This window comes from Massilia pseudoviolaceinigra (assembly GCF_030846505.1).
GTDB classification, from domain to species: domain Bacteria; phylum Pseudomonadota; class Gammaproteobacteria; order Burkholderiales; family Burkholderiaceae_D; genus Telluria_A; species Telluria_A violaceinigra.
The window spans coordinates 1-50,120 of record NZ_JAVCWL010000014.1; the positions used below are offsets into that span (position 1 = coordinate 1).

Here is a 50,120-nt window from a genome sequence, read left to right on the forward strand (position 1 = left end):
GATTCGTCAGGCCTTTCATCGACGCTTCGATCGCGCGCAGCGCCGACAGCATGCCGCGGTTGATTGGCACCAAAGTGCCGCTGTGATCTTCCAGCATCGTCAGCGAGCGTGAGATCGAGTCCGACTTGGCATCAGCATCACCAAATACACCGCCGGCGCCCTGCGTCTTCTGCACGTCGGCAGCACTCTTCCCACCCGCACCTCCGATGCCACCACTAAGCGCGACGCCCAGCCCGGCGACCACCGCTGCCATCGCGGCCATACGTGCGAAAGCCGAGTATGGGTCACCACTACCTTGCGTGAGAACGGCATTGACGCCCTTGACGACGCTGAGCGCAACCTCGGCGGCGCGCATTACACCGGCCGCCGCCGCCATGGCTTGGTAACCGCGCGAGCCTTCGCTAAAGAATGTCTGCGCCGCCTCGGTCATGTCGCCATAGGACTTCAGCTGGGCCTGGGCACCAGCAAGGTGCGCCCGGTCGATAGCCTCGATCTTCTCCGGATTGTCAGCGCTTAATGCCTTAGCGTCCGCCAGTTGTTTCTGAGCACGGAGCTGGCCGGCCATCCCAGTTGCGTAAGCCTTGAACATGCTGCCGATGGCCTTGCCGCCTTTGCCAAATGCGTTCGAAAGGCTGTCGGCGATGCTATTACCAGCGCGCTCCCAATCTTGAATGGCACGGTCGGCTGCTTTCTTGTGGTAGCGGTCAGTGTCCTTCTGTTCCAGCCCGGCCGCAATACGCTCACGCTTCGCGCGCAACTCTTCCAGGTATTTCAGGATTGCAGGCGCCTGGGCCAACTCCTCGGCGGTGGCACCACTCAAGGCTTGCTCAGCCATGAATTGCTGCTGTGACGCGATGGCGAGGCTCAAGCGTGCGATTTCCTCGCGCTCGACTGAAGCACGGGAAATTTCGCGACCTGCGTTTGCGGCTTCCAGCTTCTCGGCCTCACGATCCAATTCTGAAAGGTACTTGTTCGTTGCATCCGCCGACTCGGACGCAATCGTCTTGGTGCGCAGGCGCTCGGCATTGTCCAACTCGGCTTTGGCATCGGCGTTCGCTGCCAACTGAGCTGCGCGCTTTGCACCGATCGCGTGCAGATCCTTTTCGTTCTTGGCCGCTTCCGCTGCCGTGGCGTTGTGGTAACCCTGGATCGCTGCGATCTGCTTATCGTAGGTGGCGATCACGGCAGCAGCGGCTGCATCCGCGTGCTTGCGCTTGCGGTCGAAAAACTCGCCGTCACTGACTTCGCCGGCCTTGTGGTTCATCTCGTCCATGCGCTGAAGGTGGGCCAGGTGGTCCTTCTTCGCGCTGGCTTCCGCTTCGAACTGCGCCCGTTTGTCCGCAAGCTCCGTGCTCGCGACTTTATCGACCTTGGGCTTTGGATCGACCATCTCGGTATCGCGGTATGTTGGGTTACCTTCGTAGACAGAACGATGTAGCTCGATCACCTGCTTGCGCGCCAACTCCTGCGCTGCAACACCCTTATTCGCCGATTTCAAAAGGATGTCGCCGGCCGCCTTTGCGTATTCGGCATCGATCTTCAGCTTTGCGTCTGCATCAGCTTTCCTTTTCCCCAGCATCGTGGCATCGCGCTCAGCCTGCGCCTTTTCAAAGCGGTCAAATTTTCCGCTGAGCTCTGCCTGCTGGACTTCGTAATCTGCGTTTTCTTGTGCTAACGCCGCTTGCCGGAGCGACTCAATTCGTTTGCGGGATTGAATCTGCCCAGAGATATCCCAGAAACCTAGCCCCTCATCGGCGTTGCCGCGCTTCTCGTCAAACTCCGAATTGATGCGATCGCCCGCCGTCTTGTGATCCGCCCATGCTTTCACTTTTTGCATGGTGGTGAATGCATTGCTGACCGTGTTCGCCAGCCCGGTGAATACACCCGCCAGGCTATGACCCCATTCGTGAAGCTGCCCATTTTTTGAGAGTTCAGTCACCTCGCTGTTTGCGTCCTTAAACCCCCTCGTCATTGCCATAACAGCAACTGTCAAAACGTCAAGGCCAACCTCACCAACTGTGGTTTTGAGGTCCGTAACGTAACGCTGCATGGAGGTGATCTGCTTGCCAGCGGTATCCATACTTGCGGTATAGGTGCCATTGATGTCAGCGCCTCGCTCAAACACGGCTATACGCCGCGCTTCCACTCGTTCGTTTTCAGTAAGCTCTTTGGTCGACTTCCCCAGCTCTGCCGCCATCTCACGATAAGCATTTTGCAAGTTGACATTGATACCGATGTTTCGCAGAATCAGCACGTTGCCCCGGGCAATACCATTAACTAGGCGGTCAAACGCCTCAGACGAATTCATGTGACCAATCACAGCAGCATCTTGGGCAATCCTAGCTAGGCCCGTCGCGTGCTTCAGATCGATGTGAGCCTGCACCAGCTTTACAGCGGATTCGCGGGATTCAATCATCGTAATGCCCTGCGCCGCGATGGCTTGAGTGGCCGTCATCATCTGGGTCTTGGTATAGCCAGAATTTCGACCTACGACTTCCATCACAACACCCAAAGTCTCATAGCGGGCCGCTAGCAGTGCTGACTCTTTGATGTAGTCCGCAACCTTCAGTGCCGCGTACGCGGCCACCACAAGGTGCACTGCCCCTGCGAGCGAGATGGCGGATTTTTCTTGTTCCCGCTTCGCTTCCGCTGCCTTTTTCGATGCTGCGGCCGCCGCCTTCGTGGCATCCTCGAACTGCTTCATCTTATTGATGAGCTCCTGCGTCTGAGCGGTGACTCCCAACTCGGCGGCCTGATAGGCGAGCAACTGCGATCGGCTCATGCCCAGCACGGCGACCTGGTCCCGCAACTTGTCGATAAACAGCTGCTGGCCCAGCGTCATCTGGGTGGTCGAATTGCCCAGAGCGGCATTCGCCTGGGTGGCTTGGCGCGCCTGCTCGGCCTGGGCCGCCAGGATCTTGGCCGTGTCGTTCATCTGACCATTGCTGACGACAATGCGCTGTCCGGTGCGCTGGGTGGACTCGCCAAGCGAATCCATGCTCTTAGCGGCCTCGCCGCCGCGGCGCCACACGTTCGCGCTGGACGCACTCATGCCATCTACCGCCTTCGTGGCGCCGGCGACCTTGCTCTCCACACGAACGCTGGCCTCGCCCATCGCATCCATGGCCTTTGCACCTTCGACCATAGGGCCGGTGTTGACTACAATTCCCAATTCAGCGAGGTCGGCCATTTAGTCTTCTTTCTTGTGGTGGTGGTACAGGAACAGATCGTCGAGCCGGTCGATAACGTCCTGTTCGAACGGGTCCATCTCGATCTGGTGCCGGGCCTGCCACGTCAGAATCTCCTGACTCGACAGCGGATTGACGTCCATGCCGTTCTGGCGCTTTCGGCTCAAGCGGGTGAACCAGGTCCAGATGTACTCAAGTTCGGGTGGAAGCTGCGGCACCGGTGGCGCAGCTGCCGCTTTGTAGAACGGGTGGGCGCGAGCGGCATCAAGGTGAACGCCGGTCGCGCTGCCGTCGCCAGCCTTCTTTAGTCGGCCGAATTGGTGGCCGGCATAGTCGAGGAGGCCAGCGACGAGAGTTTCAAAAAATTGGCGTCCTCATCCATCGCGTGCTGCACGCGGTCCTGCCAGGTCGGGTATTTGTTGAATGCGGCCTCAACCAGCGATTTGTTGAACGGCGCAGGTGCGCCAGCGCTGGTGAAGCCGTACCAGCCGACTGTTACGGCAATGGCTAGTCGTTTGTTGTTGCCGTCGATCAGGCCGACCAGCTGCTGCGAGCCCTCGTCCGTGGTCGCATCGATCGCGGTCTTGCGTTTTGCCGAACGCTTCTGACCTTCGGCACGGATGGCGGCCCATTCAGCGCGGTGCTCGTCGCTGTTCTTGCCGACGATGATGAACCCGTGGGTCGGCTCGCCGTCGTCGTCGAAGAGAACCGGTACCTTGAAGGTGACCTGGGCTGCCGGCGCGGTGAAGTTCGAGATGTCGAAGTCCATCGCGGCGATGGTTTGAGCGGTGTTCAGTGCGGTAGCGTTTTGTGCGTTGGTCATGATTTTGAGCTTTCTGTTTTGGGAATAAAAAAGGCTGGCGTTTCTTAGGCGCCAGCCAAAGCACAGGGCACGCAGCCCTGATCAGGAGCCCGGCGCGAGGCCGAGCGAGTTGGTTACAGCGTCGAGTCAGAGATCGCCAGCGTGGTTCCTTCGTGCTGAGCGTCGGCGCCGACATAGCGGAGGATGTCGAATGCACAAGTAATAATCTTGTTCGTCTCACCGTCCGAGACCTTCGCCGAGGTGATCTTGATGCGGCCCATCGCCAGGGTCATGACGTTGGCCAGCGGCGAGCTATCCGAGGCCATGCCGTAGGCGACGGACACTTCCGTCTCGGCCTTGAAGTAGTCGATGTACGCCGCGTCCTGCATGAGCACCGTGAATTGGCCGGTGCCCATCACCTTGCCGCGCGAGGCGGCTGTCGCGTATTTGTTGCCGATGACCGGATCGATCTTCACTTGGCCGTCGACCGACAGCGACATGCCCGTGCAGATTTGGCTCGGGATCCCGTTGACGGACAATAATGCTGTTGCGCCAGAGAATTTGCCGTTGGTTGGGGCAGCGCCCGGGGTGGTGAAATACGCCGCGGGGGTCGTCGGGCCTTCGAGCTTGCCCATGAACGAAATGTCGCAGCTGGTCATCCCGTTCGGTTGCACCGCCATATCCATCTTGCTGACCATGAGGTCGATGAACGCGCGATTAACCGAAATCGTCGGGTCTTGCACTTCGACGGTGAACCAGTCCTTCGTGTGGCCGGTCAGCGGCGTGAACGTGCGCTTACCGGGCGCAGTGACAGTGACGGTGTCGCCCGCGGCCTTGACGGTCATCGCCGAGCCATCCATGAATTGGCCGTTGAGGTTCAGCGCGGTGACGGAAGTGACGAAGAAGTTTTTGCCGTTGTTCGCGGCGCCAGTGGTGGCAAAGCCGGTGATGCGCACGACGGTACCGGCGCGATGGCCGTCCGCCAGCCAGGAGCCAGCCGAGCGCAGCAGGCCGCCGGCCGCCGACGAGATGGTGATCTGCGCGGTGGTGACGCCGCCGACGGTGAAGTCGCGACGCAGCAGTGCAGCCATCAGCGGTGCATAGGTGCCGCAGGACGCTTCGCCCTTGATGTCGCCGGTCACGCGGAAGTTGCCCAGACGGGTGTCGGTCATCTGCTGCGACGGGTCGATCTCGTTCGAGCTGTACTTGTCGGCGTCGGTGTCGAAGGTCGCGGTCACGCGCGGGTAGTAGCGCCCGTTGGCGGCCAGGGCCTTCGTGCCTTCTGCTGATTGCTTGGCGATTACGAGCAGGGTATCGATGCCGTTTGCTGTGGTGCTCATGGGATTGCCTTTCTTTGGTCGAAAAAAAAGACCGCCGAGGCGATCTGTGTTGGGTGGTGCGCTTTACAGGTTGCAGAACCAGCGAATTTTCACGGGCAAAAACCACCTGCCGTTGTCCTCGCGGCCTTCGCCGATCTCCGGCGTGCGTTCGATCTGGACGGTGATGCCGTCCTTTGTGAAGCTGGCGCCACGGTGGAACAAGTCCCGGACCATCTCGGCGCGCGCGCCGGCGGCGGCCGGACCCTGCCCGGGCGGATACTGCAGGTTGATCTGGAAGATGCCGCGCTCTTGCCTCGATCCGTCGCCCATGGACCAGTTGTTCGGCTCAGCAGGCAGCAGGTAAGGCGCTTGGTACGGCTGTCCGGTCACCGGTGTGAAAGCGAAGTTCTGATATGCGGTCTCGATGGGCGGCGCAATGCTGGCCAGCGCCGTTTCCAGCGCGGCCCGGATTTTTATCTGGCTCATATATAATTCCCTCGCGCGGCTAGATTTAGCGGTCGAAAAGCGGATTCATTACCCGCCTGCCGCGCCACCTCAGTAATGATCACTCTTTAATGGAGAGTTAAAATGCAAGAAATCTGGCGCCCAGTTGTTGGCTTCGACGGGCTATACGAAGTTTCAAATTGTGGGAAAGTTCAATCTAATGCTCGGTATGCTCGCATCCGGGGCGGTGGAAAAAGACTTCTCAAACCCGTTGTGCTCAAACACTGGGAATCGAACAGCGGATATCAAATGGTTCAGCTTTCGGTAGAAAACTGCACCACAAAGCATTACGTGCATCGCTTGGTCGCAATGGCCTTCGTTCCGAACCCGCATCACCATCTTGAGGTCAACCACATAGATTGCGTCAAGCGCAACAACGTGCAGAGCAACCTTGAGTGGGTAAGCCGCCAAGAAAATGAAGACCACAAAGTTTCAAGCGGACGAACCGTTCGTGGCGAGCTCAACTGCAGGGCTAAACTAACCTCTGTCGAAGTTGCAGAGATTCGCCTTTTGCTCGCGTCAGGCGTGGCGCAAGCTTCGATAGCGAGGAAGTATGCGGTCGGCCAATCCACCATCTGCAGGATTAAAACTGGTGAAAGTTGGGGGCCGGAGATTGTCAGCACACCCGCTTGCAAACTTCATGCTCCGTAGGTTGTAAAGCCTTGCGCAAAATCGCTTGCGCTAGTGCCCGCCCTCACACCATTCACAGCGTCGTCGACAATCGTACTGAATTCGACGACTGTGAGGGCAACCAGCCCTACTGGAGCCTGCCGCGACCACCCCTCTTCAATTCTTTTCGCATAAGCCAGGTTGTTCACCAGGTAGAAGACCTGGCCAGCCTTGGCGGTGCCGACGGTTCCGGCGTGGGCGGCAAGTGTCGCGCTGCCGGTTTTGTCAACGAGGTCGACCGCTCCGGTCGCCGGTGAGCCGATAGAAAGCTGCCAGTTCCCCCTGAAACGGCCTCCGGTGTAGCCCTTCGGTGGTGGGCACTGCCAGTACGTGCCATCGCCGACCGGCGAGCGCTGGACCAGCCGCCCGTCAATCTTCATCAGGATCGCGCGCACGGCCAGATCCTGATTCGCCTTGGTCTTTGCTATCCACGCAGCGATCTGGAGCGAGAAGGATCCGGCCATCACACACCCCGCAATTGCAGCGTGAACAGAACCGCGACATCGGTCGGCTCGACCTTCTGGACGGCAGCAATGGTGAGCACCTCGGCACCGATCAGCACAAGGTCGGCCGTGGTCGGTACCGGCATCGGCGCGCCTTCACGCTGCAGTGGCGACAGCAGCAGCTGCTGGTCGCCGGCTCGGATCAGCGTTCCGTCAATGTCCTCCGCCAGATAGGCGATCTTGACGCCGGTGCCCGGGTAGTCAGCCGTGCTGGCCGGCGTTCCGGTACCGGTGCCCGGATCGTAGGTGCCAGGCACTGCCCTGCGCAGCACCACGGTGCCGCCCTTCCTGCGCAGCGACTGGTCGGCGCGCGCGGCTGTCTTGGCGTAGTCAGTCATCCGCGCACCAAACGAATCGAATTCGAGCCGCCAACTGTTCCGATGTACGGTGTCAGCAAAGTATCGACCGCGGTGAAGCGCTCGCGCACGTCGGTCGTGTTCTGGAAGAATTCCGTTTCCAGCGGTCCGACCTTGTCCTTCTTGATGACGTTCGACCCCGTGTCGAGGTCTGGCATCAGATCCTCGCCGCTGCCAGCGCGGGCCGCGAGGTCGATACACGCGTTCACGACGTCCAGGGGCACAATGGTGCTCAGCACATAGAACTCATCCACCTTAACGCCGTAGCGCGGCCAATCCAGCGCCTGGTGCTGATACATCCGGCGCCCGGCCCAGCGCGTGCGGTAGGTCGCCATGAAGATCGCCGCCTTCCTCAGCGCGATCTCTTTGGCGGCCTCGGCCAGCGCCGCCCATGAGGCAACGCCCAGGCTCGCGCACCGCGCATCCGCCGCAGCAACGCTGGCGTACGACTCGGCGCCGGCCAGGCCGGTACCGTCTTCAACGATCAAGCTCATGTGCATCCTTGGAATTTGTTGGCGCCGCCCGCATTACGCAACGGCCAGGCTTCGAATGAAAGTCGCTCCCTGCGGCGCCAGGGCGGCCTCGATGGTGGACTCATTCTCGTGAATGCCATCCCGTCCGAAAAAGACCGAATGCACACCGATGCCGGCAACCGTCGCTGTGATGGCCGGGCCATCGGGGGTCAGGGATACTGAGAACGTTGTGGTCGTCGGTGCAGGATTTGCCGCTACAAACAATTGCGTCCCTGACGGGATGCCTTCCGGCAGCGCCACGGTGCTGGTGAACATGCAGGACTGGCCCGCGACCACTGCATTTGCAATCGATACGACCGCCGGTGCGCCGGTCGAAATGTTGCAGGTTGCGAGACTGGACATCGCGGTACTCGACACCGTTTGCGACGGACTCACAATGAAAGTGCCTGCGCTACCCCCATACCCGACGATGGTCGTGCCTGCCGTGACACCGGCGCCGAAAATCTGCTGCCCAGGCGTCACCGGGGCGGAGGCCGTGGCCAGCGAGGAAACGGTGAGCAAGGTACCGGCGATTGATCCAGTGAAGCTGGTGGCGGCGTATTGCCCTGCCGATGGCAGCCAGCGTTCCGGCACCGCCCCGTCGCCCAGGCCCGTGAATGGCACCCACTGGATGCCGTAGGCGGCCGCCAGGGCCGCAAGAGCTGCGTCCTGCGCTACCTTGATGGCATACTGCGCGGCATTCAACGTGTTATTTGGCATGCGCGGCGACATGACCACAACGGGAATGCCGTACTTCTTCGCTGTGGCGATCACGTCCTGCGCCAGCGCGAACGCGGACTGCAACGTGCCATCGTTGTTGACGCCATCGTTGACGCTATCCAGGCCGATCCACAGGACCGATGGAGGCGGCGTGCCGGCCGCCAGCGCGCCTTTTGCCTGAGCCCAGTAAGTAGCGGACGACTGCGAACTGGCCCCGAAATTGGCGTAGACGACCGGAGCCGTCGGCGTCGAGACGTCCATGCAAGCGCGGTAGAGCCAACTCGACATCTTCGTCGCCGTCAGACCATCGTTCTGCCAGGTCGAGTCGCCCACGCCCCAGATGCTCAGCACAGGAACGGAAAAGCTCACCACCGGGAACACATCCATCAGGACGGTGTCCAGACTGAAATTCCAGCCAAGATTGCCGACCGCATCGGCAAGGATGGCGCCAACCTGAACTGTCCGGCCGCGCATCGCCGCAGTAGGCCCTCGAACCGCGATGCTTACGTTATGGAACGGGAAGCTCTGCGCGGTACCGTCATGCCAGAAGATCAAGCCGAGCAATGGGCGCGAGCCACCGTCGAGCCGAGTTGGGCGGCTCTTCATCGGAGACTTTTCGGACAACGCAAAGGTCTGGTTTAAATTCGGCTTCAGCGTGCCGCAAGCGTTCGCCGTGTACGTTCCCATCGCCGTAGCGGCGGCGCCTGGGTCGGTAGCCATGGGGTACGTGAACTGCGTGGTGTTGAGAACGGTGATCGCCGCTGCGGTCACGTTATACGCTGCCAAGTCCGCATCACGTACCGTGACGGTGTTCGCGGTCACCAGGCCATGTGGAACCTTGGTGGTGACCGTTGCCGTCGTGGTCGCGTTGGTCAGCGCCACAACTTCACGGCCGGGCCAGTTCACGTTTTGGTAGCCGTTGACCGTGCCCGCTGGAGCGATCGCGTTATAGGCTGTCGCCGTACCGCCCACGTTGTACACGGGGCGGGATAGATTCTGGCTGAGCGTCAGACCATACGACGCATCGATCGCGTTCGACTCGGTGACAAAGACAAGGGCCTTGCCACCACCCAGCGCATTGAGCCCACTTCGGTTGACGCGGAGTAGGCGCACCGCATGGAATGGCGCTTCCATTTCCATCTTGACGCACATACTCCAGGCCGATCCGGACTGGCCGGACGTTTGCAGCAGTCCGTTGGCACCGCTGCAGCCCCAGTGCTTCACCAGCGCCTCGTTGCGCAGGATCGAGGTAGCAAACCGGCCACCGCCACCGCCAAGGCCCTTGAGGCCTGTAACGCTGCCGAAGTTGTCGGTCACAACACCTGGAGAAGTCAGGGTTGCGTTGACAACGGTCGCCGTAACACTCCCGACTGAGCACGTTATGAGAAATTTCTCAGCGGATGGAAATGGGCCGAGCGGCGCTACTGATCCGGAGCCAATGGCCCACGACTGCAGCGAGTTAGTTCCGCCTAACGCCTGGTCGAGGCGGTACACAATGCCGACTGCACCGGGCGCTCCCGACAGAGTCAGGGCGCGGCCCTCTTCGAGTGGGATTGTCTGCTGCTGGGCGGCGCTGATAGTGGGCATGGGTAACCTTGTATGGACGTAAAAAAACCCGCGCGCGGCGGGCTGATGCAGGGAGAGACGGGCTTACTCGGACTTGCCGGCCTTGCCCTTAGCAGGTGTGGCAGATGCATTTGCGGTTGCGGCCTCGGCCTGCTTGGCAGCTTCAGCGCGCAGGCGCTGGTTTTCGGCGTCCAGGGCTGCTTCTTTCGCGTTCTGAGCGATCGCCTGCGCATCGAGGTCGGCACGCATGCTCTGGAGCTGGGCCAGCTGTTCCGCCGCATTGCGGGCATCGGCAGCGGCGCGGCGTTCCAGCTCTTCGTGCGCCGCCAGCAGTTCGTTTTTGGTCGGAATACGCTCCGCCAGCGCGGCGTGGTCGTTGTCGTTGCCGTACAGTTCGTGCACCTGCGAGTCAAAGTCGGCGCGATTGATGATGACGAACCCTTGCGGGTTATCGGGCGATTGTGGCGATGCCACCTTGATAGTAGGGAGTGCGCTCATTGGAATGTCCTATGAAAGACGGAGGGCAGCGCCCTCCGTTGATTTGGTGCCAACTAGGCCGGATCGATTAGCCCTTGAGAACGGCGATGTTCTGGGTCTTCCATGCCTTCATGCCGTAGACGCACGAGACCATGAACATCGCTTTCTTGAAGCCCTTGTAGGCCGCGACTTCGAAAACCAGGCCGCTGCGCGGGTCTTGCACCAGCATCTTGTCCACCGCTGCATCGCCGCCGGCAGGATCTGCCATTGGGCGCATCGCGATTTCGACCGCACCTTTGTGCAGGGCGATGTTTCCGGTGTAGCTGTTGCCAACGGTCACGGCAGTGGCGGCAGCGGGAATGGCTTGGCGCAGGCCCGGCTCAGCGAGAGTGATCACGCCAGGTGCTGCCGCGCCCGAAGCGACGACATACTGATTCGCGTCACCGGCGAAGGTGATAACGTCGCCAGCCAGGACGGTGCCGGTACCGGTGATCACGGTTACTGCGGTGGCGCCAACTGCGTAGCCAGCTGCATTGGTGGTGTAGCTAGCGCCAGTGCCTTTCGTCGCGATGCCGATACCAGCCGATTCCTTCAGCATGATGTTCTGCAGGTTCAGCAGCACACCCTGGCGCAGCAGCGAGTCGGTGCCCGATTCGTTCACCTTTTGCAGCGATGCGAGGTTGCGGAGCTTGGTGCCGGCAGCAGTGTTGAAGATCAGCGACAGCTGGCCGTCATCCGGGCAGCCGTTATCGACCAAAATCTGGCGGATTTCAGCGACTTCGTTGAAGTTCGACGCGAACGGCGTGGTGCCGGCGGTACCGAAAGCGCGGGAACCGGCTTTGTAGGCGGTCTGCCACGCGGACACTTCCATCTGGTTGGTGATCGCGCGGAATGCCTGGGCGATCTGGTCGCCGTAGATGGTCTCGAAGCCAGCGCCGTTGTTGACGTGCTTCATGTCCTCGCCGGTCCACGGAATTTGGACGCTGGCCGGGGTGTCGATGGTCAGCGTCTTGCTGTCCACCGTTTGATCGGTGCCTTCCGGGATCGTCATGGACGGGGTCAGGCCCTGCACGACTGCGGTGCGGGTGAAGTGCGAGCGAACGGTATCGTTCAGCGCGACGGCGACCGAGGCAGTGTTCAGCGTCACCGAGGGGATGATGCCGATCATCTCGCGGCCGACGATATCGGCGGCGCGGTACATGTCAGCTGCGAGGTTATTCAATACGTTTGGCATGGATTATTGCTTTCTATTTTGGGTGATTTGAGGTTTCGAGCAAACAGGCCATCCAGCCCAAAGCACCCTCTTGGCATCCGCCGCCAGGGCAATAAAAAAGCCCGCACATGGCGGGCCGGTGTTCGTATTGCAAAACTGCTTAACCTGCGATGGTGGCACCATCCTTGAACGCCGCGGCACGCTGGCCCTGGTCCATCGCGTCGAACTGGGCTCGGGTGATCGACTTCGCACCGGCGGCGCCGGCACCGCCGGTAGCGCCGCCGCCTGATGCGCCAGAGCCCTTGAGGATCATGTCCTTGTTGGCGTACTGCCCAACCATGACCTGCAGCGCTTCTTCAAAGTCGGCGTGCTCGCCGTGGCGTGTCGCGGAGAAGATCGGGTTGCCGTCTGGCCCCATCGGGACCAACTTGCCGTTATCGACCTTGAAGCGATCGCCGAATACCTTCTGCGCGATGTCAGCAGGGATGGCCATCTTGTCGGCGATGAACTTGGAGCCGGCGAACGACCCGCCGATGATGTGATTGTTCAGGTTCTGCGTGAGCTTTTCGTTCTGCTCTGTCAGCGCGCGCTGTTTTTCTTCGGCTGCGCGGGTGGCGTTGGCAACCTGCTCTTGAGCAGTGCGGGTAGCGGCGTCCTTGATCTCTTGGACTTTGCCGGCGGTCACCAGGTCGCCGTCTTTGATGTTTTTGGCCAGTTTGATCGCATCGGCTGCTGCGGTCGGGTCTTCAATCCCGGCGTCGCGGAATGGCTTCAGCGCGGCTTCCGCAGTTTCTTTCGCAATGCGGTGGGCCTTGGCCTCGCCATTCAGGCGGCCAATAGTGGCAACCGTAGCGTCAGCATCAAAAGGCGCTTCGACACCGTCAGCATTGATAAAGATCGGCTTTTTGTCGGCATCCATGGCGATAGTGCCGTCTGCGTTGTATTTGAATGGCATGGTCTTTCTTTCTGGGCATCCGCCCGATCAATGGCCTTCCGGCCGATGCGCCGCGTCGCGTCCGCTAGCGGCAATAAAAAACCGCCTCAAGGGCGGTCTGTGAATCTATGGGGGTGAAAAAACCCGCCGGAGCGGGTTGGGTTGCTAATTTTTGAGTGGCGGTGGAGGACTCCATTCGCCCACCTCTCCGGTAGCCTCCAAGATACATGCGAACGCGAGGTCGCGCGCAAGATCGCCATCGCCCATTTCCCCGTCGGAGGAATCGGCAATGCGCCTGAAAGCTTCTAACATCATTGGAGCGGCAGCAAGAAGCTTCGCTATTTCAGCATTGTGCGATGATTCATCGCTCAGGACGAAGTGCGCCGCCTCCTCGCCGTGCGCAACCAGGTCGACGGCCGTGACCGGCTGCCCGTCAGGCAGCGTGACGAACGCGCCGCCCATGCCCAGCGCGGATATCTGCGCCAGCTTGGCCGCGAGGTCGTCGATGGTCATGGGCTGGGGCGGCGCCGGCGGGACAGGCTGAGCAGGCGACTTCAGCAGGGATTTGGGATCGAAGGTCATGCGGCGATTCTACCCTACTGAGAATACATCTCCTTGAGGGCCGACAGCTTCAGCGGCCTGCCGCTCATGTTGACCAGGTCGCGCGGCGCCAGTTTGCCCTCTCGGAATAGCGCAGCGCGGCCCGGGCCAAGCACCTCGTTCTGATAGTCGGCACCCTTAATGGTCAGGTACTCGGCAAACGTCGTCTTGGCCGAGATCGGCCCGTTCGACGATGCGCGCGTGCCCTCTTCCGGCTCGTCCAGGTCGATGCCCATCTCGCGGAAGGTCTTCATCACCGCGATTTCGGTCGAACGGCAGCCGTGGTGCCGCGGCACGCCGCCGTGATACGGCAAGTGGTTCTCGCCCATCGGCTCATAGTCGAGATCCCACTGCGCGCCGCTGTAGGCGATGCACATCAGGCTGGTGTGCCCGTCCATCGTCGACACCTGCTCGATGCCGGTCATCAGATCGGGATTCATCTCGAAGGTCGCGCGGCGCGCGGCGGCGGCCACCGTCGCCATGCTGGTCTGCACGATGGACAGGGCGTTCTTGCGAGCCATCGGCATTACGCCGGGGATCTCGTCGTTGCCGACCACGCGCGCCACGATCTGAGCGTTCGTCTCACCCTGGGCAGCGCCGATGCGGATCTGCGTCGCCAACTTGAACGCCGTGTCCTGCTGCTGGCGCAGCCACCACGATTTTGCCGGCGAGCCCATGACCAGCGTGTCGCTGACGAGCGTGCGCAGGTAGTTCTCGGTCGGCATGCCCACGTCGAGGCGGGCTTCGATCACGATCGACAGCGCGGAGCGCACGCCCAGCGCCTCGACCTCAGCAACCATGCCCAGGTCAAGCACCAGCTGGGCCCGGCCGTAGTAATCGGCAATCAGCTCGTTCGATTCACGCAGCAAGGCATTCTTACCGGCCTTGCCCAACTCGGACAGCGCCGGCGCATTAGCCAGCACGCTGACCACATCCTTCTGCATCAGGATCAGCAGCGCGAGCACCTTGGCTTTACTTTCGGCCTCGGCGCGCAGCATCAGGACGTTGTGCTCGATGAGCAAGTCCATCAGCCACTGCTCGAGCGCGCTCATTCGGTCACCGGCTTAGGCTTTGCGCTCGGCTGGCCGCCAGGCTTCTGCGGTCCCTTCGGCATCGGCACGTCAAACGTGGGCGGCTCGTCGTTCTCGCGGTCGTCCTCGATGCGCTTCTTCTCCTCGTCCCAGTCAAGATCCGGGGATAGAGTGCCGCGGCGCTGCAATTCGTTGAAGTACGTCTCGCTGGAGATTTTCCCACCGGTGGCGCTCTTGAACAGCAGGTCGGCGCTGGCCTCAGCCAGAGTGGCGGCGCCGAAGTCCTTGAACACGGTAACGTGCCCGCCCTGCGGCTCGCCTACCCAGGCGGCCATCAACTGCAGCGCTTGGTCAATGGCGTCCTCGATGTTCTCGGCGACCTTCTTGAGAGCGCACGAGCCCTGTTCGTTGTCGGCCAAGGTCTGGCTCTCGGTCACATTGCCCGGCTTGATCACCAGGAGCTCGGCGCCGGCTTGGCGCATCCGGTCTTCCAGATCGAGGATGGATAAGCGGCCGGCTTCGATAGCCGCGCCGCTGTGTTCCACGAACTTCATGTCCGCATCAGGGCGATCTGTTTTGACTGCTGTTCCAGCACCTACCGTAATCGCTGTTTCGGCTTCAACGCCTTTCATGAACAGGATCGGCACGCGCGCGACATGCAGGATGTTCTGCTGGTCGCTCTTCGATTGCCAGTGCTCAACGTTCATGTGGCCCAACTCGACCAGCGGCGGACAGGCTTCCATGTGGGCGAGGCGTTTACCGTAGACCGGGACAAACGGGATCGTAGGAAGAGTGGTAGGCCCCTTGTCATACAGCAGCCACTCTTTGTTACCGCCCTCCGACTTACGCCAGATCTGCCACGTTCCCCGCCCCAGCACGCGCACTTGCTCGATTCTCTTGGTATCGAACTCACCGTTCGGCACCTCAGCGGATTCAAGCAGGCGCAACTGCGTGAGCTCGGCGACCGATGTCGCGTTCTTCGGCAGCCAGCCCAGAATGTTCTTTACGTGGATCTGGACGAAATAGGGCCGCACCCCGGCCTTCAACTCCTGATCGCGGGTGACGATCCCTTCCACCTTTGGGTAATCAACAAGGATGCCGCCGAACCCGTACCCGAGCGCGGCTTGGCACAACTCCGAAGCGAACGAGTGCAGATTGCGGCCGGACTTGTCGATGTCCTCGGCCCACACCTTGAGCCGAGCCGGGACATCCTCGCCCAGCGTGAGCGGCTTGCTAAACGGCTTCGCAGCCAGCACCTCGACGGTGCGGGCGTACGCCGGAAAGAGCGTCGACACAGCCAGTCGCAGCCTGTAGCTCTCATCGTCCTCGTTCGGCCACTTCGGGAGATAAGTCTCGCCAGCGGCGCGCATGGTCTTCGTGCCACCGAGCAGCGCCGTGATCAGGGCGACGTCGGCGTTGAGCGCTGCGGCTTCGGCTGATTGGGTGCGTACATCGGTCATGGTTTAAGCTGGCTCGTAGGTTGCTGCAAAAATATCGGGCTTGCACGGATAGCGCTCGCCGACCACGCCGGTGATGATCCAATCACTAGGGCAGACGATATGCCCGCCTTCAAGCGTGTCGATCCAGCCGTGAACATGCATAGTCTGGCCACAATGCTTGCACGCAGTTTCGCCGGGCACCTCCGGATGGCGAAAGTAGCCGACGATCTGACCTTCCCAGCTATTTTCGCGGCAGTGCTGGCCGCTGAAGCTGCGCATCTCGCCGCCCTCAAATCCATCGACTGCCTTAGCGTAGTCCAGCGGATGGTCGCCATTCTTGAACCACTGAGTAGCGTCAATGACAACTGGCTTTTTACGAAATTTCATAGATTCCTTGTTGTTACATTCGCAGCGGCGACGTTGTAGCGATTCGCTTCACGATCGGGTACCGCTTCACGATGAAGTAGCCATTCGCGTCATTCGGGTGGTCGTGCCCGGATTTCTTATCCGGCGTGCCATCAGCTCCCCATACCTGCTGTTCCAACGCCTCGGTTGTCGTCGGGCACAGATCGGTGTTGATCTTCCATTGGCGCTCGCCCTGAGCGTTCAGGATCATCGCGTTGTAGGCGTTGACCCGGTCGCGGACCGCAGGGTTGGAGTGGTTCACCTCCAGCTGGAAGCCGGCCGTTTTCAGAATTGAAAGGTCCGATTCGCTGGCGTTCTTGCTGCTGGTGTTCTGCCCGGAGGCATCCGGGTAGATCTTGATCTGGTGGCCCTTGTCCTTGAAGTCTTCCTTCAGGATCTTTGCCATTGCCGGCGTGTCACGCACCTGCACGCGCTCGGCCAGGGTTAGCGGCAGGCCATCGCGCACCACGTTGATGCAGGCGGTCATGTTCTGGACGTTGAAGTCGAGGCCGATCTGTAGCGGCTCGCCTGGCAGGATGATCGCGTTCGTGCGGTTCAGCAGGCGGTCGAAGTCGGCGTACACGCTGCCGCTGGTCAGGTTGGTGAACTTGCCGCGCAGGTATGCATCGATAAGCGCGGGCGGGTAGCTGGCCAGGAGCGACGGGATGTAGTCGGCCGGAAGGTTCAGCTCGTTGTCAAATGTGCTCGCCTGGATCAGGCCGTACAGGCTGGCCAGCTCAGGCTTGTCCCGGATCGCCTTCACGAACTGCTGGTAGACGAACTTGAAGCCCTCGGGCGTCGTCGTGACGTCAATACCGTTCTTTAAGCCAGGGATGTTGTAGCGCATCCGGGCAATGATCTTGCGCCAGGCCAGCTGCGCCTTCTTCATCGGCATGACGTCCAGCTCGTCGATCAGCGCATGGCCGATCTTGAACCCGACGATGGTTTCCGGCTTCTCCATCGAGCGGCAGAGAACGGTGCCACGGTACTTGCGGCCTTCGTACACCTCGACCTCGTGGTCGCCCTGCTTCACCCTGATGCGGAGGCCCATCGCGAAGGCCACCTCTTCCATCGTGGGATAGAAGATGTCGCGGATTTGCGGAAAGGTCGGAGCGAAATAACCCTGGTCAATGCCAGGCCACTGCCAGAAGTGCATGCAGATGCCAGCGCAGCCCACGTACGTCTTGCCCGAGCCGAAACCGGCGACATACGCCTTGAATTTGTGGGGGAGTTGGAGGAAAGCGGCCTGCGGAACGTTCAGGTCAAGCTGGATTGTCGTCATAGCGCTTGGCGTCTTTCACGCCGAACGTGATGGCAACCGGTGTCGGCTTATCGTCGTCCGGCTTCACGTCCTTGGTGGCCTTCATCAGCTCCATGCCGATCTCGGCGGCGCCATTCGCCATCTTGGTCAGCACGGCGATGTCACCCAGGACAATGCGGCTCTTGTCGTCCAACGGCTTGGCGTCGTCGATCTCTTCCACCTTGGCGTGGGCGATGCCGGCTAGTCTGTGCGCGGTAGCAGCGCCATACCGTGCGGCGCCAGCCAGGTGCATGGAAATTTGCTTGAGTTCGTCGGCCAAAGTGCGCGCACTTATCTGCGCACCAATCGGCAGCGCACCAAAAGCTGTCTCTGCTGCAACCAATTGATTTGCAACGTCTTTTATTTGTTTCGTCTGCGCACCAAAGCGTTTTCTGATCGCCGCTTCGGATACCCCATACTCCCGGGCGAGGACCCGGCCTGCTTCCCCCTTGAGGAGACGTTGACCGATCTCCGCCCACTGCTTCTCTGTAAGCGATGATTTGCGGCCCATTCTTGCCCTCTGATAATATTAATAACTATAGGCCGATTGGAACGACAAACAACGGGGGAGCACATGGACTACTTGGTATCGCTACAACAGAAAGAGATGCACTTCGGATTTACCCACACGTTCTCAAGCGAAGAACGTCACGAGCTTCTGGCGGCCAAGCTCGACGAAGAGATTCGGATCAATGGCGGTACTGCCCACTTGGACAAGTACGGCGATATGAATTTCTCTCTACGCTCACCTGGTGGCAGGCGAAACTATTGTGTCGACTACGGCGAGCTTTGCCGGCAATTAAAGAACCCGGACGGCGTGGAGCTCTATGCACGCCTCGCCAATAAATAGCATCCCCGCCCGCGCCACACCGGGACCGCGATACACAGCGGTAGGAGCCTCATGACTTTTGTTCGTCGGGGACTGCGCCCGCTTTCCTGCCCCCTGCCGCTGGAGCGCGCTGGCAGGCCGCCTGATGCATGGCGGAGCGATGATCGTTACCGGCGCACCGAGATGTCGAGCACGACCGACTGGATGCGGCCGAGCTGGCGCGTCGCTTCGATCGAGCCCGGCTTCAGCAGGTTCACGGTGATCCCGTCGACCGTCATGCCCGTCGCGTCGATGAACGAGGCGATCTCGGCGCTGATAACCGTCTCCAGGCGCCGCTCGATGTCGCGGCGCATCCTGGCGATATCGCTAACCGCCCGCTTCGTCTGGCTGATCGCGACGGGTTTGTCGATGGCTGCCGACGTCATGTCGACCCAGGGAAGCGCGCCGGGGTTCTCGGTGCCGTTCATTCTCGTCCCATCATGTGCGGCACCTGGGCCGCGACTGCTGCAATGCCCTGCCCCACTGTGCCGTATCCCTTGGCGTGCAGGATCGCATTGGCCTTCGCGCACTCGGACAGGTGCTGCGCAAGGGAATTGATCGTGGTCTCGTCCTTGGCCTCTACGGCGCGGACGATCAGGCTGTACCAGTGGCGGGGAATCATTGCGGTGCCTTGAATAAGAAGAGCCGCAGCGCGTGTGCACCTGGCGGCGAAAGGCGCTGGGAAGCGCCCGAGGGAGATGGGAGCTGGTGGCCGGCGATGACCCCGGCTCAATGTTCGCGCTCCGACTCTCGCCCAACCCATGCAGCCAGCCTCGGTATTGGACAGTCTCGGCGCCAGTTCAACGTCTGGCTCGCTATTGCTAACTGACAGCGCACATCACTGCGCATTCACCAACACGGATGACGGCTGAAGCGGCGCGGGCACCGGGTCAGGGCTGGCACCCTGTCAGTCATCATGCGTGTTGGTGCCGGTTACAGCGTCCGGCGTCGTAGAACGCAACAACCCATGCGGGGCGCGTTCTGGGGCAGCGCCGCTGTCAGGCGGACGTTCGACTGTTTCCTGCATATAAACTTCGACGTTGGTCGGCCTGGTCGATGACGGGTCGCATCTGGCGGCCTAATTTGCCCGTACTACTGCAGCCGGAGGATTTGCCGTCCGGCTGGCCTCTTGCGAGGGCTTCGATGCCCGGGATAGTGCTTAGTCCGGCACCTCCGGCAATGCCCCGTTCTCGGGGATCATGTGCCATCCGAGCACGCGCTTGATTTCCTCAAGCGTCTGCGGCGGACTTTCCTTGCGTTCGGGCGCACTCAAGTACGCGCGAACTAATTCTTTCGAGGGGCGAGTGGTCTGCGTCATGGCAGCCGCCAGTCTGTAAGTCCCCATGCACCACGGAACGACTCTCGACGCCCGAACGCGCCACGCCACCCAGAATAGCTGCGCCACGCCACAGCCGCATGAGGAAGGGGCTGCGCTTCGTTTGAACGGTGGTCATGTCTGCCTCGCTGGGAGCGGAAAGCAAAAAAGCCGCACTGGGCGGCTTTCCGGGTTCGTCCCCGCTATCTGCGGGGTACTACGAACGACTGTACTGCGTAAATTTCTGTGCGAGCGAAACCATCGGTAGGCTTGCACTATATGAAATCTCAGGGGTCGTTGTCGCTTTCGCGTCTGGCACAAGCCTGAGAGAAATTTACTGTACGTCGAGAACTGCAATTCTACACGAAACTACTGTTTGTATACACAGTTCATGCAATTTCTTCTGCCGCCAGGTCGTGCTTACGCAACAGCGTGCTGGCGATCGCTGCGTGCGTCGATTCGATGGCGCCCAACTCCGACACCATGTCGAGCACCAGCTTGGCCTCGTAGCCGCTCAGGCCCGTCAATTCGATCTTGCCCGATCCCTTGCATGGAATGCAGGCGCGCTTGCTCTCGGCGACACCGGTGCCGTGGCACTGGACGCACTTGCCGTCCAAGAAGTGGGCCAGGGAAGCGTTAGCCACGCGCCGAAACGTGATCGGAGCGATGGCAATATCCTCGGGCTTGACCCAGCGCCGCGCGGCGCCCTTCTCCGTCACGATGGCGAGCCATTCGCGCAGCAAGGCAGCCAGGTTCTGAGCATTCCCCTCGAACTTCTTGCCCAACGTGCCATCCGCGTATTTGACCCGCGACAGCAACGAACCGATGTTGCGCGCGGACTTATCAGCACGTGCGGCAGCCTGAAGTGCGTCGGTTTGGTGGTGAAAGCAGTCATCCATGAGATTGGATGAGCCGAGCGATTGAAGGTGTTTTTCAGCAAATCCCATAGTTTCCCCACAAGAAGACCTTCCCACCTTACCATATCGGTGCAAATTCACAAGAGTCCAATGGGAAATATTTTTCTTCGTCGAAACACCCAAATCGCTTGACTCGGACGAGCCGCTTTATGCGCCTGTGCTGCCGAATCCCCCCACCTCCCCGCGCCGTCTCGCCCAGCTCGTCGACCAGGTCGAATTCGACACGCGGCGACGCTACCAGCTTCGCTTGCGCGATCCGGTCGCCCGTCCGGACCTTGGGGCATCGGGCATCGTCATCGCCGTCGAAGCGCAGCGCAACCATCACCTCGCCGCGGTAGTCCGAGTCGATCTGGCCTGTGCAGTTCGATAAACGAATGGCATCGTTGAGGCCCTGTCCGCTTCGGCTGTGGATCTCCATGATCCACCCAGACGGGATCTCGAACGCCAAGCCGGTGCGGAATATGGCAGCGTGTTGATCGCGCGGGTGCGGCTTGAAGTCATCACCATCGAGGGCATACAAGTCGAAGCAGCTCGCACCATCGGTTGCGCAGGTCGGCAGGATCGCGTCCGGGTGCAACTTCATCACTTTCAATTTCATCATCTTCCTTTCAAGTGCCGCGCGCATCCGGGCGCGGCTGGCCGGATTTAGCCTTTGATGTGGCGCTTTTTGACGACGCGACAATGCAAGCAGTACCGGACCTGATACGGGTCTCCTTTAAAGACGCCAAATACATCGCTCCAAGCAGTCCATTTATGAAATATCAAACACATACCTATCTCCTTACACGCCACGCAGATCGGTGCGCGGCTCCCCGTTTAATTCGTGTGCCGCATCCGGACGCCTTCGCTGACCAGCGCATACCAGGCCTCATCGAACGGCATGCGCTTCGTGTCCATCATTCCGTTACGTCAGCCGTGCCAGTGCGACTTGCTTTTGTCGCTGCCTGGCTCAGGCTCGCCGCGCAGGCCAGCCAGGTAACCAGCCACGCATTCGTCCATGTCGACCAGCTCAAGCTCGGCCCGGGTGCTGATCGGTGTGTATTCGCTCATACCCGCAAGCACCCAAGGCGATCGAACTCGGCCAGGGCAGCTGCCGCCGCGCGCGATATCTCGACATTCGGCACCGCTCGCAGATAGTCCATCGTTCGGCCGACGCCTTCGCGAAGTACGCTCAACTCGTCCGCAGTGCATTCTGTTTTGCCCGTCTCCTGCGCGCGATGCTGGATCTCGGCGATGGCCAGGACCATGGCGTGCGCGATCGGCAGGATCGAATGTCCTTCCGGCGCTATCCGGCGCGTCAAGTCGGCATTGCTCAACAGGTCATAGACGTGCCGCTCGCAGAAGTGCGGCATGCCAAGCGCCAAGGAGGCGACATAGCCCGGCATTTCCATCATCAGGGCCTTGCGCATCCCTAGCGGCTTCACGCACGGCTTGGGATGGTAGGACTTCGTGCGCTTCGGTTTCGGCTTGCTCATCACGCCCTCCGGCCCGTCGCAGTTACCGCAACCGCCAGCGCGGCCCAGGCATGCGAGGAAACGCCATACAGCGGCCCTGGCTGGCCCTTGGTGCCTACTTGCGGGGTCTTGCCTCCTCCGGTCGCCGGAAACATGTCGAGCAGCGCCTGGCGGACGTTGGGGTCTTTCGCGCGCGGCGTGCCGCAGAGGTGCATCTTCACGTCCTTGCGGTAGACGAGTTCAACCCGGTCCGGCGCGTGCCATGCCTGTTTGAACCGGCCAATCCAGACGCACGTCTCGAAGACCTCGCGCCCGACCGCCATGCCGTAGCTGGCGATCATTTCAAGGGCGAGGCGGTGGCCATTGATCCGGAAGTGCGCGCGCTGCAGGTAATCCAGCATCTCAGCGTTCGGCATGACCCCGCAGGCGGCTACTGCCTCACCATCGAAGACGCACCAACCGGACTGTTCGGTTCCCGGATCGATTGCAAGGATGCTGGTCACTGGTCCACCTCGTCGGCGATGGTGTAGTGCCGCGGCGACTTGTCTGCGTGCCGGTCGACGATGGCGGCGGCGGCCGAGTTCAGCGCCGGATAGAACGGCTTGGAGCGCGGCGGCCGGTCATCGGTGCACATGCCCTGCATCTGGGCGTCGCGCAGCACCGCAAGCGACGACAGCGCCTTCGTGATGTGCGACATGCCGCTTTCTGGGTCTATGTCTTCACCCTCCCACCAGTCGATCAGGTGGCGCATCGTGGCGTCGAAATAGACGCCTGCGCGGACGCCAACCACGCGATAGTTGTGCCGGCCGTACTTGCTGGCGCCCTCGAGCATAGCCACGCCGATTTCTGCGACGACGCACATGGGCACCACGGAGAGCGGCGCTTTCTTGACGCCGAGCGCATCCTTGGGGTTGGATGGTTTGAGCGGCTGCTTGTATTTGTCGAGATTGTTCATTTCGTTATCCTTGAGTGAAGCCACATTGACGCCATCGCGCCGAGTCCTGAGCCCAGGCCGATCGCCAGGACGATCCAGCCGTAACCGTTGCGCGCGGTCGTCGCGATGACATAGACCTCGCACGCCGCCATCAGCATCGACGTGGGCAGCACGAGCAGGTATTGCTTGTGCATCACGTTCAACTGCTGAAACGCTTTCAGAAAAATAAATACAAATGCCGCGCAAAATGCGATAAGCCAAGTCATTGCGGCCCTTCCAGTTGTCTTGTTGCGTTGCCCAGGCCGAGCGCTTGGCCCCTCAGCACCTGCAAGCACAGTTCGCGGTTGCCCACCAGTCGCGGGCCTTGGATTGCTAGCCCCGATGCCCCGTTGTGAGCATTCGCCATTCCGATCAGGGTTTTGGGGTATTCCGGCTTCTGGTCGCTCATCTTGTAGCCGCGGTACCGGTTCTCGAATTCCTTGGCGATGAAAGGCCACTCCTTCTCCTCCTTCAAGCCCAGCGCTGCCCAACCGCCCATGTCGGCGATTACGCGATGGACCAACGCATCGTCAAATACGACATCGACGATCGGGCCTACCTGGCGCACGGCCATGTTGACCTTGGACCACGCCAGTGCGGCCTGGTCATGCGTCCGGCCATGCATCATGATTTTCAAGTCCGATATCTGCGGCATCCACTTGCCCGCCTCGTCCGTCGACTGCGTGTGTTGCCACATGGCGCGCTCGATTGACTCGTAGTCGAACTGGCGCAGGCCCTCCCAGTAAATCTGGATGGCCATTTTCGAAATTTCGCGCCGGTAGTAGTCGGATATCCCGACGATTAGCGAGGCGAAGCGCTTTTTTTCCTCTGGCGTTTCAGTCATTTCCCGTCCATCCACTCTTGCGCGGCGCGTGCCGTCGCCTGCCCGGCCTTACCGAGATTCGATTGCTTCGCGCTCGGCATCACGTAGTTCGCCGCAAAGTGCTCGTCAGGGCCAAAGAACGTCGCAGCGAGCTTCAAATACTTCGTCTCGGTACCGATGGCATGGGCGTGCGCCAGATACCTGTGCAGGCCTAGGAGGATCTCGGCCGGCTCGACACCGCGCTTGATATTCGCGCCCCAAGCTTTGAATGCCGAACGTTTTGTACCCTGCCGCTCGACTGGATAAGCTGCCCACGCCTCCTCAAACTCGGGCGGATAGTCGTTGCGCTTTGCTGGCTTCAAATTCGCCACGGCGCGCAATCTTTCGATCTCATCTAGCATTTCCTCCAGCCGTCCAGCGTCAACCTCTACAGTCGCTGCCTGGCTCGCGAGCAGCCGCAATTCCTCATAAGTCGGATTCATGCAGCACCTCCAAGAATGTTCAGCCAGGTATTAGGCGCTTTTGCGGCCTTCTTTTCCCAATGCTTGCTGCGCCACTTCGCCTTCATCTGATCGTAGCGATCGGTCTTCTTCAAGTTGGCGTAGTAGCGCGCGCTGATCTGCGCTTTGGTAAGGCGGCGAAGCGTGTCCTTCGCATCCGGCTCTGTACCGACTTCGTAGACCGCCATCGACGGCCCGCCCAGCGGATGCGGCAACCACTTGCAAATGCGAATCTGTCGACCTGGCTCTGAGTGCAGCTGATTCACCGCCGAGTAGACGACATCCCGGCAGATACCGGTGCGCTCAACAAGCTGCGTCTTTGTTCCAGGCAGCGATCCAAGGATCAAAGCGATCGACGCTGCGCGCCGTGAATCCGGGCGCTTGTTTGCCGCGCGCGGGCGACCGTTAGTTGGGGCGGGCATTATGCGACCTCCCCAGCAAACATATCCAGCTGTGGCGCAGGGATGGCGGCCAGCTCTGCTGCAGCTGTGACCTTTGCGAGTTCGTGCTCAATGCGCGCCTGTGCGATCGGCAGGTACTCCGCAGTCATGTCGATGCCGATGAACTCGAATCCCTCGCGCATGCAGGCCTTGCCGGTGCTGCCGCTACCCATGAACGGGTCGAGCACGACACCGCCGGGCGGCGTGACCAGGCGGCACAGGTAGGCCATCAGGTCCGTCGGCTTAACTGTTGGGTGGCTTGATTGACCGACGCTTGCGCTTAGCTTCAACCGCATCGGCCACACTGCACGACTTGCACCGAGAGCTGACGCCATCCACTCGTTTGTAGTAAGCATCGATGCACTGTACGACCCCGCATTTTCTACAGGGCTTCCACCAGACGCCGTCTCGTAATTCGCACCCACTGTGTTCCCGTTTGTGATGCAATTTTGAAAGAAGCTCAAGATTTTCGAAGGCGTTGTGTAGCTTTTTCTCGTCGCGGTGGTGGACATCGAACCCAGGGGGGATTGGCCCGTTGTGCTTTTCCCAGACAACATCGTGTTCCATTCGGTAGCGCTGCTGTTTTTTGCACCAAATACGGCGGTAACCCTTGGCACTGATTGTTCCGTAGCCACCCAAAGCCTTGCTTGCCGGGCCTCTACTCCCCATTTAATTTCTCCTGTAGTCGAATCATTCCACTCGATTACGACCTCTACAAAACCGTCAAGCCCGCTGTTTCGGTCTGACTTACTTGCTTTGGCGCAGTAGAAGAAGCGCGCGGCGCTGCCGCTGTCGGCGTATTCAGTCGACTGGTGGTTATCTGCCAGCCAGGTCGTGCCTCGAACTATTGCAGCCTTGCTGTCGGGCGTACGCTTGCCGGTGACGCTCGACTCAGGGAACGCCGCCACCACCTCGTCGCTGCCGTCGTGGATGATGTTGGCCGGCCAACGCCCTTCTGGCTGGACAAATGCAGCGACGGCAGTTTTCCCCGCCTGGAACATGCCCTGAGCAGCGCCGACACGCTCATCACCGTCAAGCGACGTCCTGCCGCCATCCTCGGCGTAGGCACCTCCATTCAAGTTGTCATCTGTTGGTACCCGGCACGCATCGATGTTGATCGCGCCGGTACCGAACTTGCGGACGTTATCTGTCATCCGACCGACGTGCGGTTTTTGGAACATGAGTATCGGCTCCATTGCAGGCTTGAGTGCTTGCAGCCCATAGGCCCAGCCATCCCACTGTTTGGCGTCGTTGGTCGTCGGCGCGGTCACCGTCGGCACGTACTCGCGGCCATTGTCCGGGATCCAAGAGCCGGTGTCGTTCTGATCTGCCCCAGGGATCATGCGCTTGACTGCCGCGCCGGTGCTGATCACCTCGCGCTTAGCGCCGGCTTCTTTATCGAACGCCTTGCCCAGGTTCGCGGCTTTCGGGAATCCGCTCCCGAATATCCAAGCCAAGAAAGGATGTTTGCGGAAGCCGGCCAAGCGGCACGCCATGCTCATCAGGTCATCGGTACGAGTGCTTGCAAACACCAGCATGTAGCCGCCTGGCTTCAGGACACGTATACACTCGCGCCAGACTTCAGGGCCCGGCACAAAGCTGTCCCAGGTATTACCCATAAAGCCAGCCTTCTTGTGCAGGTAGGGAACGCCGGCCATCCATGCCGTCATGCACGCGATGATGTCAGGCGTGCCATGCTCGCTGAGCCCGTACGGCGGATCGCAGACGATCGAGTCCACGCTGTTGGCCGGCAGCTTGCTCATCTCGCTGATGCAGTCGCCGTGAATAATGGTGTAGGGCTTCATGATTTCACCCGCGTGCTAACATTCGTTTTAGTCAAGATAGTGCCCCTAAGTATTGTTTTGATCAGAGGGTGCCGGGGCTGCAACCACGGCGCTCTCGCTTTTCATCAGGCCCTTGGCCCGTAATATTCCCTGGCTTTCGTGGCGGGCCAGGTGGAAGTAACGGTCAACCATTGCACGCGGCATGCTGCCGGCGTAACCGCCATCCAGCCAGCTGTGGCACGTCAGGCAGGCGTAGCACCCCTCCTCGTCGCGGGCCTTGATGCCCATGCCCTTGCCGTCCTTGTGGCTGTTCGAATGCGCCCAGACCGTCGTCGCCGGGTCGCCGCAGCAGCACGGGAACCGAAGGGTGCACGCCTCGCCGTTGGCTGACTTGCGGATTGGCGTCATCTTCGGGCGGCTTTTCTTCATCGCAGCCTTCCGCGCCGGCACCTTCCGCTCCGCCGCGGCGACGCGCAGGATCCCGGTGCTGGTTGACGGCGCCTTCTGCTTGAACGCCGTGCGCTTCAGGCCGGAGCCTTGTTTCAGTTGCGAGCGGCGCATCATTCGCAAAGCCCGTATGAGGAAGCGCAGGCGGTCGGCTCGTCAAGCACGGTAAGCAATGAGAACTGCTTCCCGCCGCGCGTGGTTTTCGCCCACTCGACAACAGCGTGAATGTTCGACGCCTCAACGATCTGCTGATTGTTCAGGCCCTTGCCGCTGGACTTGTGCATGAACGTCGCCGCATTACGTTTCGACGCCAGGCCGACCAGCCGCTCCCATTCAGCCACCTTTGCGATGTGCTCAGGGAAGCGAACACCGATCTGATGGATTTCGTCCTTTGAAGCGTTGATACACGGCATGCAGCCGACTCGTCCCATTCCGCATTTGTAGAGAGGGTTGGGGGCTATGTTGCTGACGCGCGCAATTTCAAATACCTCGGCAACATTCCAATCGACTAGAGGCCGATAGATGTAGAAGCCGCGGTCGACACGCTCGAATTGCTTCGCGTCACGTCGGTTCAAGGACTCGTCGTGGCGAACGCCCTGCCAACTCACGACCGTATGCCCCTGCTCAATCAGGTTCATTTGATACTCGACAGCCATGTTCCGCTTGAGGTGTTCGGTGCAGAACTGCGCCTTCCGGCTCGGGAATCTGCCCTTCCACATGCACAGATCGAGAAAGGGGTTGCCGCTAGGTTGCAGGACCGCAAGGGCGCGACGTTTTGCTTTGTTCGTCCAGCGCACGCGCTTGCCACCGCCGACCTTTATGGTTTTCTGAACTGCAAGTCCCTTTTTATTGAGTACGATGCGCCCCCGTCCGTCGCGCTTGAGCACCGCGGCGCCGGCTGCGTCGAAGACTGGCTCGGTCGCGTACTCCCGGCGTGTGCGCACGTCACGGGCAATAAACAGCCGCTTGCCTGCTATTTCCTCATCAAATTTTGCAGTCAAAATATCGATCTGCACGCCGGTGGCGCGTTCCAGGTACAGTCGATGCTCGAAAATATACTCATGCTCGTTCCCCGTATCGCAGAGGATGCCGCGCACGCGGGCCGTGCCGAATCGGCTTTTCGCCACGAGCAAGGTCGCCACACTATCCTTACCGGTCGAGCAGGAAATTATATGGAAAATACCCTTACTTGGAACCCCGCTGCACGGCGGCGCCGGCGCTACCAGATGTTGCATGCCTGCGCTTCCCTCGCGCACGGAAATGGCGTGCACGATGCTCATGTTTCCAACCCTATCGGCCGCTTCGTCCGCTCAATGCAGTCCAGCATTGCCTGACGCGCGCCTGCGTCTTCGGCCCCTGGCGGGCGCTTCTTGCGCAGCTGATGCGGAAACTGGAAATAGGTTCCTCCATCGGCCGTCCGCACCTCGTACCCTCGATGAAACCGGTAGCCGAGACCAGACACGAAGTATTCACCCAGCGGCTGGGTAATGGTGCATGCCATGCCGTTCATTTCCGGCCGCAACCTTGCGTTGCACATGATTGCGACCTCGCCCGGTCTGAAAGTCAGCATGGCGCCACCTCGGCGAACATGTCGATGGTCTTGGTATCCGCCACGGGCAGCGCGTCTAGGATTGCGCCTACGGTCCACTCGTCACTGTTATCGCCATACGGCGTATCCTGCACGTCCCACCCGCGCGGCAAATCGCCAGCGTCCGTAACTTCCCCTACGACACAGGTGTCCGATGGCGTTACGTCCTCAGTCAACTCGGACCCGTATTCCGTCGCGATCCGGTCCGCCTGGTCGGCATCGTCCGCGACCACCACCGAATAGGTGATCATCCGTACCTTGTACAGTCGTTTCATTGCATTTCCTCCACAGGCATAAATTGGTAGCTCGCCGGCGCTGCGACGACCGGTAGCCGGCCGCTGTCTGACAGGCCCTCAGCCATCTTCATCAGCAGCATGAAGCGCTGGTGTGGCAGCGCGACGAAATAGGTCTTGCCCTCCATCTGGATTGCGATCGATATTGCGGTGATGTCCATCAGATACCTCCTCGACGCCAGCCCGCGGGCTGTGGACTGCACTTCACGCACACGTCAGAACCCACAGGAAACTGGCCGATGCTCTTGTGGTTCTTGCAGCACGAGCACGTCATGCGCTTCGATGCGCTGACCGGGATAATCTGCTGCGTCGCCGCGCGGTAGCGGTCGTTAGCTGCGTGGCCTAGTGACATGGTAGGATTCCTTTTTCGAAAGATTTCGACATGGCATGGACCACTCCCAGGGATTTGGCCGCAATATTGCTAAGCGAGCGTTGGTATGCAACCATCGCAGGCCCGGGCAATACTGGGCACCAGGCCAAGTTTCGCGTTGCAGCCTTTGGCGCTTTTGCCTGGACCGCCGGCGGAACTATCCTTTCTGCGGCCGCTGCCTTTGCATTAGGGCGCATCGGCTTTGATCGCCCAATCGATCCGGCGAAATTGATGGCATGCACTGGCGCCGTTATGGGTGCCTGGTCCACTTGGTTCGCGCTCGCCACGCCAGAGGACACATGGGACGTGACAGAAAGGCTCGACACGCACTTGCGCGGATCATTTTTCAAGGCACTATTCTTCCCCGGGCTGTTGCTTGGGCTGCTTGGCTCTGGCTGGTAGGTCATGCTGCCCTCCCGACGATCTGCTGCTTGCAAGCGATTGGGTAAGCGACAACCCACGCGTGTTATGATTCCTTTTGGCAATTTTACAATAACGACTATTTGATTCTTTAGGCGAGGAAATCCTCGCAAGCGCACATGCACCGACAAGCACGTTTCGATTTCTACGAGAGACTGTACTTCCACGAAATGGAGGCGCGGGAGCAAATGACGAGCCGCCTTCAGATCCCGCTTGCATTGTTGGTATCCACAATCGGCATGCTGGGCTTCATGGCGCAAAATCTGGATCGGGAGATTGAGAGCCTTTGGTCGAGCGGCTTTCAAGCTAGCTTCTTGATATCGGCGCTGCTTCTTTTCGTAAGTGGGGCATACTGCAAGAAGTCGGCTTGGGGACATGAATACGCCGTAATCCCGGCCGCAACGACATGGGACAATTACCACACTCAGTGCATCACCCTCTACAGCTGTCAGCCTCGCCGTCAGCGGGAGTCCCTTATATGCGAAGCTCTGCACAAAGCTATTCGGGAGAAATATGCCGAATGTGCGGCAACGAATAGTTTCATAAACGAAACCCGATCGTTTGGATATCACATGACGATCAAATACTTTATTTTTTCTGCCATCTCTGGTTTTTTTGCGTTCACATGCTATTTTTTGGGTGAGCTCGATAAAGGGAATCACACCAAGCCAACAGAAATTGTTATTGTTTCCCATCCATTGAAAGGAACTGCTGTGACTCGCCCTCCCCCACCGCCTCCCCCCCCGCCGCCGACACGCTACGTGCGGGATGATCGGCGACCTGACGCGCCACCTCCCCCACCACCACCGAGGAATCCGAATGGCAAGTAGACCGCCACCGCCACCACCCCCACCACCTCCCGCGACCAGATCGGTCAAGACTGAGGTGATTCCATCAAGCACACCAGCGAGAGTCCCACCTCCCCCCCAGGCAAAATGAGTGTCACTGCCTTGGCAAGCAAGCCGGCCATCAGTGCCGGCCATGCGTGCGCCAGTGCTGAAGCCGCCTGCTCCTGCAAATAAGTCGATGGCTTTCATGTGTTCTCTTTCAGTGCTGGATAGATGCGGTACTCGGCGCCAGGCGTGCGTTCCAGGGCATCGCGCCGCTCTTTGGCCTCCGTGCGCGTATCGAGCGGGTCGGTTATAGCGGCCCAGCCGACGACCGGGCCGTCGTGGCGCTCAACGACGAAACCAATTTGGTTGGTGGCGGCGATCATGCTGCCGCCCAATCGGTGGCCTGCACGGCCGCCTTTGCGCGCAACGGTGTCTTGAGCGCTTGCGCCTCGATCACGGTCATGTTCAGCGAATGCGCAAGGTTGTGCTCGATGCGCGCGCCTCGGCTGGCCTGCCAGCCAGACAGCAGAGCGATGCCGTCGCAGGTCACCAACTGAGCGATGTCTGCACGCATGCATGCGTTCCAGCCTGCGGCCGGATCGGCATTGATCTCCGCAGGATTGACCACGTCGTACCCCAGGGCGCGCAGGCGGGCTGCTTCGGCGTGGAAAGCAGGAAAGTTGAGGTCGGGCAGTCCGCTCATCGGGCCGGCGAGATAAAAGCGATTTTTCATGCGCACACCTCGCTATCCAGCTGAAAACGGATGGTTGCCAGGGCAGCGAAGCCGGTCGGCTTGGCCGGCGCACGCTCGAGGCGGTCCGCGGGTGCGGCGGGTGAGGCCGATGGCTTGAAGAAGTTCGGTGGCAGCGCGAGCGGATCGACTTTCGCGATTTGGACTGGCGGCGTCACGGCACGCGCCTCCCGACGAACCCGTTCGGCGATCAAGCGTGCTTGGCGCACAGCTGCGGGCACAGGGGCGTCGAGGCTGGCGAGATACGACCGGACGGTCTGCTCATTTGCTATCAGTACGTACGAAATGCGCTTGTACCCTCCCCGGCTCAAACCGTCGTCAGGGGTGAAGGCAATAATGCCCTCACGTTTCAGTTCGCACAGATATTTACCTGCGTTCTCCGGCGAAACTTGCATCATTTCCGCAGCCTGGTACCGGTTCAACTGCCCGTTCCGCAGCACGGCGATGAGGCGCTTCATGTTCTCGCTGTGCGACGGCCGGCTGACGGCGTTTTTCGGCTTGGTCATGGGTGCCCCTTCGCCAGGTAGGAGTCAGCGACTTCGCGAACGGCGTTGAGCGCCGCATCGCGCTGCTTGATGAGCGCTTCCTTAGTTACCCCCGGCGCCGTGCCGGTGACCAGCTTTTCCAGGTGACGCCATTCGGCGATCAGGACCGCGGCGCGCGGCCCGTTCTGCGCAACTCGCAAAGCAGGCGCGACGAGTGGCGCGCTCGCGCTATGGTTTGGCCGGCCAGTCATGCTGTCACCTCGCTCATGACGGAATCGCGCCACTTGACCTGCTGCACCGGCGTGCCGCTGCCGTGCTTCTTACCGGTGTCGAGGATGACGGCGTACTGCATGCCCTGGTCGGTCGGCACCCAGCGCTCGTTGATCAGTTGCTGCATGCCGCGCTCTGACAGCCGGCGGTTGAATGCCTTGGCGCTCATGCACAAGCGCGAACCGAGCTCGGTAGGTGTGAAGCAAATTTCTTGCTGCTCGTTGACCAGATGCGTCTGGCCGATCAGCGCGAGCATGTTCGTGCCGGTGATCGTTGTCGTGCCCTGGTTGGCACTGATCGCTGCGGCGTTCTTGTCCAGGCCGATCAAGCGTGCGATGCCGAACAGCGCGCGGAATTCCTTGGCCGGGGACAGCGCGCTTTGTTTCGCTATTGGCGCGACAGGCCGCGGGAGTTGGCCGCTTGCCACGGCATCGAACGTGCGGATGACCACCAGGTGAAACTTCGCGCTGATCCACATCGCGTATGCATAGACCAACTCCCTGCAAACGTATGTTCCCTGGGTCGGGCCGCCCCGAATAACCGATACCGGAATGTCGGTATCGCCCGCTTCGATCGCCAATTCAGCGACCAACTGTTTCGCACCCTGGGTATCCATCCAGTACGATGGCCCGTGACGCTTTTCTTCGCCGGCTGCGCGGTGAAAATCGTTGAGTGAAAACCGCCCCGCCTGATCTTGCGCAACAACGACCCCGGCGACGGTGATGCTATGCTGTGGTACTATGGACATCGAATTTCTCCTGGTTGAGATTTTTAGTTTCACTAAGCCCGCCTCGAACGCGGGCTTTTTCATTTCCGACTACTTCGCGCATCACCTTCCTGCGCTCCTCGCAGAATCTGGCGTAATCGGGCGTCCGGACCGGCAGGTGATCCGGCGTTATCTGTACCAGCTGGTGGTATCCCTCTGCCGCATCGAAGCCGCAGTGCTCGCAGCGAGCGTCGTGGTCGAGCGCGTGCGGGAGCTTCCGCTCGCGGCCCAGGGCGAATGCTGGGGCGCCGATCACTGTGTGAGCCCGATCTCGGCCGCCAGCCGCACAATGGCGTGTGCATCGTCGTCGCCGGCGTAGTCCGCGCCCCAGAACTCCTGGATCACACCCGTAGGCGTGCGCTTCCATACGAAGCAGTCAGCGAAGTCGATGTTCATGCCGAGTGTCTGCGCCAGGCGGTAGCGGTCGCCGACATCGGCCAGCGGGTTCCACCAAAAGCGCGCGCCAGTGTCAATGCCGTCAACGAATTGATCGCCGTATGCCTGATGCGCGGTACGGTACTCACCCACAATGCCCACAGCCTTCGCCGCCAGTTCCAGCAGCTCGCGGTCGGTTGGCGCGCTCATGCTGACACCGGCTGGATGTAGTACTGGCAAACCGCCGTCTTCTTGACCGCGAACCCGCCAAGCCCACAACGAGCGTTCTTCTCGATCGCGTTGTCGTCCAGCGTGTAAAGAGGGGCTAACCGCTTCGGCGCCTCGCTGTTGGCCTTGATCATCCATTCAGGCAGGATGAAATCGGACTTGAAGTGCCCGCACGTGGCGCACCGGTTCGGCTCTGGCTTTGGGTCGTAGCCCTGCGCGGCCTTCGCTTTGGATTGAGCGCTCATGCTGCGGGCTCCGATACCAGCGCCCAGCCGGTGGCGCCCTTGTGCATGCGGCTGACGCGGACTTGGCTGCGTGTTCTGCTCTTGCCAGGCGTAATCCGATCCATCGAAACCGAAGCTTTGGCACCATTGATCTCGGGATGGACAGCCGTAACGACGCAAGTGCGCCCAACCATACGCACGTCCAGATCGCGCCAGACCTGGCCGACTTTGACGGTGATGCCTTCTTTCGTGACGATGCTCATGCGGCACCTCGCGGTGGCACCATGGCGCTGATTTTGGCGAGTTTGGCCTCGGCGATTTCCAGCGCGACAGCAGAGTGGTCCCGCTCATCTTCTGCCTTGGCGCGCAGATACTCCTTCGCATCGGCCCAGGAATCGTGGTACTGCGCGTACTCGGCCAACTTGGCCTCGCGACGCTCTAGTTTTTTCCCACGACCGACCAGATAGACGCACTTCGCCGTCTCACGTGTGCATTCGACTGTCTCGATGGCGTTGCCGATCCAGCCGGTGCGGTACTTGATCAGCGGGGCGCTCATGGTTTCACCACGCAATTCCGGGCAAGCGCAGCATCGTAGATAACGCCGCGCTCCCATGCGCCAGATGCACCGACGACATCGATCTCGCGCTGAGCCTCGACTTGCGCAGCCTCGCGCTGAGCCGGAGTGCACGTGTACTCGACTTTACGATCGGGCGGCTCGCAGGCGCTGCACAGCGCGGCAGCGAGAGCAATGGTGATGGCGGCCTTCATACGGCACCGCCTGGCAACGACCACTTGCCCTTGACGCCAACGGCACCGATGCGTTTGAGCACCGGCGAGATCGGTGCGCTGCAGGCGCCGGCTGGGCGACCGTTGTAGCAGCACCATTCCTCGCAGATGGCTGCTGCGATGGCGGTGGGCGTCATCGGCGCTTTAGAGGCGAGCAGCACGGCACGGACCTTTTCGTTGCGCTCTTCGGCGCCGGGGCGGCTAGCGATGCGGCTCATGCTGCACCGCCACTGAAGAAACCGCCCCAGTACAGGACCGCCAGGTGGATAGCAGCCGCGACCGATGTCAGCGCAAACGAGTGTTTGCCAGTGCGCTGCTGACCGTTCTGGGCGAGCGCCAGGCCGACGCCCATCGCGCTCAACGCGACGATGATGACTTGTGGCGCGGTCATGGATGCACCCCAATGTACGCGCGCACCTGGGGCACGGTCATGCCAGCGAACTCGATGCAGCGCAGTATCAGGCTGTCGCCTACGAGCATGCGGTGGTGCCGTACCTTGCTGATCACCGGTGGTGCCACGCGCAGGAGCGTCGCCAGCGCCGCGTCGCTTGGCAGATGGTTCAGTGCCTTGACTGCATCAAGCAGCCCGGCGGGGTCATACTTGAATTCTTCTTCTTTGGACATTGCTCAACTCCCTCGTTGTGGTAAATCAGACTTGCGGATTTCCTGCCAGTTATCGTGTATCTGTCGGGCGCCGTCAGCGCTCGCGCTTTAGTACGCTGTCTGCGTGCCGGTTGTATGCCTTTACCAGCTGGACCTCGATCTCTGCCTTCTTGTTGCGAGCCTTTTTCTTCTGGTCCGCGTCGGTGGCGTTTCTCACTTCTCCGACGGCCTTCACGAACTCCGCCAGGTAGTGATCAAGCACCTCTTGAGTGGTCGCCTTTACCTGCCCATGCATGTGCCTCCCTCTTGTTCGAAATTCTTGCGCCTGTGCCGCGCCTTGAAGTCGCCCTTAAACCCGCAGCGGACGCGGCGCGCTGCCGAACCCTCCACGCGGCCTGACATGCGCTGCCGGCTTGACTACGCGCGCATGATTCGACGACGCGCGGCTCGCCGCGTTCACATCCGGACATGGTCGGGATTCCTCCGTCTGCGCGGTTTTGGCATCATGCAAATCAATGTAGTGAAACATCGCAAAGCGGGCGAAGACGGCCGTAGCCATTCCGACGTGCTTGGCGAAATCTTTGAACGTCGCGGACTCGGCGTCGTTGGTTGGCACTTCGAGGCACTTGCGGCGAACTTTAGTCATGGTGTGGCTCCTGTAAATCGTGAAAATAAGGAATGGGTGATGCCGGTGATGCGACTACAACTTCAAATGGGCGGGCATTGCCAAACGTGTTACTTTGTTAATTCCACAAAACAATCAACACGAAAGGCGATCCCCATGAACGTTGAATTAACAGTTATGCATAGCAACGACGGCGCAAAAATAGACGTGAGCTATCGGCTTGACGACGGCGGGAAAGTTACGATTGAGGTTCAGACGTATCTTTGGAACCCGACCCTGTCGATGTTGCAGGCGGTGGCGTGTGAGCGCGCGGCGGAGAAGCTATCCACATTGGCTCGCGAATTCCGACAGCAGACATCCAGTACCCAGGACCAGCGCCAGGAGGCGGCGGAAGAGTAGAGAGATCTCGGTCGGACGTTGTCCGCATCGCTGGTGAAGTAATTTCTACGTGACGCCGGCGCAGGTCTGCGCGCAGCCCACGCAGCTCGGCCAGGAGCAGCGCTTGGGTGTCGTCAGTTGCAACCGGCCCGCGCCTTGCGAATTCGGCCTTGAGCGATTCCTCGGACATGCATCCGCGCACGGCGCCGGTCGACCAGTCGTACTGGGGAGGTGGCGGATTTGGCATGGGTTTAGCCGTACGAAACGGCGATGGAAGCGCCGAGCGAGAACGCACTTGACGCTGCACCTCGTCGTCCTGGTGCTGGCACAGGACGGTCAGCAGTTCGGTTTGTTGACCCAGCTGGATCAGGATCGCCAACTGAACTTCATCAGGTGACAGCGGGAAGGGTTTCGAAGTGGTGTTCATGGCGATTCCTGGGTTGTGCTTTGAGGTTGATCAACGAGCCGGTGGGGCGATGTGTCAGGGTGGCGCACCTGACCGGCGACGCTTTCGAGGCATGAAGACGTCGGGGCGCGCAAGCTTCAAGAACATCAGACGAGCGTCTGGAATACCTGCGTGGATCCACTGGCAAACAGCGCCCTGCGTGACGTTGCACAGCACAGCCGTTTTTGCCGTACCACCAAGTTTTTCGATGATTTTTTTGCTGTCCATTCGCATACTTTAGCGTACTAAAGTTTTTAACGCAAGCACGCTAAAGAAGAAAAACTTTAGAATCCTAAATATGACAACACTAGCCGAGCGATTGATAGAAGCGATGGACGATCTCGAGCTAGAAAAGCCCGTGGATTTGGCTCGTTATTGTGGGGTAAGCGAGGGCCTGGTTTCCCAGTGGTTCTCTGGAGCCACAAGCTTGGGCCCGAAGCCCCTAAAGGCGTTTGCGCGGAAGAGCAAGTTCAGCCTTGATTGGCTGACTGACGGCAAACTCCCGAAGTTTCGACCAGAGAGCGCCTCCTCGCAAGGCGCTTCCGCCGTGATCGAAGAAACCATGGCCGACCGGATGCTGGTCGAGACCACCGTTCTGGACCGTCTAGACTTGGACGAGACTGAGCTGCTGGAGATGTACCGCAAGATCAGTCCGGAAAATCGAGAAGCGCTGAAGGATCACGCGAAAAGGATGATCCCGGTCGAAAACGCTGTTCACAAGTCATTTCGTCGGAACAAGCCGTAGCCGCGGCAACTCAATAGGAAAACGCTTCCTATAGTCTTCTGACACGCCAACTACCGTGTCGCGCTTGTCCACCCTCGTGTTTCGATAGTTGTCGATAAGTTTCCGCTCTGCGGGTGTGAGCATGTGAAGTTGTTCATGTTTCTGCATTAAATTTCTTCCGAGCATTGATTGGGCGCGAGTAGACCTGGGACTTCTGGTTATCCTACCCGCAACACATCTGGCGGTTGAAATTTAACATCTCAGAGCGGGTGTTAGGGTCTGAGAGTGTCAGCGACATGGCTTGGGGCGCAATTCGAGATTAAGCCCGTCATGAAGATGACGCAAGGCAATTTTTATTACCTAATTTCTTAAGTCTATCAGCCTTTTTTTGTTCTTGCCAGTGGCAATAAAAGCGTGTATGTGCGTTAGATTTGCTTTTTCAAAACAATCCTTGCTGCATAAAATTTCACATTCTCACGCTCTTAAATTACCGTAGCAACTCATTTATGCATGTCACATAAATTGACGCATATTTCGAATAGCAGATGACCACGAATCATCACATACCGTAACATGCATGCCTTCATGGATGAAGGCAGTTGATACTTTTTAAAGTTTGTGTGTGAAAAAATCGGGCGATGACAATACCGCCCACCAAAAAAACAACACAAGCCGAGTACATAAAAACAGCTTTGCGCCTGCCTCCAGACCTTCATGCTGAAATTCAAGCCGAGGCCGACCGCCAAGGGCACTCGATGAATACCGAAATATTGTTTCGGCTGCGCGCTGCCGCGCCAGGCCGCCTTCCAGCTGAGCTAGACGAAATTAAGGCCATGCTGCAGAAGGTTGTCGACGCGATTGCATAGTTACAATTCGATATTTTTCCGGCGATCAAGCTCTGTATGATCTGATTGCGCAATCGGCACGCTCTCATGCCGAAAAAGGAACCGAATGAAACTTCTCGCCGCCCTGGCATGCATGCTATTAGCCGGCCGCGTTACCGCTGCACCATGCAACAAGATGGCCGCCCTAGAGGTGCAGACAATGATTAGCGAGTTTGCGAAGACTCAAGTTGGACGCGATATCGTAACCGTAACTTGGACGTCCAAGATGGACAAAGAATCTGAGGAGAAGCTCCTGGCAATGACCAAAGGGTATGCTGACATGGATGCTTGCCTTTCTGGCGAGCCTCGTGAAATCCATTTCTACCGTAAAGCCAAGCTAGTGGGCGTTGCATCGCCGACAAGTGGCATTAGGCTCGTCAAGTAAAAGGTCTGCGTACCGTCCAGTGCGTCGGTCAGCGAGCGATAGGCACGAAATGGAAGAAGGTCCAAAATGAAGGAAAGTCAACTTAAGCAAGTGCTAATTTCGCAACTTGACGTTAATTTAGAGTTAATGGGCACAATAACGTCTGTCATCAAAGCGCTAAATCTGAGCAAAGAAGATCACGAAATAGTCTACGCCCGCCTCTCCAGCTCTGCTGAAAAAAACGAGAAGCTCATCAAGCATATGCAGGCCCTCTTGAATTCCGAGGATTAGAACAATCATGAAATTTGACATGAGCGACTATCTGGACAACCAGGTCAAGACTGTAGCGAAGATGATGGCATCCCTTGACAGCGGCACCAGTTCCACGGACGATGCAGACATGACCACCCCAACCAAAGATGAGATGAAATCGGCACTTGAAGCCTCAGAAGCCCGTGTTGATGCGCGCTTGGCGAACTTCGACACCAGCGTGAAGACTGGCTTCGCTGAGCTACGAACCAGCTTCGCTGAGTTGCGCACTGACATGGCGACACAGAACGGGCATATTCAGACGCAGATGGCAGAGATGCGTGCCGAAATGCACAAAGGTACGGTTGACATTATCAAGTGGGTTATCGGCGTTGGCCTGGCCAGTATCGGCGCGATGTTCACCGTTTCCAAAATGACAGAGAAACCACCGGCCCCAGCGGCAACACAGCCAGCCCCGATCATCATCACCGTTCCCGCCCAAGCGCCCGCGCCCGTCGAGTGGCGCGCCACACCAGCGCCGAAAAAGTAGCCGATCCTGTCAAGCCCCGCAAACCGGGGCTTTTTTTCGTCGCGCCTCGTGTATAAGATAAATCATGCTCAGCAGTAAAAGGCTGTTCATAGGTTAACGAATCAACCATAAGGTAGTCGCTTACCGCTCACTTCGTTCGCTACGCGCTTCGCTTGTAGAGTGTGTTTTTCGCTTGAGTCCTCTTCTTTTTCTCCTTACCCCGCTACCCACACAGCTACGGCATCCTAAGGGCCTTCACGCGTCAACGCTATCCACATAGCGCGAGGCGACCAGCCAGCCTTCCGATCTAGGGTGCTAGCTTCGCCGCCCTTGTGCGTGTCTCAGATCGTCCCTCTAGTACGCCTATCCCTTCACCCCTACGGTTACCCCGCGAGTGAAGCGGCCGCCAATCCAGCGACAAACACATCTTACCACAAAACTTTAGTTCGCTAAATAATTCTTGGCTACGTAACTTTAGTGTGCTAAAGTTCTTCACATCAACAGCACCCACCAGGAGCGCGTCATGACACCAGTTCAGAAACCGAGCAAAGAGCAAGTTCGCCGCGTTATGGAGCAACACCGGAAAGAACGGGTTGTGCCTACGCCCGAGGAATACCGCAGGCAGTTGGGCTGGGGGCTGGTACGGGACAACAAAGGCGCCGAGTGCGCACGATAGGAGAGCGAAATGGGTAAAGCAGAATTTGACGCAATCGCCGCGGTAGGCAACTTGCACAACGGCGCGGATAGTGTATTTGCCCCAGCGCAGGCGGCCTTCGACCGTGTCTGCCGACTCAGCGCCGCAATCGTGCCCGCGAATGTTCGCTTCGCTGTCTCGATCAAGTTCGCCGATGGCGACTACACCAACCACGTCACCGCTGCAACCGAAGAGCGCGCACTTGGTCTGGCGCTGACCGACGCCCGTATGGGGTCGCCATTCGGCTCGTTCTTCGGCAAGGTGCTGTCCTCAAACGTGGTGGCAGCATGAGCGCCGCCCGCGTGTTCACCGAAGCCGAGCTGGAGCAGATCGAGGAGGACCGGCTCGACGCGCTGCGGTTTCGTTTCTTGCGCAATTGGGCTGAGCAAGTGGCCACGGTATCCGACCTGGAAGACCACCACTTCGCATGGGCAGCGCCGGCTTTCGTCGGTGCCACGTTCCAGCAGGCCATTGATAAAGCGATGCTCAAAGCCGGGGTCGCACCGTACGCCTGACCTGCCACCCATCACCGCCGATCCACCGCCACCCACGAGGTGGCGTTGGCGGTGGGACTGGATGACTTTCGAGGCGATTCAAGACGGTCCCCATAAATGTCCAGAAATCGCCCAGGTGGCCGCTTGCAGCCTGACAGCCGGAAAGACGGTTTCGGAGCGATGCCACTCTTTAACCGATCTGACAGCCGGGAAAGACCGGCCCGAACACAGTTTCCACTTGCCGGCATGGCCGGCGCAAATAACAGGGAGAGCAGCGATGAGTGATGCACCAAAGACGGCACCGGCCAACGAAATGATCGAACGGTTCCGACTCGACAAATTGCGTGGTGCTGTTGCGATGGCAATGCCTCTCGTAGCATCTTTGCTGCGCGACGCTGAGCATGGAGGTTGGCTGGAGGATCACGATCGGTATCACCACATTGCCGAGGTGATGCAGCTCCTGTCCGAAGGTCTGTGGGAAGGTGTGCAGCCATGATCGCCCACGACCAAATGGCAGCGCCCGCCCCGGTGCAGCAGGCAGCGCCGAGCGGAATTGACGATGGCGTGCGCTTTCGCTTCATTGAACAGATCGAGCCGGGCCGCTGGGAAATCACGGAAGAATCGGAAGGCGAAGGAAAGCAGCGTCAAGCATTCATGCAGTGGCGCTGGACGCTCGAATCCGGCTACGGGGTAACGGAATGGGACGACGATATCCGGTCATTGATCGACGGCCACATCCGGACTCTTTCGCCGGAAGATCAGGCGTTACTGCAGCGCCCACCCGCGCCCGCCCAGCCGGCCGGCCTGAGCGATCTGGACGCCATCAAGCAAGCCGCCTCGGTGCATGGCTACGTGCTGGCGTGGGCCGGCCACACAACACTAAACGACTGCGCCAAATACGGATGGCACGCTGGCGAAGTGCAGAAAATATTTCATGCCGCCGTTCAATCTGAAAAGATCGCACCCACTTCCGGCAAATCACCACTTGCGGCCGGCCTGAGCGAGCAGGACAAGCTCGATGCGGAGCGGTATCGCTTGTTGCGTGATTCAGATGAAGGTATCGAATTCCGTGACGGTAATTGCCAGTGGCGAGCCGATCGCCCGACAGGTGACGAACTGGATTCCATCATCGACGCCGCCATTCTCGCAGCCAAGGAAGCGCCATGATCGCCCACGACCAACTGTTGGCCGACAAATTCACGCCGATGAGCGCGTACGGAAGCAGCGTCTACTTAGCGGCGAACGCTGGCGGCTTTTATGTTCGCGGCTGCCCTGAACCGGAAGCGCTGGCGTCGCTCATCGTCACCGCCTGCAACGCGTACGGCCAAATGACGGCCGACTTGGAAGCCGAGCGCGCACGCAGCGCCCTGCTGGCGGCATCGCTGAAACAGGCGAATGCCGAGAGTGCGCAGCTGTCGGAGGCTCTGGACCGGATCGCCAAGCTTTACGAGCAGTATCCAGACGCGAACGCCGCCGACCACGCGAATTCGCTGTACGACGCGCGCTGCATCGCCCGCACCGCCCTGACCGCAGTAGGTGTCCTGTGATCGCCCGCCTGATCCGCGCCACGTCCGCGCTGAACGTGAACGCCGTCATGGCCGCCATGCTGTTTCCGGCCGTGCTGGTACTGGAGTCGAACCCATGAGCGCGGACGCCCCTCTCGATCACGGAATGCTGAATCTGCCTCTTGCAAAGCGCAGCAACATCGATGCTCAGCTCGACGGCTACAAAGCAGATCAACGTGCCTTGGCAGCGAGCGCTGCAAAGACGCGGGCCGCCGAGACGCGCGCCTTGAAGGCAGCGGCGAAGATCGCGCTTGCTGACTTGAAGGCGGCGCCCGGCCTCTTGGAGCAGAAGGCGCAAAAGATCGGATGCACACGAGCTGCGCTGGTCGTGAGGTTGCTGGACTGGTCGAAGTGGGAGCCGAAGCGCGTCATCAAGGCTAAGGCCGAGTGGATGCCGGCATGAGCGCGCTGACTGGTCTGGTGGGCCAAATTCATCGTCAATTGCTTTTCTCAACGTTGGAGCAGACATGAGAACCCACCGCGAGCTGTACCTGATCCGCCGCCTGGGCCGACTGGTGACGGACTTGGCCATCGTGCTGATGATCGTTGGCGCCTACGGCCTAGCACACAACAACGAGCCCGACCGCGCCCCGCCGGCGGCGCAATCGAAATGAAGCGGCTGCGGAAATAGCACCAGTGGCGCAGCTGGGGATTCCGGCGCGCCGACGCGCTGATCCTGGCAATCAAACACATCAACCTGTAACGGAGAACGCAATGCAAGAAACGATGACGCAGCACCAGGCACTGGCCAGCGCCAATTACGCAGGCAGTACGGACGTTCCGATGGTCGTGACAAGCTCGGCCTCGCTCATCCTCGACAGCGCGAGCATGGACAGCATGATGCGCTTGGCCGAGACGATGGCCAAGGGACGTGCAACGATCCCCGAGCATCTGCGCGGCAGCCCTGCCGACTGCGCTGCCGTCGTCATGCAGGCTATTCAGTGGCGCATGAATCCATTCGCAGTAGCGCAAAAGACACACTTGGTCAACGGCACGCTGGGCTACGAGGGCCAGTTGGTAAATGCCGCAATCCAGTCGAGCGGCGTCACGTTGGACCGCTTTAACTACGACTGGTTCGGGCCATGGGAAAAGATCATCGGCAAGACCAAGGTATGCAACGCACCGGCCAAGGGAAATAAGGGTGACGCGAATTACAAGAAGGAATATCAGTTCCGTGTTCCCGACTATCAGATGCAGGACGAAGAAAATTTGGGCGTGCGCGTTTGGGCCACACTCCGGGGCGAAGTCGAACCTCGCGTTCTCGAACTGCTCCTGGTCCAGGCCAGCGTGCGCAATTCGCCGCTGTGGGCCACAGACCCTAAACAGCAGCTCGCATACCTGGCCGTCAAGCGCTGGTCTCGCCTCTATGCGCCGGACGTGATCTTGGGCGTCTACACCCCGGACGAGTTGGAGGACGTCAACCGTGAAATGCGAGACATCACGCCGCCGGCGGCAACGTCCGCGCAGGCCGTGATCGATAGCCTGCCCGAATGTACCGATGAACTCTTCAAGGACAAGACCCCTGAGTGGCGCGGGATCATCCGCTCGAAAAAGAAAACTCCCGATCAGTTAATCGCATTCCTGAGTACCCGCGCCACATTCACCGAGTCGCAAAAAATGACCATCGACAGCTGGGCGCACGAAAACGACTAATTGCTACACCACACAAGAAAACCATCGAGGACAGATAATGCAACGCGAAAACACACTCATCCGCGAAATTCACAACCTGCTCCAGGGTAGCGACGACTGGCACGCTTTCCGCTTCGACCACCGCGGCGCGAGCGAGGCCGCAGCTATGCTCGGGTTGTCGAAGAACGTCACCCGCAGCGACTTGGTGCGCATGAAGGCCACCGGCCTGGCCAAAGAGTTCAGCGACTGGGTGCAGGAGAACATCCTGGACCACGGTCACGAGGTCGAAGCCATGGCCCGGCCGTTCGCTGAAAAGATCATTGGCGACGAGCTCTACCCCGCCACGCTGTCGCTGGGACGTGAAAGCGCCTCCTGCGATGGCCTGAACATGGCCGAAACCATCGGCTTCGAGCACAAGCAGTGGAATGCCGTGCTGGCAGCGTCTGTTCGTGCCGACGTGCTGCCGGAAGATCACCAGCCGCAGGTCCAGCAACAGTTGCTGGTAACCGGTGCCGAGAAGTGGCTATTCATGACTTCCGACGGCACCGAAAACAACATGGTGTGGATGTGGGTATATCCAGACACCGCCTGGTTCTCGCGCATCGTCGCCGGATGGGAGCAATTCGACATCGACGTCGCCAACTACACTCAGGTTGACATCTCCGAGAAACCAGCAGCCGAGCCCATCGCAGCCCTGCCCGCGCTCGTCGTTCAGACCGAAGGAAAGGTCATCAGCAGCAACTTGGTGGCATATAAGGCCGCGGCGGAGAAGTTCATCGCCAAAATCAACACAAAGCTGGATACCGACGAAGACTTCGCCAATGCCGAAAACACTGTGAAGTATTGCGGCGAGGCGGAGGCCAAGTTGGAACTGGCCAAGGCCGCCGCACTGGCGCAGACCGCGACCATCGACGACGTAATGCGCACGGTCGACCACATCAAGGCGCAATTTCGCGCCAAACGCCTGGAGCTGGAAAAGCTGGTCAAAACACGCAAGGAGCAGATCAAAGAAACCATCCTGAACGAAGGCCGGTACGCCTTCACCGCGCATATTGCCGCGCTCGAAACCGAAATCACGCCACTGCGCCTGCAATTGCAGCAGCCGGACTTCGCCGGAGCTATGAAGGGCAAGCGCACCCTGAAAAGCTTGCGCGACGCTGTCAGCACCACGCTGGCCAACGCCAAGATCGCCACCAACGCGACGGCTGCCGACTATCGCGCAAAGCAGGCCTGGTGCGCCGAGCATGCCAGTGCGTTCAAATTCCTCTTGATGGACCTGCAGCAGATCATCGCCAAGCCGATGGACGACTTCCAGTTGCTGGTGACCAGCCGCATCGCTGACCACCAGCGCGCCGAAGCCCAGAAGGCCGAAGAGCTGCGCGCGCGCATCGCCAAAGAGGAACAGATCAAGGCTGAGGCGGCGGCAGCCGCGACCGCTCGCGCCGCCAGGGATGAAGCCGACCTTGCTGCCAGAAAAGCCGCTGCTGTGGACGTGGAGCATGCCCCGGCACCCGCCGAAAGCGCCGAGCCAGCCACGCGCGCCGCGGTGCCGAAGGGCCGGTTGACCCCGGCCGCAGCCTGGCCGCCAGTATCGCGCACGGCTAACGAAATTTTCGACGAAATCATGGATAGCGGCATGACCGATGACGACATCGTCGCGTTCGGTGCCGAGCACGACATGGAAGTCGACGAACTGATTCCGCGGCTCGAGCGCTTCATCGCCGACGCGCGCGCCGGCGCCCTGTCCGTCGCCGCTTAACCCCTGCCCCACCTGGAGAAAACTATGAGCATCGTCGCACAAGCCCCGCGCATCACCTTGGTGCCCGTCACGTCGTCGCAGATCGCCGCTATCGGGCACTGCGCCGACACGAACACCCTGGCCGTCCAATTCTTCTACAAGGGCGCGCCAGGCAATGTGTATCACTACCAGAATTTCACGGCTGAAGACTACGCCGCGTTTTCCGGCGCTGAATCGGTGGGCAAGCACTTCTACAAGAACATCAAGCCTCTCGCGGACAAGCATCCCTTCAAAAACATGGGCATCTACGCTGAGGCAGACTCGCAAAGGACCGGCGCAACGCTGCCGGCCGACCTGATTCCGGCGGCAGCATGAGCCACGAATGCACCCAGGAGCGGTTCCTGCGCGACGTGGCCGAGCACACGATGATCGTGATCCGCGACGACGGTGTGAATCGCCACATCCGTTTCAAGAAGCCGGACAGCGGCTGCATGCACTTCGACCTGATCACCTGGCCCGGCTACCTCTGCTACACCGGCGACATGGGTACCTATGTGTTCCAGCGCACAACCGACATGTTCGCCTTCTTCCGAAAAAACGGCAGGCTGGATTGCATCGATCACAACTACTGGGCGGAAAAGATCGAGGCCGCTGATCGCGACGGCGTGCGCAAGTTTAGCCACGCGAAGTTCCAGGCCATGGTGCGCTCGTGGGTGGACGACAGCGAAGAAAGCGACAAACCCGATGACGATGATGTTGCGGCGCTCGCCAAGCACAGAGCGGCATATGCCGAGCTGCGGGAGGCGGTCAACGACGAGGTCGTGAACGCCGATGACAACTCGACGCGCTGCTATGACGCAGCTAACGATTTTCGCCACAACGGCGACGCCTGGGAGGAATTTTACGGCAAGGACGCCCAGTTCGAATTTACTGACGTTTGGGATGGCTTCGACTTCGCAACCAAGGAATACACCTTTCGCTTCGTTTGGTGCTGCTACGCGCTGGCCTGGGGCATTGAGCAGTACGACGCGGCCAAGCGGGCGGCAGCCGAGGGGGCGCTGGTCGCGAGCGACACCGAGCTGGCCGGAGCACCGCCATGAGTGAAATCGTGCTGATGAAAATGTCCAACGTCCTCGTGCCTCACGACGAGGCGGCGGCCGAGTTCATTCAGAAGATGAAAATCGGCGCGCTTATGCATGCCGATTTCAAGAAGGTACGAAATTACAAGTTTCACAAGAAATACTTCGCGCTGGTCACGTTCGCATTCGACCAGTGGGAGCCGCGCGACGGCCTGACATATCAAGGCCAGCCAGTGAAAAAGAACAAGGAGCGGTTCCGCAAGGATGTAGCGATCCTGGCCGGCTTCTTCGAATCGACGGTGAACCTCAAGGGCGAGGTCCGCTTGGAAGCAAAAAGTATTTCGTTTTCGCAGATGGACGATATCGAGTTCGAGGCGCTTTACAGCGCAACCATCGACGTGATCTTGGCCCGCATATTGACAACATTTACCCGCGACGCGCTCGACGACGTCGTTGAACACCTACTGCGGTTCGACCGCTGAAAGACAAACCCATGTGGTTCCGAAATCTCCAGATTTACCGTCTCCCAGCACCGTGGAACAAAACGGCTGCCGATCTTGAGCAGGCGCTGGCCATCCAGGCGTTCACGCCGGCGACGAGCAACGAACTGTTACGCCAGGGCTGGGCCGCACCGCGAGGCGCCGGCGCACCGCTGGTGCACGCTGTCGGCGGCCAGTTCCTGATGCAGCTACGCACCGAAAAGAAGCTTTTGCCGGCTAGCGTGATCAACCAGGTGGCTGCCGCGCGCGCCGCCGAGCTCGAAGAAGCCCAAGGCTTCGCACCCGGCAAGAAAGCCATGAAGGAGCTCAAGGAGCGCGTGGCCGACGAACTGCTGCCGCGCGCATTCTCGATCACGTCCGAGACGTTCGTATGGATCGACCCGGTGAACGGCTGGCTGGCGATCGACGCGGCCAGCTCGAGCAAAGCCGACGACGTGATCAAGCTGCTGCTGAAGTCGGTCGACCGCATGCCGTTGGAAAGCCTGCGGGTGCAGCGCTCGCAGGTAGCTGTGATGACCGCTTGGCTGGAAACGGACGAGGCGCCGGTCGGCTTCACCGTGGACCGTGACGCTGAACTGCGCGCCACCGGCGAGAGCAAGGCGGCAGTGCGTTATGTGAAGCACGCGCTGGAAGTGGACGACGTCCGCCGCCACATCGCCGCCGGCAAGCAGTGCACGCGCCTGGCCATGACCTGGAACGACAAGATTTCGTTCGTGCTGACCGAGTCGCTGGCCATCAAGAGCGTCAAGGCCCTCGACGTGCTGACCGAGAACGGAGGCATTGGCGATGCTGGTGAGCGCTTCGACGGCGACTTTGCGCTGATGGCCGGGGAGCTGGCGAAGATGCTGACCGACCTGGTCGCGGCGATGGGTGGCGAGGCGATGATGGATGTGCCGGGCGAGCAGAAGGCGGCACCGGCCGGGATGGCCACGGGCGATGAGCCGGTGCGCCAGCAAATCCCGGTGCTATCCCTGAATGATCACATCGCAGGGCAACTCGCTCAGCGCGGCATGACCTTGCGCGACCTGGAGCTCAAGACGCAGGGCGAAGTGCCAGCAGGCGACGGCAGTGCCGCCGATCCGCTCTACGAGACGGCCGTAACTGTGGTGCGCACCAATCAGCGCGCGTCGATATCGCTGGTCCAGCGCCACCTGCACATCGGCGATAACCGCGCGGCGCGACTGCTGGAGGCGATGGAAGCCAGTGGAGTGATTAGTACAGCGGCATCCAACGGCAATCGTGAATTTTTGCCGTGTGAATCCTAAATACGGCACCTGTTCTTAGACAACTACCGCATCTAGCGTGACGAATATTACGTATTAGATTTCACAACTTTGGTTGTCGATCCAGCCTTCGCAAGAGCGGCCTTTTTCGGGACGGCAGCCTTTTTAACTGGCTTGGCTTTTTTTTCAGCAGTGCGATCGTTCATAAACGCGATGAAATCATTCCAAGTGATCTTCTCTCCATTCTCGCGTTTGGTCCTGCCGTTACACCAGATCAGGTGGCTGCCAGTCGCCACCAGATCACCAAGAAATACGTCTTTTGTGTCACGGATTTCCAGTTCCATGCCCGTGTTTTTCAGAGCCATATCAACGCTCAGATCTTTAATCGAGACTTTCATACTTGTTCCTGGTTTTGTTGTAAGGGAACTAAAGAATATACCAAAGCAATTTTTTATTCACGTAAACAATTTAAAAAGCGATCCCCATGTCTCAAAACACCAAAATTGAATGGGCCGACCACACTTTCAACCCATTGGAGGGTTGCCAGAAGGTCGGGCCCGGCTGCGACCATTGCTACGCCGAGACGCGCAACGCGCGCTTCGCCGGCGGCACGGCCATCAACTGGGGCCTGAACGCGCCGCGGCGCCGCACGAGCGCGGCGAACTGGAACAAGCCATTGGCCTGGAACCGCGCGCACGCGGCATTCTTCGCCGAGCACGGGCGCCGGCAGCGCGTCTTCTGCGCCAGCCTGGCCGACGTGTTCGACAACGCGGTTGACCCGGCGTGGCGCCGCGACCTGTTCGACGTGATCGAGTTGACGCCGAACCTCGACTGGCTACTGCTGACGAAGCGCATCGGTAACGTGGCCCGCATGGTGGCCGACGCGCGCGCGCACGACTGGCTGGCCGGCCAGCGCAACGTGATGCTCGGCGCGACTATCGTGAATCAGGAAGAGGCCGACCGTGATATCCCGAAGTTGTTGGCGGTACCGGCGCGGCGCCGGTTCCTGAGCATGGAACCTCTGCTGGACGCGGTCAACTTGCGCCTGCAGCGGCCGACCACCGAGGATGACCGCCAGGACATGGACGGCTATTGCAGCCACATCACAACGGCCGTCGGCGCAGGCCTGCACTGGATCATCGTCGGCGGCGAGTCCGGCGCTGGTGCACGCCCGATGAACCCTACCTGGGCGCGAGGCATGCGCGACCAGTGTGCGGCGGCCGGCGTCCCGTTCCTTTTCAAGCAATGGGGAGAGTGGCTGCCTGCAGTTCCTTGCCGTAGCTTGAATGGTAAGACACTGGTCGTTAAGGGGGAGGCTCCTTTTACAGACGCGCCTCAATGGCAGTGCTTCGATGATGGCCAAGTAGTGGCTCGGGTCGGCAAGCGCGCCGCCGGTCGCCAGCTCGACGGCGTGCAGCACGACGGCTATCCAGCGCGATGAGCATCCTGACGATGAAGTGCCTCGACAATTTCGCGCAAGCCACGGTGAGTGCATGGCCGCCCAGGTGCCACCCGCTCGACCAACGCATTCAGCGTCCGGCGATCGTGCGAGGGGTCCGCGTAGCCGAGATCGAACAGTTCGCCCAGATGGTCAGTGTGCAATTTCTTTCCGCTCTTGGCGTTAAAGCAGATGGTCTGACGTCCGTCGCGGGCGGCCACTACCTCAAGCCCGCGTGCAACGGCGCCAGTGACGACGGCGCTTACAAATTCGGTCCGATTCATAGAGCGTCTCATATGGAAAAGGAAATCCTAACATGAAGGCCAGCGCCCTGCCCGCTATCAATTACGCGCCGCTTGACCCGGAAGCCTGCAAGCACCAGATGATTTTGATGAAGGCACTGCACTGTGCGCATCCGGTGATCTACGAAGGGAAGCAGTGCGTCGTCCAAGAGGTAAGCGCACGGCAGGCCGGCGGCCGCATCGAAGGCGTGGCCTATCTGCGCGGA

78 protein-coding genes and 1 pseudogene (1 of these 79 running past the window's edge) are annotated in these 50,120 nt (G+C 60.0%); 26 read left to right on the plus strand and 53 right to left on the minus strand.

Going from position 1 to position 50,120, the window contains the following annotated elements; translation table 11 throughout:
• From RBA40_RS14965 to RBA40_RS14985, 5 genes are all read right to left on the minus strand, one after another.
• A partial coding sequence (locus tag RBA40_RS14965) for a hypothetical protein (RefSeq protein ID WP_306648617.1) occupies positions 1-3,190 on the minus strand: 3,190 nt, incomplete at its 3' end.
• Positions 3,191-3,406, minus strand: a complete 216-nt coding sequence (locus RBA40_RS14970) for a phage tail assembly chaperone (RefSeq protein ID WP_306648618.1) — start codon at positions 3,404-3,406, stop codon at positions 3,191-3,193.
• 86 nt (positions 3,407-3,492) lie between these two features.
• Entirely contained in the window at positions 3,493-4,011 is a 519-nt protein-coding gene (locus RBA40_RS14975) for a hypothetical protein (protein ID WP_306648619.1), read from the minus strand.
• 113 nt (positions 4,012-4,124) lie between these two features.
• Positions 4,125-5,330, minus strand: a complete 1,206-nt coding sequence (locus tag RBA40_RS14980; RefSeq protein ID WP_306648620.1) for a phage tail tube protein — start codon at positions 5,328-5,330, stop codon at positions 4,125-4,127.
• A 63-nt stretch (positions 5,331-5,393) separates the two neighbouring features.
• Positions 5,394-5,795: a DUF4128 domain-containing protein gene (locus RBA40_RS14985; RefSeq protein ID WP_306648621.1), complete on the minus strand. Its 402-nt coding sequence runs from the start codon at positions 5,793-5,795 to the stop codon at positions 5,394-5,396.
• Positions 5,796-5,897: 102 nt separating this feature from the next.
• Between RBA40_RS14985 and RBA40_RS14990 the strand changes: the two genes are divergently transcribed.
• A complete protein-coding gene (locus tag RBA40_RS14990) occupies positions 5,898-6,464 on the plus strand; it encodes an NUMOD4 domain-containing protein (protein WP_306648622.1) in 567 nt (188 codons plus the stop codon).
• Here the strand turns inward: RBA40_RS14990 and RBA40_RS14995 are convergent.
• The 13 genes from RBA40_RS14995 to RBA40_RS15055 all read right to left on the minus strand — a co-directional run bounded on the left by RBA40_RS14995 (position 6,452) and on the right by RBA40_RS15055 (position 18,049).
• Positions 6,452-6,946: a hypothetical protein gene (locus tag RBA40_RS14995; protein ID WP_306648623.1), complete on the minus strand. Its 495-nt coding sequence runs from the start codon at positions 6,944-6,946 to the stop codon at positions 6,452-6,454. The genes RBA40_RS14990 and RBA40_RS14995 overlap by 13 nt on opposite strands.
• Entirely contained in the window at positions 6,946-7,323 is a 378-nt protein-coding gene (locus RBA40_RS15000; RefSeq protein WP_306648624.1) for a hypothetical protein, read from the minus strand. The genes RBA40_RS14995 and RBA40_RS15000 overlap by 1 nt, the downstream gene beginning before the upstream one ends.
• Positions 7,320-7,835, minus strand: coding sequence for a DnaT-like ssDNA-binding protein (locus tag RBA40_RS15005; RefSeq protein ID WP_306648625.1), 516 nt, complete (start codon positions 7,833-7,835; stop codon positions 7,320-7,322). Before RBA40_RS15005 ends, RBA40_RS15000 begins: the two co-directional genes overlap by 4 nt.
• Before the next feature lie 33 nt (positions 7,836-7,868).
• Positions 7,869-10,160 (minus strand): hypothetical protein, encoded by a 2,292-nt coding sequence (locus tag RBA40_RS15010; protein WP_306648626.1) that lies wholly within the window; start codon positions 10,158-10,160, stop codon positions 7,869-7,871.
• A 63-nt stretch (positions 10,161-10,223) separates the two neighbouring features.
• Positions 10,224-10,637: a hypothetical protein gene (locus RBA40_RS15015; RefSeq protein WP_306648627.1), complete on the minus strand. Its 414-nt coding sequence runs from the start codon at positions 10,635-10,637 to the stop codon at positions 10,224-10,226.
• A gap of 67 nt (positions 10,638-10,704) precedes the next feature.
• On the minus strand, positions 10,705-11,817 hold the full coding sequence (locus RBA40_RS15020; RefSeq protein ID WP_306648628.1) for a major capsid protein: 1,113 nt from the start codon (positions 11,815-11,817) through the stop codon (positions 10,705-10,707).
• Positions 11,818-11,989: 172 nt separating this feature from the next.
• Positions 11,990-12,784, minus strand: coding sequence for a DUF6651 domain-containing protein (locus RBA40_RS15025; protein WP_306648629.1), 795 nt, complete (start codon positions 12,782-12,784; stop codon positions 11,990-11,992).
• A gap of 144 nt (positions 12,785-12,928) precedes the next feature.
• Positions 12,929-13,345, minus strand: coding sequence for a hypothetical protein (locus RBA40_RS15030; RefSeq protein WP_306648630.1), 417 nt, complete (start codon positions 13,343-13,345; stop codon positions 12,929-12,931).
• Between the two features lie 14 nt (positions 13,346-13,359).
• Positions 13,360-14,415 carry a putative phage head morphogenesis protein gene (locus RBA40_RS15035; RefSeq protein ID WP_306648631.1) on the minus strand — a complete coding sequence of 352 codons (1,056 nt, stop codon included), beginning with the start codon at positions 14,413-14,415 and terminating at the stop codon, positions 13,360-13,362.
• Entirely contained in the window at positions 14,412-15,854 is a 1,443-nt protein-coding gene (locus RBA40_RS15040; protein WP_306648632.1) for a DUF4055 domain-containing protein, read from the minus strand. Before RBA40_RS15040 ends, RBA40_RS15035 begins: the two co-directional genes overlap by 4 nt.
• Before the next feature lie 3 nt (positions 15,855-15,857).
• Positions 15,858-16,220, minus strand: a complete 363-nt coding sequence (locus RBA40_RS15045; RefSeq protein ID WP_306648633.1) for a hypothetical protein — start codon at positions 16,218-16,220, stop codon at positions 15,858-15,860.
• 13 nt (positions 16,221-16,233) lie between these two features.
• On the minus strand, positions 16,234-17,520 hold the full coding sequence (locus RBA40_RS15050; protein WP_306648634.1) for a terminase large subunit domain-containing protein: 1,287 nt from the start codon (positions 17,518-17,520) through the stop codon (positions 16,234-16,236).
• Positions 17,501-18,049 (minus strand): helix-turn-helix domain-containing protein, encoded by a 549-nt coding sequence (locus RBA40_RS15055; RefSeq protein WP_306648635.1) that lies wholly within the window; start codon positions 18,047-18,049, stop codon positions 17,501-17,503. Before RBA40_RS15055 ends, RBA40_RS15050 begins: the two co-directional genes overlap by 20 nt.
• 63 nt (positions 18,050-18,112) lie before the next feature.
• Between RBA40_RS15055 and RBA40_RS15060 the strand changes: the two genes are divergently transcribed.
• On the plus strand, positions 18,113-18,388 hold the full coding sequence (locus RBA40_RS15060) for a hypothetical protein (RefSeq protein ID WP_306648636.1): 276 nt from the start codon (positions 18,113-18,115) through the stop codon (positions 18,386-18,388).
• 146 nt (positions 18,389-18,534) lie between these two features.
• On the opposite strand, the gene RBA40_RS15065 is transcribed toward RBA40_RS15060, so the two are convergent.
• The 19 genes from RBA40_RS15065 to RBA40_RS15155 form a co-directional block, all read right to left on the minus strand.
• Complete coding sequence (locus tag RBA40_RS15065) at positions 18,535-18,834, minus strand: hypothetical protein (protein ID WP_306648637.1); 300 nt, start codon at positions 18,832-18,834, stop codon at positions 18,535-18,537.
• Positions 18,831-19,028: a hypothetical protein gene (locus RBA40_RS15070; RefSeq protein ID WP_306648638.1), complete on the minus strand. Its 198-nt coding sequence runs from the start codon at positions 19,026-19,028 to the stop codon at positions 18,831-18,833. Before RBA40_RS15070 ends, RBA40_RS15065 begins: the two co-directional genes overlap by 4 nt.
• A 537-nt stretch (positions 19,029-19,565) precedes the next feature.
• Complete coding sequence (locus RBA40_RS15075; protein WP_306648639.1) at positions 19,566-19,724, minus strand: hypothetical protein; 159 nt, start codon at positions 19,722-19,724, stop codon at positions 19,566-19,568.
• 386 nt (positions 19,725-20,110) lie between these two features.
• Positions 20,111-20,668, minus strand: coding sequence for a hypothetical protein (locus RBA40_RS15080; RefSeq protein WP_306648640.1), 558 nt, complete (start codon positions 20,666-20,668; stop codon positions 20,111-20,113).
• A gap of 28 nt (positions 20,669-20,696) precedes the next feature.
• Positions 20,697-21,239, minus strand: a complete 543-nt coding sequence (locus RBA40_RS15085; RefSeq protein ID WP_306648641.1) for a dUTP diphosphatase — start codon at positions 21,237-21,239, stop codon at positions 20,697-20,699.
• A 308-nt stretch (positions 21,240-21,547) separates the two neighbouring features.
• Positions 21,548-21,688 carry a hypothetical protein gene (locus RBA40_RS15090; RefSeq protein WP_306648642.1) on the minus strand — a complete coding sequence of 47 codons (141 nt, stop codon included), beginning with the start codon at positions 21,686-21,688 and terminating at the stop codon, positions 21,548-21,550.
• Entirely contained in the window at positions 21,685-22,113 is a 429-nt protein-coding gene (locus RBA40_RS15095; protein WP_306648643.1) for a hypothetical protein, read from the minus strand. The genes RBA40_RS15090 and RBA40_RS15095 overlap by 4 nt, the downstream gene beginning before the upstream one ends.
• Positions 22,113-22,595: a hypothetical protein gene (locus RBA40_RS15100; protein ID WP_306648644.1), complete on the minus strand. Its 483-nt coding sequence runs from the start codon at positions 22,593-22,595 to the stop codon at positions 22,113-22,115. The genes RBA40_RS15095 and RBA40_RS15100 overlap by 1 nt, the downstream gene beginning before the upstream one ends.
• Positions 22,592-23,047 carry a dATP/dGTP diphosphohydrolase domain-containing protein gene (locus tag RBA40_RS15105; RefSeq protein ID WP_306648645.1) on the minus strand — a complete coding sequence of 152 codons (456 nt, stop codon included), beginning with the start codon at positions 23,045-23,047 and terminating at the stop codon, positions 22,592-22,594. The genes RBA40_RS15100 and RBA40_RS15105 overlap by 4 nt, the downstream gene beginning before the upstream one ends.
• Entirely contained in the window at positions 23,044-23,292 is a 249-nt protein-coding gene (locus RBA40_RS15110; protein ID WP_267690911.1) for a hypothetical protein, read from the minus strand. Before RBA40_RS15110 ends, RBA40_RS15105 begins: the two co-directional genes overlap by 4 nt.
• Positions 23,289-23,909, minus strand: coding sequence for a DUF6475 domain-containing protein (locus RBA40_RS15115; protein WP_306648646.1), 621 nt, complete (start codon positions 23,907-23,909; stop codon positions 23,289-23,291). The genes RBA40_RS15110 and RBA40_RS15115 overlap by 4 nt, the downstream gene beginning before the upstream one ends.
• On the minus strand, positions 23,906-24,370 hold the full coding sequence (locus tag RBA40_RS15120; RefSeq protein ID WP_306648647.1) for an LvrA C-terminal domain-related protein: 465 nt from the start codon (positions 24,368-24,370) through the stop codon (positions 23,906-23,908). Before RBA40_RS15120 ends, RBA40_RS15115 begins: the two co-directional genes overlap by 4 nt.
• The gene (locus tag RBA40_RS15125; protein ID WP_306648648.1) at positions 24,367-24,810 is read right to left on the minus strand and encodes a hypothetical protein; all 444 of its coding nucleotides are present in this window, start codon (positions 24,808-24,810) and stop codon (positions 24,367-24,369) included. The genes RBA40_RS15120 and RBA40_RS15125 overlap by 4 nt, the downstream gene beginning before the upstream one ends.
• Complete coding sequence (locus tag RBA40_RS33700) at positions 24,810-26,633, minus strand: DNA methyltransferase (protein ID WP_306648649.1); 1,824 nt, start codon at positions 26,631-26,633, stop codon at positions 24,810-24,812. The genes RBA40_RS15125 and RBA40_RS33700 overlap by 1 nt, the downstream gene beginning before the upstream one ends.
• Positions 26,634-26,678: 45 nt before the next feature.
• Positions 26,679-27,176 carry a nuclease domain-containing protein gene (locus RBA40_RS15135; RefSeq protein ID WP_306648650.1) on the minus strand — a complete coding sequence of 166 codons (498 nt, stop codon included), beginning with the start codon at positions 27,174-27,176 and terminating at the stop codon, positions 26,679-26,681.
• The gene (locus RBA40_RS15140) at positions 27,173-28,339 is read right to left on the minus strand and encodes a phosphoadenosine phosphosulfate reductase domain-containing protein (protein WP_306648651.1); all 1,167 of its coding nucleotides are present in this window, start codon (positions 28,337-28,339) and stop codon (positions 27,173-27,175) included. The genes RBA40_RS15135 and RBA40_RS15140 overlap by 4 nt, the downstream gene beginning before the upstream one ends.
• Positions 28,336-28,629 carry a hypothetical protein gene (locus RBA40_RS15145; protein ID WP_306648652.1) on the minus strand — a complete coding sequence of 98 codons (294 nt, stop codon included), beginning with the start codon at positions 28,627-28,629 and terminating at the stop codon, positions 28,336-28,338. Before RBA40_RS15145 ends, RBA40_RS15140 begins: the two co-directional genes overlap by 4 nt.
• Positions 28,623-28,922, minus strand: coding sequence for a hypothetical protein (locus RBA40_RS15150; protein ID WP_306648653.1), 300 nt, complete (start codon positions 28,920-28,922; stop codon positions 28,623-28,625). The genes RBA40_RS15145 and RBA40_RS15150 overlap by 7 nt, the downstream gene beginning before the upstream one ends.
• Positions 28,919-29,101, minus strand: coding sequence for a hypothetical protein (locus tag RBA40_RS15155; RefSeq protein WP_306648654.1), 183 nt, complete (start codon positions 29,099-29,101; stop codon positions 28,919-28,921). The genes RBA40_RS15150 and RBA40_RS15155 overlap by 4 nt, the downstream gene beginning before the upstream one ends.
• A gap of 221 nt (positions 29,102-29,322) precedes the next feature.
• Here RBA40_RS15155 and RBA40_RS15160 point away from each other — a divergent pair, with 221 nt between their 5' ends.
• Both RBA40_RS15160 and RBA40_RS15165 read left to right on the plus strand, forming a co-directional pair.
• Positions 29,323-29,712 carry a hypothetical protein gene (locus tag RBA40_RS15160; protein ID WP_306648655.1) on the plus strand — a complete coding sequence of 130 codons (390 nt, stop codon included), beginning with the start codon at positions 29,323-29,325 and terminating at the stop codon, positions 29,710-29,712.
• A 137-nt stretch (positions 29,713-29,849) separates the two neighbouring features.
• On the plus strand, positions 29,850-30,560 hold the full coding sequence (locus tag RBA40_RS15165; RefSeq protein WP_306648656.1) for a hypothetical protein: 711 nt from the start codon (positions 29,850-29,852) through the stop codon (positions 30,558-30,560).
• 203 nt (positions 30,561-30,763) lie between these two features.
• Here the strand turns inward: RBA40_RS15165 and RBA40_RS15170 are convergent, their stop codons facing one another.
• The 14 genes from RBA40_RS15170 to RBA40_RS15235 form a co-directional block, all read right to left on the minus strand.
• On the minus strand, positions 30,764-30,946 hold the full coding sequence (locus RBA40_RS15170) for a hypothetical protein (protein ID WP_306648657.1): 183 nt from the start codon (positions 30,944-30,946) through the stop codon (positions 30,764-30,766).
• Positions 30,943-31,296 carry a DUF4406 domain-containing protein gene (locus tag RBA40_RS15175; RefSeq protein WP_306648658.1) on the minus strand — a complete coding sequence of 118 codons (354 nt, stop codon included), beginning with the start codon at positions 31,294-31,296 and terminating at the stop codon, positions 30,943-30,945. The genes RBA40_RS15170 and RBA40_RS15175 overlap by 4 nt, the downstream gene beginning before the upstream one ends.
• Positions 31,293-31,820 carry a hypothetical protein gene (locus tag RBA40_RS15180; protein ID WP_306648659.1) on the minus strand — a complete coding sequence of 176 codons (528 nt, stop codon included), beginning with the start codon at positions 31,818-31,820 and terminating at the stop codon, positions 31,293-31,295. The genes RBA40_RS15175 and RBA40_RS15180 overlap by 4 nt, the downstream gene beginning before the upstream one ends.
• The gene (locus RBA40_RS15185; protein WP_306648660.1) at positions 31,817-32,050 is read right to left on the minus strand and encodes a hypothetical protein; all 234 of its coding nucleotides are present in this window, start codon (positions 32,048-32,050) and stop codon (positions 31,817-31,819) included. The genes RBA40_RS15180 and RBA40_RS15185 overlap by 4 nt, the downstream gene beginning before the upstream one ends.
• Positions 32,047-32,880: a KilA-N domain-containing protein gene (locus tag RBA40_RS15190; RefSeq protein WP_306648661.1), complete on the minus strand. Its 834-nt coding sequence runs from the start codon at positions 32,878-32,880 to the stop codon at positions 32,047-32,049. Before RBA40_RS15190 ends, RBA40_RS15185 begins: the two co-directional genes overlap by 4 nt.
• Positions 32,881-33,087: 207 nt before the next feature.
• Positions 33,088-33,420, minus strand: coding sequence for a death domain-containing protein (locus RBA40_RS15195; protein WP_306648662.1), 333 nt, complete (start codon positions 33,418-33,420; stop codon positions 33,088-33,090).
• On the minus strand, positions 33,417-33,683 hold the full coding sequence (locus RBA40_RS15200; protein WP_306648663.1) for a hypothetical protein: 267 nt from the start codon (positions 33,681-33,683) through the stop codon (positions 33,417-33,419). The genes RBA40_RS15195 and RBA40_RS15200 overlap by 4 nt, the downstream gene beginning before the upstream one ends.
• A complete protein-coding gene (locus RBA40_RS15205) occupies positions 33,680-33,925 on the minus strand; it encodes a hypothetical protein (RefSeq protein ID WP_306648664.1) in 246 nt (81 codons plus the stop codon). The genes RBA40_RS15200 and RBA40_RS15205 overlap by 4 nt, the downstream gene beginning before the upstream one ends.
• Positions 33,922-34,218: a hypothetical protein gene (locus RBA40_RS15210; protein ID WP_306648665.1), complete on the minus strand. Its 297-nt coding sequence runs from the start codon at positions 34,216-34,218 to the stop codon at positions 33,922-33,924. Before RBA40_RS15210 ends, RBA40_RS15205 begins: the two co-directional genes overlap by 4 nt.
• Positions 34,215-34,430, minus strand: coding sequence for a hypothetical protein (locus tag RBA40_RS15215; RefSeq protein ID WP_306648666.1), 216 nt, complete (start codon positions 34,428-34,430; stop codon positions 34,215-34,217). The genes RBA40_RS15210 and RBA40_RS15215 overlap by 4 nt, the downstream gene beginning before the upstream one ends.
• Positions 34,427-34,666: a hypothetical protein gene (locus tag RBA40_RS15220; protein ID WP_306648667.1), complete on the minus strand. Its 240-nt coding sequence runs from the start codon at positions 34,664-34,666 to the stop codon at positions 34,427-34,429. Before RBA40_RS15220 ends, RBA40_RS15215 begins: the two co-directional genes overlap by 4 nt.
• Positions 34,663-34,839 carry a hypothetical protein gene (locus RBA40_RS15225; RefSeq protein WP_306648668.1) on the minus strand — a complete coding sequence of 59 codons (177 nt, stop codon included), beginning with the start codon at positions 34,837-34,839 and terminating at the stop codon, positions 34,663-34,665. Before RBA40_RS15225 ends, RBA40_RS15220 begins: the two co-directional genes overlap by 4 nt.
• On the minus strand, positions 34,836-35,072 hold the full coding sequence (locus RBA40_RS15230; RefSeq protein WP_306648669.1) for a hypothetical protein: 237 nt from the start codon (positions 35,070-35,072) through the stop codon (positions 34,836-34,838). The genes RBA40_RS15225 and RBA40_RS15230 overlap by 4 nt, the downstream gene beginning before the upstream one ends.
• A 73-nt stretch (positions 35,073-35,145) precedes the next feature.
• A complete protein-coding gene (locus RBA40_RS15235; protein ID WP_306648670.1) occupies positions 35,146-35,346 on the minus strand; it encodes a hypothetical protein in 201 nt (66 codons plus the stop codon).
• Between the two features lie 210 nt (positions 35,347-35,556).
• On the opposite strand from RBA40_RS15235, the gene RBA40_RS15240 reads away from it, so the two are divergent.
• Positions 35,557-36,075 carry a hypothetical protein gene (locus tag RBA40_RS15240; RefSeq protein ID WP_306648671.1) on the plus strand — a complete coding sequence of 173 codons (519 nt, stop codon included), beginning with the start codon at positions 35,557-35,559 and terminating at the stop codon, positions 36,073-36,075.
• 460 nt (positions 36,076-36,535) lie between these two features.
• Here RBA40_RS15240 and RBA40_RS15245 read toward each other — a convergent pair whose 3' ends face one another.
• Positions 36,536-36,727: a helix-turn-helix domain-containing protein gene (locus RBA40_RS15245; protein ID WP_306648672.1), complete on the minus strand. Its 192-nt coding sequence runs from the start codon at positions 36,725-36,727 to the stop codon at positions 36,536-36,538.
• Positions 36,728-36,797: 70 nt separating this feature from the next.
• Here RBA40_RS15245 and RBA40_RS15250 point away from each other — a divergent pair, with 70 nt between their 5' ends.
• The 18 genes and pseudogenes from RBA40_RS15250 (at position 36,798) to RBA40_RS15335 (ending at position 48,216) form a co-directional block, all read left to right on the plus strand.
• The gene (locus RBA40_RS15250; RefSeq protein ID WP_306648673.1) at positions 36,798-37,244 is read left to right on the plus strand and encodes a hypothetical protein; all 447 of its coding nucleotides are present in this window, start codon (positions 36,798-36,800) and stop codon (positions 37,242-37,244) included.
• A 617-nt stretch (positions 37,245-37,861) separates the two neighbouring features.
• Positions 37,862-38,089, plus strand: a complete 228-nt coding sequence (locus RBA40_RS15255) for a toxin-antitoxin system HicB family antitoxin (protein ID WP_306648674.1) — start codon at positions 37,862-37,864, stop codon at positions 38,087-38,089.
• A gap of 85 nt (positions 38,090-38,174) precedes the next feature.
• On the plus strand, positions 38,175-38,492 hold the full coding sequence (locus tag RBA40_RS15260; protein ID WP_306648675.1) for a hypothetical protein: 318 nt from the start codon (positions 38,175-38,177) through the stop codon (positions 38,490-38,492).
• 277 nt (positions 38,493-38,769) lie between these two features.
• Positions 38,770-39,270, plus strand: a complete 501-nt coding sequence (locus RBA40_RS15265; RefSeq protein ID WP_306648676.1) for a hypothetical protein — start codon at positions 38,770-38,772, stop codon at positions 39,268-39,270.
• A gap of 664 nt (positions 39,271-39,934) precedes the next feature.
• Entirely contained in the window at positions 39,935-40,234 is a 300-nt protein-coding gene (locus RBA40_RS15270) for a hypothetical protein (protein ID WP_306648677.1), read from the plus strand.
• The gene (locus RBA40_RS15275; RefSeq protein WP_306648678.1) at positions 40,231-40,458 is read left to right on the plus strand and encodes a hypothetical protein; all 228 of its coding nucleotides are present in this window, start codon (positions 40,231-40,233) and stop codon (positions 40,456-40,458) included. The genes RBA40_RS15270 and RBA40_RS15275 overlap by 4 nt, the downstream gene beginning before the upstream one ends.
• Positions 40,459-40,714: 256 nt before the next feature.
• The gene (locus RBA40_RS15280) at positions 40,715-40,933 is read left to right on the plus strand and encodes a hypothetical protein (protein WP_306648679.1); all 219 of its coding nucleotides are present in this window, start codon (positions 40,715-40,717) and stop codon (positions 40,931-40,933) included.
• Positions 40,930-41,604: a hypothetical protein gene (locus RBA40_RS15285; protein WP_306648680.1), complete on the plus strand. Its 675-nt coding sequence runs from the start codon at positions 40,930-40,932 to the stop codon at positions 41,602-41,604. The genes RBA40_RS15280 and RBA40_RS15285 overlap by 4 nt, the downstream gene beginning before the upstream one ends.
• Entirely contained in the window at positions 41,601-41,984 is a 384-nt protein-coding gene (locus tag RBA40_RS15290; RefSeq protein ID WP_306648681.1) for a hypothetical protein, read from the plus strand. The genes RBA40_RS15285 and RBA40_RS15290 overlap by 4 nt, the downstream gene beginning before the upstream one ends.
• Positions 41,985-42,078: 94 nt before the next feature.
• The gene (locus RBA40_RS15295; RefSeq protein ID WP_306648682.1) at positions 42,079-42,405 is read left to right on the plus strand and encodes a hypothetical protein; all 327 of its coding nucleotides are present in this window, start codon (positions 42,079-42,081) and stop codon (positions 42,403-42,405) included.
• 64 nt (positions 42,406-42,469) lie between these two features.
• Positions 42,470-42,616: a hypothetical protein gene (locus tag RBA40_RS15300; protein ID WP_306648683.1), complete on the plus strand. Its 147-nt coding sequence runs from the start codon at positions 42,470-42,472 to the stop codon at positions 42,614-42,616.
• A gap of 100 nt (positions 42,617-42,716) precedes the next feature.
• Entirely contained in the window at positions 42,717-43,655 is a 939-nt protein-coding gene (locus RBA40_RS15305; RefSeq protein ID WP_306648684.1) for a RecT family recombinase, read from the plus strand.
• Positions 43,656-43,692: 37 nt separating this feature from the next.
• Positions 43,693-45,393 carry a YqaJ viral recombinase family protein gene (locus RBA40_RS15310; protein ID WP_306648685.1) on the plus strand — a complete coding sequence of 567 codons (1,701 nt, stop codon included), beginning with the start codon at positions 43,693-43,695 and terminating at the stop codon, positions 45,391-45,393.
• 24 nt (positions 45,394-45,417) lie between these two features.
• Positions 45,418-45,747 carry a KTSC domain-containing protein gene (locus RBA40_RS15315; RefSeq protein WP_306648686.1) on the plus strand — a complete coding sequence of 110 codons (330 nt, stop codon included), beginning with the start codon at positions 45,418-45,420 and terminating at the stop codon, positions 45,745-45,747.
• A complete protein-coding gene (locus RBA40_RS15320) occupies positions 45,744-46,472 on the plus strand; it encodes a hypothetical protein (RefSeq protein ID WP_306648687.1) in 729 nt (242 codons plus the stop codon). The genes RBA40_RS15315 and RBA40_RS15320 overlap by 4 nt, the downstream gene beginning before the upstream one ends.
• The gene (locus tag RBA40_RS15325; RefSeq protein WP_306648688.1) at positions 46,469-46,933 is read left to right on the plus strand and encodes a DUF1367 family protein; all 465 of its coding nucleotides are present in this window, start codon (positions 46,469-46,471) and stop codon (positions 46,931-46,933) included. Before RBA40_RS15320 ends, RBA40_RS15325 begins: the two co-directional genes overlap by 4 nt.
• A gap of 11 nt (positions 46,934-46,944) precedes the next feature.
• Positions 46,945-47,865: pseudogene (locus tag RBA40_RS15330) on the plus strand (recombination-associated protein RdgC); the annotation flags it as partial.
• A gap of 96 nt (positions 47,866-47,961) precedes the next feature.
• A complete protein-coding gene (locus RBA40_RS15335; RefSeq protein ID WP_306648786.1) occupies positions 47,962-48,216 on the plus strand; it encodes a DNA translocase FtsK in 255 nt (84 codons plus the stop codon).
• A 47-nt stretch (positions 48,217-48,263) separates the two neighbouring features.
• Here RBA40_RS15335 and RBA40_RS15340 read toward each other — a convergent pair whose 3' ends face one another.
• Positions 48,264-48,572 carry a hypothetical protein gene (locus RBA40_RS15340; RefSeq protein WP_306648689.1) on the minus strand — a complete coding sequence of 103 codons (309 nt, stop codon included), beginning with the start codon at positions 48,570-48,572 and terminating at the stop codon, positions 48,264-48,266.
• A gap of 86 nt (positions 48,573-48,658) precedes the next feature.
• Between RBA40_RS15340 and RBA40_RS15345 the strand changes: the two genes are divergently transcribed.
• The 3 genes in view from RBA40_RS15345 to RBA40_RS15355 are tightly spaced (each overlapping or abutting the next) and all read left to right on the plus strand, a layout consistent with a single transcriptional unit that may run on beyond the window.
• On the plus strand, positions 48,659-49,615 hold the full coding sequence (locus tag RBA40_RS15345) for a phage Gp37/Gp68 family protein (RefSeq protein ID WP_306648690.1): 957 nt from the start codon (positions 48,659-48,661) through the stop codon (positions 49,613-49,615).
• On the plus strand, positions 49,612-49,932 hold the full coding sequence (locus RBA40_RS15350; RefSeq protein ID WP_306648691.1) for a hypothetical protein: 321 nt from the start codon (positions 49,612-49,614) through the stop codon (positions 49,930-49,932). Before RBA40_RS15345 ends, RBA40_RS15350 begins: the two co-directional genes overlap by 4 nt.
• Positions 49,929-50,120, plus strand: the 5' portion of a protein-coding gene (locus tag RBA40_RS15355) for a hypothetical protein (protein ID WP_306648692.1). 54 nt of this gene lie beyond the right edge of the window; 192 of the gene's 246 nt are visible here — the first part of the coding sequence; its start codon is at positions 49,929-49,931; the stop codon falls past the right edge of the window. The genes RBA40_RS15350 and RBA40_RS15355 overlap by 4 nt, the downstream gene beginning before the upstream one ends.

Coding starts and splice junctions, on each gene's coding strand:
- RBA40_RS15270 (WP_306648677.1), top strand. CDS start 39,935: ATGGGTAAAGCAGAATTTGACGCAATCGCCGCGGTAGGCAACTTGCAC.
- RBA40_RS15145 (WP_306648652.1), bottom strand. CDS start 28,629: ATGCTGACTTTCAGACCGGGCGAGGTCGCAATCATGTGCAACGCAAGG.
- RBA40_RS15335 (WP_306648786.1), top strand. CDS start 47,962: ATGACCTTGCGCGACCTGGAGCTCAAGACGCAGGGCGAAGTGCCAGCA.
- RBA40_RS15125 (WP_306648648.1), bottom strand. CDS start 24,810: ATGCCCGCCCCAACTAACGGTCGCCCGCGCGCGGCAAACAAGCGCCCG.
- RBA40_RS15150 (WP_306648653.1), bottom strand. CDS start 28,922: ATGAAACGACTGTACAAGGTACGGATGATCACCTATTCGGTGGTGGTC.
- RBA40_RS15120 (WP_306648647.1), bottom strand. CDS start 24,370: ATGAATCCGACTTATGAGGAATTGCGGCTGCTCGCGAGCCAGGCAGCG.
- RBA40_RS15325 (WP_306648688.1), top strand. CDS start 46,469: ATGAGTGAAATCGTGCTGATGAAAATGTCCAACGTCCTCGTGCCTCAC.
- RBA40_RS15265 (WP_306648676.1), top strand. CDS start 38,770: ATGAAATTTGACATGAGCGACTATCTGGACAACCAGGTCAAGACTGTA.
- RBA40_RS15020 (WP_306648628.1), bottom strand. CDS start 11,817: ATGTACCGCGCCGCCGATATCGTCGGCCGCGAGATGATCGGCATCATC.
- RBA40_RS15110 (WP_267690911.1), bottom strand. CDS start 23,292: ATGACTTGGCTTATCGCATTTTGCGCGGCATTTGTATTTATTTTTCTG.
- RBA40_RS14995 (WP_306648623.1), bottom strand. CDS start 6,946: ATGGCCGGATCCTTCTCGCTCCAGATCGCTGCGTGGATAGCAAAGACC.
- RBA40_RS15285 (WP_306648680.1), top strand. CDS start 40,930: ATGATCGCCCACGACCAAATGGCAGCGCCCGCCCCGGTGCAGCAGGCA.
- RBA40_RS15200 (WP_306648663.1), bottom strand. CDS start 33,683: ATGAGCGCTCAATCCAAAGCGAAGGCCGCGCAGGGCTACGACCCAAAG.
- RBA40_RS15255 (WP_306648674.1), top strand. CDS start 37,862: ATGACAATACCGCCCACCAAAAAAACAACACAAGCCGAGTACATAAAA.
- RBA40_RS15165 (WP_306648656.1), top strand. CDS start 29,850: ATGCACCGACAAGCACGTTTCGATTTCTACGAGAGACTGTACTTCCAC.
- RBA40_RS15225 (WP_306648668.1), bottom strand. CDS start 34,839: ATGACCGCGCCACAAGTCATCATCGTCGCGTTGAGCGCGATGGGCGTC.
- RBA40_RS15300 (WP_306648683.1), top strand. CDS start 42,470: ATGAGAACCCACCGCGAGCTGTACCTGATCCGCCGCCTGGGCCGACTG.
- RBA40_RS15290 (WP_306648681.1), top strand. CDS start 41,601: ATGATCGCCCACGACCAACTGTTGGCCGACAAATTCACGCCGATGAGC.
- RBA40_RS15040 (WP_306648632.1), bottom strand. CDS start 15,854: ATGACCGATGTACGCACCCAATCAGCCGAAGCCGCAGCGCTCAACGCC.
- RBA40_RS15295 (WP_306648682.1), top strand. CDS start 42,079: ATGAGCGCGGACGCCCCTCTCGATCACGGAATGCTGAATCTGCCTCTT.
- RBA40_RS15135 (WP_306648650.1), bottom strand. CDS start 27,176: ATGATGCGCCGCTCGCAACTGAAACAAGGCTCCGGCCTGAAGCGCACG.
- RBA40_RS15240 (WP_306648671.1), top strand. CDS start 35,557: ATGCAAATCAATGTAGTGAAACATCGCAAAGCGGGCGAAGACGGCCGT.
- RBA40_RS15220 (WP_306648667.1), bottom strand. CDS start 34,666: ATGAGCCGCATCGCTAGCCGCCCCGGCGCCGAAGAGCGCAACGAAAAG.
- RBA40_RS15235 (WP_306648670.1), bottom strand. CDS start 35,346: ATGCATGGGCAGGTAAAGGCGACCACTCAAGAGGTGCTTGATCACTAC.
- RBA40_RS33700 (WP_306648649.1), bottom strand. CDS start 26,633: ATGAAGCCCTACACCATTATTCACGGCGACTGCATCAGCGAGATGAGC.
- RBA40_RS15140 (WP_306648651.1), bottom strand. CDS start 28,339: ATGAGCATCGTGCACGCCATTTCCGTGCGCGAGGGAAGCGCAGGCATG.
- RBA40_RS15190 (WP_306648661.1), bottom strand. CDS start 32,880: ATGAAAAAGCCCGCGTTCGAGGCGGGCTTAGTGAAACTAAAAATCTCA.
- RBA40_RS15025 (WP_306648629.1), bottom strand. CDS start 12,784: ATGCCATTCAAATACAACGCAGACGGCACTATCGCCATGGATGCCGAC.
- RBA40_RS15095 (WP_306648643.1), bottom strand. CDS start 22,113: ATGAGCAAGCCGAAACCGAAGCGCACGAAGTCCTACCATCCCAAGCCG.
- RBA40_RS15275 (WP_306648678.1), top strand. CDS start 40,231: ATGAGCGCCGCCCGCGTGTTCACCGAAGCCGAGCTGGAGCAGATCGAG.
- RBA40_RS15005 (WP_306648625.1), bottom strand. CDS start 7,835: ATGAGCTTGATCGTTGAAGACGGTACCGGCCTGGCCGGCGCCGAGTCG.
- RBA40_RS15070 (WP_306648638.1), bottom strand. CDS start 19,028: ATGATTCCCCGCCACTGGTACAGCCTGATCGTCCGCGCCGTAGAGGCC.
- RBA40_RS15065 (WP_306648637.1), bottom strand. CDS start 18,834: ATGAACGGCACCGAGAACCCCGGCGCGCTTCCCTGGGTCGACATGACG.
- RBA40_RS15090 (WP_306648642.1), bottom strand. CDS start 21,688: ATGAGCGAATACACACCGATCAGCACCCGGGCCGAGCTTGAGCTGGTC.
- RBA40_RS15260 (WP_306648675.1), top strand. CDS start 38,175: ATGAAACTTCTCGCCGCCCTGGCATGCATGCTATTAGCCGGCCGCGTT.
- RBA40_RS15075 (WP_306648639.1), bottom strand. CDS start 19,724: ATGACGCAGACCACTCGCCCCTCGAAAGAATTAGTTCGCGCGTACTTG.
- RBA40_RS15195 (WP_306648662.1), bottom strand. CDS start 33,420: ATGAGCGCGCCAACCGACCGCGAGCTGCTGGAACTGGCGGCGAAGGCT.
- RBA40_RS15030 (WP_306648630.1), bottom strand. CDS start 13,345: ATGACCTTCGATCCCAAATCCCTGCTGAAGTCGCCTGCTCAGCCTGTC.
- RBA40_RS15000 (WP_306648624.1), bottom strand. CDS start 7,323: ATGACTGACTACGCCAAGACAGCCGCGCGCGCCGACCAGTCGCTGCGC.
- RBA40_RS15250 (WP_306648673.1), top strand. CDS start 36,798: ATGACAACACTAGCCGAGCGATTGATAGAAGCGATGGACGATCTCGAG.
- RBA40_RS15015 (WP_306648627.1), bottom strand. CDS start 10,637: ATGAGCGCACTCCCTACTATCAAGGTGGCATCGCCACAATCGCCCGAT.
- RBA40_RS15175 (WP_306648658.1), bottom strand. CDS start 31,296: ATGAAAAATCGCTTTTATCTCGCCGGCCCGATGAGCGGACTGCCCGAC.
- RBA40_RS15045 (WP_306648633.1), bottom strand. CDS start 16,220: ATGAAATTTCGTAAAAAGCCAGTTGTCATTGACGCTACTCAGTGGTTC.
- RBA40_RS15055 (WP_306648635.1), bottom strand. CDS start 18,049: ATGGGCCGCAAATCATCGCTTACAGAGAAGCAGTGGGCGGAGATCGGT.
- RBA40_RS15245 (WP_306648672.1), bottom strand. CDS start 36,727: ATGGACAGCAAAAAAATCATCGAAAAACTTGGTGGTACGGCAAAAACG.
- RBA40_RS15280 (WP_306648679.1), top strand. CDS start 40,715: ATGAGTGATGCACCAAAGACGGCACCGGCCAACGAAATGATCGAACGG.
- RBA40_RS15315 (WP_306648686.1), top strand. CDS start 45,418: ATGAGCATCGTCGCACAAGCCCCGCGCATCACCTTGGTGCCCGTCACG.
- RBA40_RS14975 (WP_306648619.1), bottom strand. CDS start 4,011: ATGACCAACGCACAAAACGCTACCGCACTGAACACCGCTCAAACCATC.
- RBA40_RS15105 (WP_306648645.1), bottom strand. CDS start 23,047: ATGAACAATCTCGACAAATACAAGCAGCCGCTCAAACCATCCAACCCC.
- RBA40_RS15115 (WP_306648646.1), bottom strand. CDS start 23,909: ATGACTGAAACGCCAGAGGAAAAAAAGCGCTTCGCCTCGCTAATCGTC.
- RBA40_RS15230 (WP_306648669.1), bottom strand. CDS start 35,072: ATGTCCAAAGAAGAAGAATTCAAGTATGACCCCGCCGGGCTGCTTGAT.
- RBA40_RS15320 (WP_306648687.1), top strand. CDS start 45,744: ATGAGCCACGAATGCACCCAGGAGCGGTTCCTGCGCGACGTGGCCGAG.
- RBA40_RS14990 (WP_306648622.1), top strand. CDS start 5,898: ATGCAAGAAATCTGGCGCCCAGTTGTTGGCTTCGACGGGCTATACGAA.
- RBA40_RS15050 (WP_306648634.1), bottom strand. CDS start 17,520: ATGACGACAATCCAGCTTGACCTGAACGTTCCGCAGGCCGCTTTCCTC.
- RBA40_RS15160 (WP_306648655.1), top strand. CDS start 29,323: ATGGCATGGACCACTCCCAGGGATTTGGCCGCAATATTGCTAAGCGAG.
- RBA40_RS15010 (WP_306648626.1), bottom strand. CDS start 10,160: ATGCCCACTATCAGCGCCGCCCAGCAGCAGACAATCCCACTCGAAGAG.
- RBA40_RS15170 (WP_306648657.1), bottom strand. CDS start 30,946: ATGATCGCCGCCACCAACCAAATTGGTTTCGTCGTTGAGCGCCACGAC.
- RBA40_RS15035 (WP_306648631.1), bottom strand. CDS start 14,415: ATGAGCGCGCTCGAGCAGTGGCTGATGGACTTGCTCATCGAGCACAAC.
- RBA40_RS15350 (WP_306648691.1), top strand. CDS start 49,612: ATGAGCATCCTGACGATGAAGTGCCTCGACAATTTCGCGCAAGCCACG.
- RBA40_RS15085 (WP_306648641.1), bottom strand. CDS start 21,239: ATGATGAAATTGAAAGTGATGAAGTTGCACCCGGACGCGATCCTGCCG.
- RBA40_RS15180 (WP_306648659.1), bottom strand. CDS start 31,820: ATGACCAAGCCGAAAAACGCCGTCAGCCGGCCGTCGCACAGCGAGAAC.
- RBA40_RS15155 (WP_306648654.1), bottom strand. CDS start 29,101: ATGGACATCACCGCAATATCGATCGCAATCCAGATGGAGGGCAAGACC.
- RBA40_RS15060 (WP_306648636.1), top strand. CDS start 18,113: ATGGACTACTTGGTATCGCTACAACAGAAAGAGATGCACTTCGGATTT.
- RBA40_RS15205 (WP_306648664.1), bottom strand. CDS start 33,925: ATGAGCATCGTCACGAAAGAAGGCATCACCGTCAAAGTCGGCCAGGTC.
- RBA40_RS15080 (WP_306648640.1), bottom strand. CDS start 20,668: ATGGGATTTGCTGAAAAACACCTTCAATCGCTCGGCTCATCCAATCTC.
- RBA40_RS14985 (WP_306648621.1), bottom strand. CDS start 5,795: ATGAGCCAGATAAAAATCCGGGCCGCGCTGGAAACGGCGCTGGCCAGC.
- RBA40_RS15185 (WP_306648660.1), bottom strand. CDS start 32,050: ATGACTGGCCGGCCAAACCATAGCGCGAGCGCGCCACTCGTCGCGCCT.
- RBA40_RS15345 (WP_306648690.1), top strand. CDS start 48,659: ATGTCTCAAAACACCAAAATTGAATGGGCCGACCACACTTTCAACCCA.
- RBA40_RS15215 (WP_306648666.1), bottom strand. CDS start 34,430: ATGAAGGCCGCCATCACCATTGCTCTCGCTGCCGCGCTGTGCAGCGCC.
- RBA40_RS15340 (WP_306648689.1), bottom strand. CDS start 48,572: ATGAAAGTCTCGATTAAAGATCTGAGCGTTGATATGGCTCTGAAAAAC.
- RBA40_RS14980 (WP_306648620.1), bottom strand. CDS start 5,330: ATGAGCACCACAGCAAACGGCATCGATACCCTGCTCGTAATCGCCAAG.
- RBA40_RS15305 (WP_306648684.1), top strand. CDS start 42,717: ATGCAAGAAACGATGACGCAGCACCAGGCACTGGCCAGCGCCAATTAC.
- RBA40_RS15210 (WP_306648665.1), bottom strand. CDS start 34,218: ATGAGCGCCCCGCTGATCAAGTACCGCACCGGCTGGATCGGCAACGCC.
- RBA40_RS15310 (WP_306648685.1), top strand. CDS start 43,693: ATGCAACGCGAAAACACACTCATCCGCGAAATTCACAACCTGCTCCAG.